General features: G+C 60.6%; 58 protein-coding genes and 1 tRNA gene (2 of these 59 cut by a window edge). 29 read left to right on the forward strand and 30 right to left on the reverse strand.

Features of this window, described 5'->3' with window-relative positions:
• From HDE79_RS05570 to HDE79_RS05600, 7 genes are all read right to left on the reverse strand, one after another.
• Window positions 1-444, reverse strand: the 5' portion of a protein-coding gene (locus tag HDE79_RS05570) for a molybdenum cofactor biosynthesis protein MoaE (RefSeq protein WP_184600873.1). 12 nt of this gene lie to the left of the window's left edge; the window shows 444 of its 456 coding nt (coding positions 1-444); it begins with the start codon at window positions 442-444; its stop codon lies beyond the left edge, outside the window.
• Window positions 441-683: a MoaD/ThiS family protein gene (locus HDE79_RS05575; RefSeq protein WP_184600874.1), complete on the reverse strand. Its 243-nt coding sequence runs from the start codon at window positions 681-683 to the stop codon at window positions 441-443. Before HDE79_RS05575 ends, HDE79_RS05570 begins: the two co-directional genes overlap by 4 nt.
• Window positions 680-1,285, reverse strand: coding sequence for an NTP transferase domain-containing protein (locus HDE79_RS05580; RefSeq protein WP_184600875.1), 606 nt, complete (start codon window positions 1,283-1,285; stop codon window positions 680-682). The genes HDE79_RS05575 and HDE79_RS05580 overlap by 4 nt, the downstream gene beginning before the upstream one ends.
• Complete coding sequence (moaC, locus tag HDE79_RS05585; RefSeq protein WP_184600876.1) at window positions 1,282-1,761, reverse strand: cyclic pyranopterin monophosphate synthase MoaC; 480 nt, start codon at window positions 1,759-1,761, stop codon at window positions 1,282-1,284. The genes HDE79_RS05580 and moaC overlap by 4 nt, the downstream gene beginning before the upstream one ends.
• Window positions 1,762-2,757 (reverse strand): GTP 3',8-cyclase MoaA, encoded by a 996-nt coding sequence (gene moaA / locus HDE79_RS05590; RefSeq protein ID WP_255488311.1) that lies wholly within the window; start codon window positions 2,755-2,757, stop codon window positions 1,762-1,764.
• A gap of 62 nt (window positions 2,758-2,819) precedes the next feature.
• Window positions 2,820-4,043, reverse strand: a complete 1,224-nt coding sequence (locus HDE79_RS05595; RefSeq protein WP_255488252.1) for a molybdopterin molybdotransferase MoeA — start codon at window positions 4,041-4,043, stop codon at window positions 2,820-2,822.
• A 287-nt stretch (window positions 4,044-4,330) separates the two neighbouring features.
• Window positions 4,331-4,978: a DUF2968 domain-containing protein gene (locus HDE79_RS05600; protein WP_184600878.1), complete on the reverse strand. Its 648-nt coding sequence runs from the start codon at window positions 4,976-4,978 to the stop codon at window positions 4,331-4,333.
• A gap of 575 nt (window positions 4,979-5,553) precedes the next feature.
• On the opposite strand from HDE79_RS05600, the gene HDE79_RS05605 reads away from it, so the two are divergent.
• The 4 genes from HDE79_RS05605 to HDE79_RS05620 all read left to right on the forward strand — a co-directional run bounded on the left by HDE79_RS05605 (window position 5,554) and on the right by HDE79_RS05620 (window position 11,877).
• Window positions 5,554-6,567 carry an AraC family transcriptional regulator gene (locus HDE79_RS05605; protein ID WP_255488253.1) on the forward strand — a complete coding sequence of 338 codons (1,014 nt, stop codon included), beginning with the start codon at window positions 5,554-5,556 and terminating at the stop codon, window positions 6,565-6,567.
• Between the two features lie 1,387 nt (window positions 6,568-7,954).
• Window positions 7,955-10,420 (forward strand): YadA family autotransporter adhesin, encoded by a 2,466-nt coding sequence (locus HDE79_RS05610; RefSeq protein WP_255488254.1) that lies wholly within the window; start codon window positions 7,955-7,957, stop codon window positions 10,418-10,420.
• Between the two features lie 60 nt (window positions 10,421-10,480).
• Entirely contained in the window at window positions 10,481-11,320 is an 840-nt protein-coding gene (locus HDE79_RS05615; RefSeq protein ID WP_184600881.1) for an OmpA family protein, read from the forward strand.
• A gap of 206 nt (window positions 11,321-11,526) precedes the next feature.
• Window positions 11,527-11,877: a 2-hydroxyacyl-CoA dehydratase gene (locus HDE79_RS05620; protein ID WP_255488255.1), complete on the forward strand. Its 351-nt coding sequence runs from the start codon at window positions 11,527-11,529 to the stop codon at window positions 11,875-11,877.
• Between the two features lie 210 nt (window positions 11,878-12,087).
• On the opposite strand, the gene HDE79_RS05625 is transcribed toward HDE79_RS05620, so the two are convergent.
• The 5 genes from HDE79_RS05625 to ftsY form a co-directional block, all read right to left on the reverse strand.
• A tRNA-Phe gene (locus HDE79_RS05625) sits at window positions 12,088-12,163 on the reverse strand.
• Between the two features lie 71 nt (window positions 12,164-12,234).
• Complete coding sequence (locus HDE79_RS05630; protein ID WP_184600882.1) at window positions 12,235-12,513, reverse strand: oxidative damage protection protein; 279 nt, start codon at window positions 12,511-12,513, stop codon at window positions 12,235-12,237.
• Between the two features lie 90 nt (window positions 12,514-12,603).
• Window positions 12,604-13,650 carry an A/G-specific adenine glycosylase gene (gene mutY / locus HDE79_RS05635; RefSeq protein WP_184600883.1) on the reverse strand — a complete coding sequence of 349 codons (1,047 nt, stop codon included), beginning with the start codon at window positions 13,648-13,650 and terminating at the stop codon, window positions 12,604-12,606.
• Window positions 13,647-14,726, reverse strand: a complete 1,080-nt coding sequence (locus HDE79_RS05640) for an AsmA family protein (protein ID WP_184600884.1) — start codon at window positions 14,724-14,726, stop codon at window positions 13,647-13,649. Before HDE79_RS05640 ends, mutY begins: the two co-directional genes overlap by 4 nt.
• 25 nt (window positions 14,727-14,751) lie before the next feature.
• Complete coding sequence (ftsY, locus tag HDE79_RS05645) at window positions 14,752-15,909, reverse strand: signal recognition particle-docking protein FtsY (protein WP_184600885.1); 1,158 nt, start codon at window positions 15,907-15,909, stop codon at window positions 14,752-14,754.
• 86 nt (window positions 15,910-15,995) lie between these two features.
• Between ftsY and rsmD the strand changes: the two genes are divergently transcribed.
• From rsmD to HDE79_RS05675, 6 genes are all read left to right on the forward strand, one after another.
• Window positions 15,996-16,604: a 16S rRNA (guanine(966)-N(2))-methyltransferase RsmD gene (rsmD, locus tag HDE79_RS05650; protein WP_184600886.1), complete on the forward strand. Its 609-nt coding sequence runs from the start codon at window positions 15,996-15,998 to the stop codon at window positions 16,602-16,604.
• Between the two features lie 86 nt (window positions 16,605-16,690).
• The gene (coaD, locus tag HDE79_RS05655; RefSeq protein WP_184601139.1) at window positions 16,691-17,230 is read left to right on the forward strand and encodes a pantetheine-phosphate adenylyltransferase; all 540 of its coding nucleotides are present in this window, start codon (window positions 16,691-16,693) and stop codon (window positions 17,228-17,230) included.
• Entirely contained in the window at window positions 17,223-17,726 is a 504-nt protein-coding gene (locus HDE79_RS05660; RefSeq protein ID WP_184600887.1) for a hypothetical protein, read from the forward strand. The genes coaD and HDE79_RS05660 overlap by 8 nt, the downstream gene beginning before the upstream one ends.
• Before the next feature lie 174 nt (window positions 17,727-17,900).
• A complete protein-coding gene (locus HDE79_RS05665; RefSeq protein WP_184600888.1) occupies window positions 17,901-18,161 on the forward strand; it encodes a YfhL family 4Fe-4S dicluster ferredoxin in 261 nt (86 codons plus the stop codon).
• Window positions 18,158-19,888, forward strand: a complete 1,731-nt coding sequence (gene ggt / locus HDE79_RS05670; protein ID WP_184600889.1) for a gamma-glutamyltransferase — start codon at window positions 18,158-18,160, stop codon at window positions 19,886-19,888. Before HDE79_RS05665 ends, ggt begins: the two co-directional genes overlap by 4 nt.
• Before the next feature lie 63 nt (window positions 19,889-19,951).
• The gene (locus HDE79_RS05675; protein WP_184600890.1) at window positions 19,952-21,007 is read left to right on the forward strand and encodes a TMEM43 family protein; all 1,056 of its coding nucleotides are present in this window, start codon (window positions 19,952-19,954) and stop codon (window positions 21,005-21,007) included.
• A 25-nt stretch (window positions 21,008-21,032) separates the two neighbouring features.
• Here HDE79_RS05675 and HDE79_RS05680 read toward each other — a convergent pair whose 3' ends face one another.
• The 4 genes from HDE79_RS05680 to HDE79_RS05695 all read right to left on the reverse strand — a co-directional run bounded on the left by HDE79_RS05680 (window position 21,033) and on the right by HDE79_RS05695 (window position 24,160).
• On the reverse strand, window positions 21,033-21,608 hold the full coding sequence (locus tag HDE79_RS05680; protein ID WP_184600891.1) for an NUDIX hydrolase: 576 nt from the start codon (window positions 21,606-21,608) through the stop codon (window positions 21,033-21,035).
• Window positions 21,609-21,674: 66 nt separating this feature from the next.
• Window positions 21,675-22,643, reverse strand: coding sequence for a DMT family transporter (locus HDE79_RS05685; RefSeq protein WP_184600892.1), 969 nt, complete (start codon window positions 22,641-22,643; stop codon window positions 21,675-21,677).
• Window positions 22,644-22,688: 45 nt separating this feature from the next.
• Window positions 22,689-23,603, reverse strand: a complete 915-nt coding sequence (locus tag HDE79_RS05690; RefSeq protein ID WP_184600893.1) for a 5'-3' exonuclease H3TH domain-containing protein — start codon at window positions 23,601-23,603, stop codon at window positions 22,689-22,691.
• Window positions 23,591-24,160: a nitroreductase gene (locus HDE79_RS05695; protein ID WP_184600894.1), complete on the reverse strand. Its 570-nt coding sequence runs from the start codon at window positions 24,158-24,160 to the stop codon at window positions 23,591-23,593. Before HDE79_RS05695 ends, HDE79_RS05690 begins: the two co-directional genes overlap by 13 nt.
• Before the next feature lie 224 nt (window positions 24,161-24,384).
• Here HDE79_RS05695 and HDE79_RS05700 point away from each other — a divergent pair, with 224 nt between their 5' ends.
• Window positions 24,385-24,873, forward strand: a complete 489-nt coding sequence (locus tag HDE79_RS05700; protein WP_221440013.1) for a hypothetical protein — start codon at window positions 24,385-24,387, stop codon at window positions 24,871-24,873.
• A gap of 112 nt (window positions 24,874-24,985) precedes the next feature.
• On the opposite strand, the gene HDE79_RS05705 is transcribed toward HDE79_RS05700, so the two are convergent.
• Both HDE79_RS05705 and cdd read right to left on the reverse strand, forming a co-directional pair.
• On the reverse strand, window positions 24,986-25,645 hold the full coding sequence (locus HDE79_RS05705; RefSeq protein ID WP_184600895.1) for a MarC family protein: 660 nt from the start codon (window positions 25,643-25,645) through the stop codon (window positions 24,986-24,988).
• A 110-nt stretch (window positions 25,646-25,755) separates the two neighbouring features.
• Window positions 25,756-26,169 (reverse strand): cytidine deaminase, encoded by a 414-nt coding sequence (cdd, locus tag HDE79_RS05710; protein ID WP_184600896.1) that lies wholly within the window; start codon window positions 26,167-26,169, stop codon window positions 25,756-25,758.
• Window positions 26,170-26,312: 143 nt separating this feature from the next.
• On the opposite strand from cdd, the gene HDE79_RS05715 reads away from it, so the two are divergent.
• On the forward strand, window positions 26,313-27,413 hold the full coding sequence (locus tag HDE79_RS05715) for an NAD(P) transhydrogenase subunit alpha (RefSeq protein WP_184600897.1): 1,101 nt from the start codon (window positions 26,313-26,315) through the stop codon (window positions 27,411-27,413).
• A 66-nt stretch (window positions 27,414-27,479) separates the two neighbouring features.
• Here HDE79_RS05715 and HDE79_RS05720 read toward each other — a convergent pair whose 3' ends face one another.
• The 3 genes from HDE79_RS05720 to HDE79_RS05730 are packed head-to-tail and all read right to left on the reverse strand — an operon-like array spanning window position 27,480 to window position 29,047.
• A complete protein-coding gene (locus tag HDE79_RS05720; RefSeq protein WP_184600898.1) occupies window positions 27,480-28,013 on the reverse strand; it encodes a DUF3106 domain-containing protein in 534 nt (177 codons plus the stop codon).
• Window positions 28,014-28,016: 3 nt separating this feature from the next.
• Window positions 28,017-28,463 (reverse strand): DUF3619 family protein, encoded by a 447-nt coding sequence (locus tag HDE79_RS05725; protein WP_184600899.1) that lies wholly within the window; start codon window positions 28,461-28,463, stop codon window positions 28,017-28,019.
• The gene (locus HDE79_RS05730) at window positions 28,460-29,047 is read right to left on the reverse strand and encodes an RNA polymerase sigma factor (RefSeq protein WP_184600900.1); all 588 of its coding nucleotides are present in this window, start codon (window positions 29,045-29,047) and stop codon (window positions 28,460-28,462) included. Before HDE79_RS05730 ends, HDE79_RS05725 begins: the two co-directional genes overlap by 4 nt.
• A gap of 138 nt (window positions 29,048-29,185) precedes the next feature.
• On the opposite strand from HDE79_RS05730, the gene HDE79_RS05735 reads away from it, so the two are divergent.
• Window positions 29,186-29,506 (forward strand): NAD(P) transhydrogenase subunit alpha, encoded by a 321-nt coding sequence (locus tag HDE79_RS05735; protein ID WP_184600901.1) that lies wholly within the window; start codon window positions 29,186-29,188, stop codon window positions 29,504-29,506.
• Window positions 29,506-30,978: an NAD(P)(+) transhydrogenase (Re/Si-specific) subunit beta gene (locus tag HDE79_RS05740; RefSeq protein WP_184600902.1), complete on the forward strand. Its 1,473-nt coding sequence runs from the start codon at window positions 29,506-29,508 to the stop codon at window positions 30,976-30,978. Before HDE79_RS05735 ends, HDE79_RS05740 begins: the two co-directional genes overlap by 1 nt.
• Here the strand turns inward: HDE79_RS05740 and HDE79_RS05745 are convergent, their stop codons facing one another.
• Window positions 30,979-31,563, reverse strand: a complete 585-nt coding sequence (locus HDE79_RS05745) for a hypothetical protein (RefSeq protein WP_255488256.1) — start codon at window positions 31,561-31,563, stop codon at window positions 30,979-30,981.
• Between the two features lie 122 nt (window positions 31,564-31,685).
• Between HDE79_RS05745 and sufT the strand changes: the two genes are divergently transcribed.
• Both sufT and HDE79_RS05755 read left to right on the forward strand, forming a co-directional pair.
• The gene (sufT, locus tag HDE79_RS05750; RefSeq protein WP_184600903.1) at window positions 31,686-32,243 is read left to right on the forward strand and encodes a putative Fe-S cluster assembly protein SufT; all 558 of its coding nucleotides are present in this window, start codon (window positions 31,686-31,688) and stop codon (window positions 32,241-32,243) included.
• A gap of 460 nt (window positions 32,244-32,703) precedes the next feature.
• A complete protein-coding gene (locus HDE79_RS05755; protein ID WP_184600904.1) occupies window positions 32,704-34,518 on the forward strand; it encodes a M4 family metallopeptidase in 1,815 nt (604 codons plus the stop codon).
• A gap of 140 nt (window positions 34,519-34,658) precedes the next feature.
• Here the strand turns inward: HDE79_RS05755 and HDE79_RS05760 are convergent, their stop codons facing one another.
• A complete protein-coding gene (locus HDE79_RS05760) occupies window positions 34,659-35,150 on the reverse strand; it encodes an asparaginase domain-containing protein (RefSeq protein WP_184600905.1) in 492 nt (163 codons plus the stop codon).
• Window positions 35,151-35,288: 138 nt separating this feature from the next.
• Window positions 35,289-36,929, reverse strand: a complete 1,641-nt coding sequence (locus tag HDE79_RS05765; protein WP_184601142.1) for an acyl-CoA dehydrogenase family protein — start codon at window positions 36,927-36,929, stop codon at window positions 35,289-35,291.
• Between the two features lie 103 nt (window positions 36,930-37,032).
• On the opposite strand from HDE79_RS05765, the gene HDE79_RS05770 reads away from it, so the two are divergent.
• From HDE79_RS05770 to HDE79_RS05800, 7 genes are all read left to right on the forward strand, one after another.
• Entirely contained in the window at window positions 37,033-37,818 is a 786-nt protein-coding gene (locus HDE79_RS05770; RefSeq protein WP_184600906.1) for a thioesterase family protein, read from the forward strand.
• A 102-nt stretch (window positions 37,819-37,920) separates the two neighbouring features.
• Window positions 37,921-38,331: a hypothetical protein gene (locus HDE79_RS05775; RefSeq protein WP_221440014.1), complete on the forward strand. Its 411-nt coding sequence runs from the start codon at window positions 37,921-37,923 to the stop codon at window positions 38,329-38,331.
• Between the two features lie 110 nt (window positions 38,332-38,441).
• Entirely contained in the window at window positions 38,442-39,140 is a 699-nt protein-coding gene (locus HDE79_RS05780) for an MgtC/SapB family protein (protein ID WP_184600907.1), read from the forward strand.
• Window positions 39,141-39,235: 95 nt separating this feature from the next.
• Window positions 39,236-39,517 (forward strand): hypothetical protein, encoded by a 282-nt coding sequence (locus HDE79_RS05785; RefSeq protein ID WP_184600908.1) that lies wholly within the window; start codon window positions 39,236-39,238, stop codon window positions 39,515-39,517.
• Between the two features lie 118 nt (window positions 39,518-39,635).
• Window positions 39,636-39,980: a hypothetical protein gene (locus HDE79_RS05790; protein ID WP_184600909.1), complete on the forward strand. Its 345-nt coding sequence runs from the start codon at window positions 39,636-39,638 to the stop codon at window positions 39,978-39,980.
• 35 nt (window positions 39,981-40,015) lie between these two features.
• A complete protein-coding gene (locus HDE79_RS05795) occupies window positions 40,016-40,996 on the forward strand; it encodes an NADPH:quinone oxidoreductase family protein (RefSeq protein ID WP_184600910.1) in 981 nt (326 codons plus the stop codon).
• A gap of 365 nt (window positions 40,997-41,361) precedes the next feature.
• On the forward strand, window positions 41,362-42,585 hold the full coding sequence (locus tag HDE79_RS05800; protein ID WP_184600911.1) for a GAF domain-containing sensor histidine kinase: 1,224 nt from the start codon (window positions 41,362-41,364) through the stop codon (window positions 42,583-42,585).
• 83 nt (window positions 42,586-42,668) lie between these two features.
• Here the strand turns inward: HDE79_RS05800 and HDE79_RS05805 are convergent, their stop codons facing one another.
• Window positions 42,669-43,037, reverse strand: coding sequence for a DUF2069 domain-containing protein (locus HDE79_RS05805; RefSeq protein WP_184600912.1), 369 nt, complete (start codon window positions 43,035-43,037; stop codon window positions 42,669-42,671).
• Entirely contained in the window at window positions 43,034-43,636 is a 603-nt protein-coding gene (gene wrbA / locus HDE79_RS05810; protein WP_184600913.1) for an NAD(P)H:quinone oxidoreductase, read from the reverse strand. The genes HDE79_RS05805 and wrbA overlap by 4 nt, the downstream gene beginning before the upstream one ends.
• Before the next feature lie 390 nt (window positions 43,637-44,026).
• On the opposite strand from wrbA, the gene HDE79_RS05815 reads away from it, so the two are divergent.
• From HDE79_RS05815 to HDE79_RS05825, 3 genes are read left to right on the forward strand one after another with little or no spacing between them, the layout of a single operon-like run.
• Window positions 44,027-45,304, forward strand: coding sequence for a YihY family inner membrane protein (locus HDE79_RS05815; protein WP_184600914.1), 1,278 nt, complete (start codon window positions 44,027-44,029; stop codon window positions 45,302-45,304).
• The gene (locus tag HDE79_RS05820) at window positions 45,301-45,783 is read left to right on the forward strand and encodes a TlpA disulfide reductase family protein (protein ID WP_184600915.1); all 483 of its coding nucleotides are present in this window, start codon (window positions 45,301-45,303) and stop codon (window positions 45,781-45,783) included. The genes HDE79_RS05815 and HDE79_RS05820 overlap by 4 nt, the downstream gene beginning before the upstream one ends.
• Entirely contained in the window at window positions 45,783-46,064 is a 282-nt protein-coding gene (locus tag HDE79_RS05825; RefSeq protein WP_184600916.1) for an acylphosphatase, read from the forward strand. Before HDE79_RS05820 ends, HDE79_RS05825 begins: the two co-directional genes overlap by 1 nt.
• A gap of 24 nt (window positions 46,065-46,088) precedes the next feature.
• Here HDE79_RS05825 and ppk2 read toward each other — a convergent pair whose 3' ends face one another.
• The 4 genes from ppk2 to hemA form a co-directional block, all read right to left on the reverse strand.
• Window positions 46,089-46,865 (reverse strand): polyphosphate kinase 2, encoded by a 777-nt coding sequence (ppk2, locus tag HDE79_RS05830; protein WP_184600917.1) that lies wholly within the window; start codon window positions 46,863-46,865, stop codon window positions 46,089-46,091.
• A 15-nt stretch (window positions 46,866-46,880) separates the two neighbouring features.
• A complete protein-coding gene (locus HDE79_RS05835) occupies window positions 46,881-48,986 on the reverse strand; it encodes a tetratricopeptide repeat protein (protein ID WP_184600918.1) in 2,106 nt (701 codons plus the stop codon).
• A gap of 60 nt (window positions 48,987-49,046) precedes the next feature.
• Window positions 49,047-50,126 carry a peptide chain release factor 1 gene (prfA, locus tag HDE79_RS05840; RefSeq protein ID WP_184600919.1) on the reverse strand — a complete coding sequence of 360 codons (1,080 nt, stop codon included), beginning with the start codon at window positions 50,124-50,126 and terminating at the stop codon, window positions 49,047-49,049.
• A 132-nt stretch (window positions 50,127-50,258) separates the two neighbouring features.
• Window positions 50,259-51,584 (reverse strand): glutamyl-tRNA reductase, encoded by a 1,326-nt coding sequence (gene hemA, locus HDE79_RS05845; protein ID WP_184600920.1) that lies wholly within the window; start codon window positions 51,582-51,584, stop codon window positions 50,259-50,261.
• Between the two features lie 240 nt (window positions 51,585-51,824).
• On the opposite strand from hemA, the gene HDE79_RS05850 reads away from it, so the two are divergent.
• The 3 genes from HDE79_RS05850 to ispE form a co-directional block, all read left to right on the forward strand.
• Window positions 51,825-53,477 (forward strand): tetratricopeptide repeat protein, encoded by a 1,653-nt coding sequence (locus HDE79_RS05850; RefSeq protein WP_184600921.1) that lies wholly within the window; start codon window positions 51,825-51,827, stop codon window positions 53,475-53,477.
• A gap of 29 nt (window positions 53,478-53,506) precedes the next feature.
• Entirely contained in the window at window positions 53,507-54,118 is a 612-nt protein-coding gene (gene lolB, locus HDE79_RS05855) for a lipoprotein insertase outer membrane protein LolB (RefSeq protein WP_184601144.1), read from the forward strand.
• A gap of 68 nt (window positions 54,119-54,186) precedes the next feature.
• Window positions 54,187-55,100: the 5' portion of a 4-(cytidine 5'-diphospho)-2-C-methyl-D-erythritol kinase gene (ispE, locus tag HDE79_RS05860; RefSeq protein WP_184600922.1), read on the forward strand. Its footprint extends 493 nt past the window's final position; 914 of the gene's 1,407 nt are visible here — the first part of the coding sequence; its start codon is at window positions 54,187-54,189; its stop codon lies off the right edge, out of view.

The following is a 55,100-nucleotide window of genomic DNA, read 5'->3' on the forward strand; positions in this document are numbered from 1 at the left end:
AGCATGGTCGTGTTCGTCCGCCGGGGCATGGGCGCATGCCACCCAGGATGATTCGCCGACCAGGTAATGCTCCTTTTTCCAGATCGGCAGACGTTGTTTGACCTGGTCGATGATGTAGCGACAGGCGCGAAACGCCTCGTCACGATGCGGCGACACCACGCCGATCCACACCGCCGTATCACCGACCGCAAGGCTGCCTACGCGATGCGCGCAACGGGCATCGGCGATGCCGAAGCGTTGCACGGCTTCGTCGATGATGCGTTCGCCTTCGCTGATCGCCAGCTCGTTATAGGCCTCGTAATCCAGACCGCTGACTTCGCGGCCTTCGTTGGTTTCGCGCACCCATCCCTCGAACACGCAAAAACCGCCGCAACCGGGTTGCTGCAATGCCTTCCGCAGCGCGTTGGTATCGATGGGCTGCGCGGCAATCGTGACGCGGCTCATCCGCCGGCCACCGGCGGAATGAAAACGATCAGATCGCCATCGGCAAACGCCTGCTGCCAGTCACGGAACTGCGCGTTCACGGCGACTTTCAGCTGTGCGATATCGAGCCGGAAGCCGTGCCGCTGGCGTAGCTCGCCATATAAGGCGGCGAGCGAATCGGCATCGCTGGTGATGGTTTCTCGGCCTTGCCCGGCCTGCTCACGCAATTGTGCGTAGTATTCGACGGTAACGGATGTCATGGCAGTGCGGCTCGCAGTGTGGCCAGTTCTTCGGGCGTATTGATGTTGTCCAGCGCATCGGCCGCATAGGGTTGCAGCAATTGCGTGTCGCCCTGGATCAGCGCCTTGCGTGGGCAGCTCCGACCCTCTTCGACGCGTGCAAGAAGCTTGGCGTGGCTAGCCGGTTCCCATAAAGCGCACAGTGGCTCAGGCAGCCCATCGTGACTGCTGACAAAAGCGGTGGCCTCGCGTTTCGGATCGCGCGCCTGTAGCAAATGCTGCAAGGTCGCGGCATCCAGTCGGGGCAGGTCGCAGGCAACGACCAGCCAGGCGACGTCGGGATAAAGCGCCTGCGCGGACAAGATGCCGGCGGCTGGGCCAGCATCTTCATAGGCATCGACGATCTGCGGCAGCTCGCGTCGTAACGGCTCATTGCGCTGATCGTTGCGTACAGAAATAAATACTCGGGGCAGCACCGACGCCAGCAGGCGATAAGTCCACAGCAGTTGTGGTTCCCCGTGGTAGTCGATCAGCGCCTTGTCGTGCTGCATGCGCCGACTGGCACCGCCGCTGAGTACCAGACCGTAGACAGTTGTTGTCGTTGAATCGGTCGATGCATTCATGACCGGTCAGTCCCCGCATTCACATCGCGTTTGCCGCCCGATTTGTGCAGCAGGCGCACGTCGCGGATCACGATGTCGTGCGACATCGCCTTGCACATGTCGTACACCGTCAGTGCGGCGATGCTGGCGCCGGTGAGCGCCTCCATCTCCACGCCGGTGGTGCCATGGCAGGCGACCTCGCAGACGATCACGATCTCGTTGCCCTCGGCGGTGATATCCACATGGCAGCGTTGCAGCATCAGTGGATGGCATAGCGGGATCAATTGTGGCGTGGCTTTGGCGCCCATCACGCCGGCCAGGTTGGCGGTGGTCAGTACCGGACCTTTCGGCGTCATGTGGCCGGCCTCGCGCAGTTGTGCCGCCACGTCAGCAGGCAGCAGCACCCGTGCCTGCGCGCGCGCTACGCGCTGCGTCGCGGCTTTGGCGCCGACGTCGACCATGCGCGGCTGGTTGTCCGATCCCACGTGCGAGAGCATTCAGCCTCCGATGAAATACATTTCAATTTTCTTGTGATGGTGAGCTTGCGGCGTGGCGCGTTCTTCGCTGTAGCGATCCGTGCGCTGTAGCCAGGCGTTACGCATCATGTCGAGCAGTTGCTCGTCCGAGGCGCCGCTGCGCAGCGGCGTCTTCAGATCCATGCCGCGTTCGGCAAACAGGCAGGTATAGAGCGAGCCATCCGAAGAGATGCGTGCGCGGGTGCAGGCGCCGCAAAAAGGTGCCGTGACTGATGAGATGAAACCGATCTCGCCCTGGCCATCACGATAGCGATAACGCTGTGCAACTTCACCTTTGTAGTTGCCTGGCAGTGCCTCCAGGGGCCAGCGCTGCTCGATTTGTTGTAGCAATTCCGCGGACGGCACTACTTCGGCCATCGACCAGTGGTTGAGATTGCCCACATCCATGAATTCGATGAAGCGCACCACGATGCCGCTGCCGCGAAAATAGTCGAGCATGTCGAGCAGGGTGTGATCGTTGACGCCGCGTTGCACAACCGTATTGACCTTCAAATGGGTCAATCCCGCATCACCTGCGGCGCGGATGCCTTTCAGTACGCGCTGCAGTTCGCCGCGTCCGCCGTTCATGATCGAGAACACGGCGGGATCGAGCGAATCCAGGCTTATCGTGACGCGATTCAAGCCCGCTGCCATCAGTGCCGGCGCCTGTTGGCCCAGCAGCACGCCGTTGGTGGTCAGGGCGATGTCGGTAATCGACTCGATAGATCGAAGCTCGCTGATCAGTTCGGCCAGGTTGGGCCGCAACAGCGGTTCACCGCCGGTGATGCGTACCTTGCGCAGGCCGAGCAGGGCTGCCAGCCTGGTCAGGCGCACGATCTCGTCGAAATCGAGCCGTTCGGCGCTCGGCAGAAAAGCGAAATCCTTGCCGTATTTCGCCTCCGGCATGCAGTACGGGCAGCGGAAGTTGCAGCGATCCATTACCGAAATTCGCAGGTCGTGCAGCTGTCGGCCAAGCATGTCCAATGGTGCAACGAGCTTGGCGCGCAGCGTGTCAGGCAGGGAGTCGGCGTTGTTCATTTCTACCAAGGATAGTAGGTGGCGATGAAACCAGCGGGAAAGTGCTGTTGGTCGGCGGGTAACTCGACAAAGCCATCGGTTTGCGTGAGGGCTGAAAAGTCGCCGGAAGTCTGCGGTGGCAACGGCATGGCCGCCGGCATGCCCGAGGCATCCGGCTGCAGCCGGATTGGCACGAAATACGTCAGCGCTGCAGCAAAATCCATCGGCGCAGCCAAACGGACACATTGAGGTGGCGCCATCACATGCCCCATCGCCTCCAGCAGTGCTGGCAGTACGTAGCGTGTGCCGCATACCAGCGCCGACACGGGATTGCCAGGTAACGCAAACACCATCTGCCCCTGCGGCCCGATACCAAACCACATCGGTTTGCCTGGGCGTTGAGCGATCTTGTGAAAGACGCGCTCGACGCCGAGCTCGCGCAGTACGTCGGGCACGAAGTCGCGTTGGCCCATCGATACGCCGCCGGACAGGATCAACACATCGCGCGTGCTCAATTGTTGCTCGATCGATGACTTCAGCACGTCGCGATCGTCAACCACATGCTCAAGCCGGACATCGTACAGACCGCGGCTGGCAAGCAATGCAGCGAGCGCGCGATCGTTTGATCGACGGATCTGCCAAGTCTCTATCGGAGCACCCACATCCACCAGCTCGTCGCCGGTGGCAAGAATGGCTACCCGTGGCTGTCGCGATACGGTCACTGCTTCACAGCCGTTGGTGGCAATCACGGCGATCTCCGGTGCCCTCAGTGTCGCGCCGGCTTCGATGAGCGTTTCGCCGGCACCGCAATCGCTGCCACGGCGGTGGATGAATTGCCCTTGCCGGGGTTGATGATCGATCGAGATCGTGAGCTGCGATCCATCGCGCCGGGTCTGTTCTACCGCAATCACCGTATCGCAGCCTTCGGGCATCACCGCGCCGGTCATGACCTCAATGCATGCATTGTCTTGATTCATCGAGATTGGTGCCATGCCGGCTGCTTGCATGCCTGTCACGGCGAAGCTACGAGTGCCGTGCGCGAAATCGTCGAAGCGGATAGCCATGCCGTCCATCGTTACCCGGTCGAAGGGGGGCTGGTCACGCTCGGCGATGATGGGTTCGCGCAAGATGGCACCGCCAACGCTATCGATCGGCCGTGACTCGGCCGGGAATCTGGCCAGACGTGAGCGAATCAGCGCTTCCGCCTCGCTGACAGAAATCATGGTGGTCATGGAGTGGTCAGGCATCGGCTCATCGTGAACGGGTTCGTCGCGCAACGGGCGCATGGAAACATTCGACGTGTGAAGCCGCCGAGTTACGTCATGATAAGTCGGAAGACGCCGGGCAATGCCGGCGCAGGCGATGGAGCGGAGTCGTAGAAAAGTGCCGATGCTTCACGGAGCGCGCAACGTGCATCGAACGGACCGTGTTGAAGTGCTTACATTCCCCGTGCAGTGCCATCGATGTAGGTGCCATAGCGAGGCGTTTGGTGGCCATTACGCCAAAACACAAGTTGGGCGACCCACAAACAGAGTCAGTTTGACGGAGTGGTTTGAGCTGGCGAATTGGCCGCCGCGGCTTGCTGTGGCGGTGTTGGCAGAATCAGCTCCGGATTGGCCTGCTGTGCTTCGAGTGTCCGAATACGTTCCTTCACCGCATCAAGCTGATTGCTGTTGTTACGCAAATCGTTGGATAGAGCCACGGCCTGCTGTTGGGCCTGTTGCTGCTGTACTGCTACTTGCTGTGCCTGCTGCCGCTGAAGGCTGGCATCCTGCTGCAGGTTCTGCAGTCGCTGTTGATTCATCGCGACCATCCGCTCAGCGTAGATATTGCCGGCTTTGAGGCGCATCGCGTCAATATCCACCTCGGCCAGCTTTTCCGACTGTTGCGAAAAAGCACGATAGATGGATTCGGCATCCGTCTCCGAATCGGTCTGGATGACACGCCAGTACACGTCGCCATGAAACATGGCGACGTAGTAACTGAGCTTTTCCGGCTGAAAGAACAGTGTCGCGCCGTAGGTGCCGTTGAACGTGGTGCGCAGCTGAGTCAGCTGGTGGCTATCCATCAACTGGTGAAGGTAAAACACTGTTCCGCCCGAAGCGTTGTTTTGGGCAGGTGGCGCCTGGACATTTGGTGCCTTGGAAGGGTGCACCTGGGTGGTGCACGCTGAAGCAGCCATAAAAGTCAGTGCAATCAATAACCTCAAGAACCGCCGAACGTTCTCGCTGCCAATCATCGGATTCAACCCCTTGCGTTACTGGCCAAGTGACAACCAGCGACGAAACCAGGTCTGCGGTTGCCAAAGGGCCCAAACGTGCAGCCCCAACACTCGCAGTCTAATGGTGCGGTGCGGCGGGTCAAGTAGCGCTTGCCGGCATACAGCAGAGGCTATTGGCGACGGTCGATTTGTTTTGATGGTTGGTTACTTGCGTAGGTTTATGCTTGCAAATGATTTGCATCTTTATTTTCTGAATTCCAAAAGATTCCAAACAAAAGTGCGCTATTTCGCAAAATTGAAATCAGCGCGCCTATTTTTTGTGATGTAAATCACATCTGTTGACATTTAAATTTGCAAGGAGCGAAATATTGCCGAATTTGCGCATTCTGGCTCTGTGTACCCGGATTCAATCTAACCGAAATCAACCTGATTCGTAGAAAACCTCGTTATGTCGTTTTTGGAAAACGAAATTGATCGAGATTTAATCGGAGTCGATTCCAGTTACATGAATTGGTCGCCAAATGGAGCAGGGCATCATGATTGCAGAAAACGCTCAAGCGTTGCTTCCACAAGATCTCATATCACTGAGTGGAGTCCTCAAAGTCTGCGATATGGAGACCGTGGTTCTCGGCGCCCACCTCCGGCGGGCGACGATTGATTCCGAGATCGTGGGGGAGTCGATATTTTGTAATATCGAAACGGATTTTTCTTTCCGAGGTCGTTTCACGATTCCGGCTGACTGGTGCGTGATCGGTTGTTTGCAACACACAACCAAAGCGAGCGGATGCAACGGCACACCGGTAAGCTCCGGTACGGCGTTCACCATTTTGCCCAACGGAATTAGCGAATTCGTTTTTGGAGCCGGTAGCCACGTCGTTCTTATGCTGGTGCCGTTGCGGCAGATCCAGCTTAAATTTGCACGGCTCGTGCATCCTGATGTGGAAATTCCCGCAAGAATGCTCGCTCTTTTTAGTCTGAGCAGTACCCAGCAGGGAACCACACTTTCCGCGCATTATGAAAAGGTGCATCAGCATCTGATTCATGATCAGCGATCTGTGAGATCCGATCCTGTGATCGAGAAAGAGATCGATATGCTGCTGGAAAATCATCTGCTGGCCGGCCTTAGTGCGCAGGCAGACGATCGGCCACAGTGCTCACGAGGGCGTCGCGCTCACTATCAGATCGTGCAGCGCGCCGAGCAATATATGCGTGGAAACATGCGGCGCGTGATCTATCTCGATGAATTATGCGCCGCTGCAGGAGTAAGCGAGCGCGCCTTGCGCTATGCATTCGACGACCTGTTAGGTCTGTCGCCCAATCGCTACCTGTCCATGCTGCGGCTTTGTACGGCATTCCGGGCGTTGTCTGTCGCCGATGCCAGTCGGCGTTCGGTGAAATCCGTCGCATTGAGCTGTGGACTATGGGACCTTTCCCGCTTCGCTGATCACTACCGACATACGTTCGGCGAGTTGCCACGCGACACGTTGATGCGCGCACCTCCGGGTGAGTTCACGTCATCTCTTGGAGCGCATGAAATGGCCTGTGGCTGAATTTGGAGTCCAGATTTAAAAGTTTGGCCAAATTCTTGTGGCTGGTTTTCATTCGGCTGAAGTGTTCGATGGTGATGTTGTGGTCAGCGAATGCTTTTCTTCTGCCGCCTTGCCGCCCGCATGCCGAATTTGTCTAGTCTCTTGCCGAATCGGCTTATCGACGAGTCGCAATTTGCACTCCGATAGAGCATGAGTGCGTCATATCAAGTTTCGCCGAATGGGAGTCGCATAGGGTGCTCTTCCATTTGCATAGAGGCTATTCCGCCGTCTTGCATCGATAAGTGATCAGGGGCAGCAAATGAATCGTATATATCGGCTGGTTTGGTGCCATTCGCGCAAGATTCTGGTGGTAGCGTCGGAGCTGGCTTCCTCTTGCCACGGCAGCTCATCAAGCGGCGCAGGCAAGATCGATCGACGCACGCCTGGATCGACAAGCAGGTTGTTGCTAGTTGCGCTTATCGGCGCAAGTGGCATGTTGTTCGCATCAGGTGTATCGGCTCAATCGGCTGGCGATGCAAAGCTGGATGACTTGCAGCTGTTGATTACGAAATACGATACCAGCCACGCCAGCGCAGCCCCGACTCAGGTGGTGGCCTCCAGCGGGATTGCAGCCAACAACAGCTCTGTCTCGAACGAAGCTCCGATTGCCACTGCACTGCCAACCGCAATGAAGAAACATGCCGCAGTCGTCCAGTCCAGGATTGCGTCAGCGGCCACTCGTGAAGCCCACACTGCCGCGGCTACCCCCGCATTGGCGGATATTCCGTCGACCGTGGCAAGTCGGACGCCAGTCGTCTTCGCCAAAGCATCAGTTGCATCACAACAGCAGCTACAGTCGGCCGTAGCGACCCCATCAGCGAGCCCGAACAGTGCGCAGGGTTCTGTTTTTCAGGCAGCTGACACGACTGATCGAAAGCTTACGCAGGTTGTAGGCGCTCAACTGGCGCAGCAGTCGAGTACTACAAAAACCCAAGATAGTCCGAGTGACGTGCAGGCTATTGACGTTGCCGCACCGGTCCCGGCTATCAAGCGGCCAGAGCAGCCGGTTGCGTTAACGGTTGCTGCGACGGACAAGGTAAGTTTGGTCGAGGCGATACCTCCCGTTTCCTTGAGTCTTGCAGCGACCGCTGCGTCAACGCCTCCGACAACGGCCACCTCGTCGACACCGGTACCGAAAGCGTCCATCGCAGCGAGTGTAGTTGCGGATGCGGCGTTGAAGAGCAGCTTGTCAGGTCCGATGGCTTCGACGAGTGAGGTCGCCGATCGTCGTCTTAAGCATCGCACTGATGCGAATGATACGGGGCAGACCAAATCCACGGATGCTTTTGACGATACCGATACATCAGAAGTTGCTGCTGCGAACGCATCTCCGACCGGCGTATCTCCCTTGGCATTCTCACCGCTGAGTTCGGTTGCAACGGCCACGTCGCTGTCGTCGTTGGAAGCTCCAGTTTCGCAGGCGGCACCGGTGACTGCGGCCGTGCCAGTGTTTCCAACGCCAAGTAGTTTGCCTACTGGCCTTATCGTTGGTAATGGCGGTCTCGTGGGAGCGGCGAGCCAACTGCTCGGCACCACGACCAATAGTCTTTTCTCCAGCAGCAACGGTTATGTGAGCAACGGTTCCCTGCAAGTCATCAATTCCAATTTCAGCCAGGGCTATTCCGTTGTCAGTGTCCTGGGCATTCCTCTGCTCACGCTTAATCCTGTTGGTACCCTTCTGACATCGACCACTGGCGCGCTGGTAGGCGGCACGGGTGAGAATTCACATCTCACCCTGCTGGGCGGCGTGACTTCCAACAGCTATATCTACAACATCAACAACGGCAACCCCGGTGGAGTGCTCGGTCTCCTCTTGCCGAATACAGCGCCGGCATTTGCTTCAACCTGTCTGAATGCGCTGGTGGTTCAGGTGGCCTGTTACGGCATCAATGCGGCTCAGGATTATCAGGTGTTGGTCGGTGACGGTGCCACCGCGAACGGTTCGAAAGAGGTCGTGATCGGCACCAACGCCAGCCACACTTTGCCGCTGGTGAATGCCGATACGGCATTCCCGGGTAATGGCGTCAACGATGCCACGGATCCCACCGGTGTGCCGACAGCCGATTACGAGGCGCGCCTCGGGCACTCGGTCGTGATTGGCGATTCGGCCTCGGGCACCGCGAATGCACAGACGATTCTCGGTGCGGAGGCGACATCGGATGCAGTCAATAGTGTGGCGCTCGGCTACCAGTCCATAGCCAATCGCGGACCGTTGGCCAATTACACGGCTTATGGGCTTACCGCACTCCAGAATTCGGCTGGTGAAGTTTCGATTGGCTCGCCTGGTCAGGAGCGACAGATCACCAATGTGGCGCCTGGCAGTGCGGCAACTGATGCAGTGAACGTGGCCCAATTGGAAGGTGTTGTCGCTGCTGATACGAGCGATTCGGTGCAATACGACGATACAACGCATACCAAGATTACGCTGGCGGGCGTAACCAGTACGGATGGCGGAGTGACTAACGGAACCACCTTGACCAACCTCCATCAAGGTGCCGTGAGTTCGACAAGCACCGATGCTGTGAATGGGGCGCAGTTGTGGAACTGGACGTTGAATCCCGCCAATCAATACAGCAATACCAGCCTCTACAACGACATCAACAATTCGGCTGGCAGCAAGTATTACGCCGTCGACTCCACGCTGGCCGCATCTCAGGCCACGGGCACCAATGCAATAGCGGCCGGTCCGACCGCTGTGGCGTCCGGTTCGGACGCGCTTGCGGTTGGCGACGGCGCCAATGCCAGCTTTGCGAATAGCATCGCGCTGGGTGCCGGATCGGCAACCGTCGTTGGCGCACTTGTCAACTACACCGCCTACGGTCTCTCGGCGCCCCAGACATCGGCCGGCGAGTTGAACGTGGGCAATCGTCAGATCACCGGTGTTGCGGCGGGCTCCGCTCCGGATGATGCGGTGAACCTGGCGCAGTTGGAGGCCGTATCGACGGCTGGCGGCGGCGGTACGAGCAATCGTGCCGTGCTCTACGATGCCGACGCCTCTGGCAATCCAACCAATACGATTACCCTTACTGGCAATGGAAGTGGCGCGCCTGTCGGTATCACGAACGTCGCTGCAGGCGCCGAAACAGCAGCCAGTACGGATGCCGTGAATGGCTCGCAGCTGTGGAACTGGACTCAGAACGCCAGCAACATGTACAGCAATTACAGCCTGTACAACGACTTCAACAGTCTCACCACGCAGGGCGGCGGCGGAAACAGTAAATACGTCCAGGTAAATTCCACGCTGGGCGGTGCCACAGCGGGCGGCACGAACAGTGTTGCGATCGGCCCAGTGGCTAGCGCCAGTGGAGCCAATAGCGTGGCGGTGGGTAATGGCGCATCAGCCACTGCAGACAATTCCGTGGCGCTGGGCGCGGGGTCTCTTGCCAATAGGGATAATACGGTTTCTGTGGGTACAGCTGGTGGCGAACGACAGATCACCAACGTTGCTGCAGGGACTTCAGATACCGATGCGGCGAATGTGGGGCAGGTGAATACGGGCGTGCAGCAGGCGGAAAACTGGGCGAGCAGCTACACCGATCAGCGTGTTGGCGCGCTCAGCAGTGAGATCCAGCAGGTAGGCAATCGGGCCAACGCAGGCGTTGCAGCAGCCATGGCGATGGCCGGCTTGCCGCAAGCCTATGAGCCTGGAAAGAGCATGGCTGCGGTAGCGGCAGGCACGTTCCGAAGTGAGTCCAGCATTGCCGTCGGTGTCTCAACCATCTCCGAAGGTGGGCGTTGGGTCTACAAGTTGACTGGATCTGTCGATACCCGCGGAGACGGCGGCATGTCGATTGGCGCTGGCATGCAGTGGTAATGCCCGATGCAAGCCCAAGCCAACGCTAACTCTTATCGATAGTTATCTGGGGGGTGCAAGATGCCACGGTTTCAAGCGCACGGATGGAAAGCTCTGGCAGTCGTCTTTGCCGGGTTACTGGCGATTGTCGGCTGCAGCAAGGTGCCCAGGCATGCTGCTGCAGACAGCGGTGCTACGGAAGGGGTGACTTTTCCTGATCCAGCCAAGGCCACCAGGCCTGAAGGTACCTTTGTCAATCTGGCGAACCTCAGAAAAGTTGAGCCCGGCATGACCAAAGACCAGCTTTACGACTTGCTCGGAGCTCCGGACTTCAACGAAGGTGTCTTTGAAGTGAAAAAGTGGACCTATATTTTCGATTTTCGCAATGCGGGAGGAGTGGCTGACTATTCCCGCTGTGAGTACCAGGTTGTTTTTGGCAAAGACCACCACTCGCAAGCCGTTTATTGGAAGCCGGAATCCTGCAAATCCGAACTCGACACGCCAGCGGCTGCACCCGCAGCAGTGGCAAACGTCGCTGCACCTTTGCCACAAGAGCCAATCCGGCTGTCAGGGGATGCTTTGTTTGCGTTCAACCGCGCGGACTTGACCGATGAGGGCCGGCAGAATCTTGGTCAATTCCTGCAGCGCATACAGCAGGCGAGCCAGGTCGAGGATATTTCGATCGTCGGCTACACCGATCGCATCGGCAGCGATAGCTACAATTTGTCGCTCTCCCAGCATCGCGCTGATGCGGTGCAGCGCTATCTCGCCGAGGGCGGCGTCCCTGCAACGGCGATGCACAGCACGGGTAAGGGTAATGCCGACCCGGTAGTGCAATGCTCTGACGCCAATCACGCTGTATTGATCAAATGCCTTTCTCCCAACCGTCGCGTCGAGCTATCGGGCGTCGCGCGCCCCTGATTGTTTTCAGCTCGTTGCGATGAGCCGCCCCTGGGATTACGCCGATTTGGCGTGCGGGTGTCTTCAGTACGGTCTTGTGTAATGGCAGAAAACCACAGTGCGACGGCATATATCGCGGCATTTTCGTGCCAATTATCCTTGGAGGACTTTTGCCAAGGCCAACGACGAATAGCTAAACGGATCGACATCCGTGCTGATCACGTACTGTGAAACCATTTCCCCGCCAGGAAACCTCAGAAGCGACCTTGGCTTTCGCACCCTGTGGGACAATAGCTTTCCATGCTGACTACCCCAATTCTGCTATGACCGTTTCAAAAGACGCCTTCAAAAAATTTCAGGAAGAATTAGCCGCGCTGGATAGCCAATCTGATCCGAAGTCTTCGAAGACACCACCGATGTCCAGACTGGATCATGCCAAGGCAGAATTTCTTACTTTGAAGAGAAGGTATGGGCTCACCGTGGCAGATGTAGTGGCATTCTTTCCTGAAGAGGACGGGATAACGTATCTGCAGCAGCTCATTGCAGCTGCAGAGGAAAAGCGTCTCAAGAAAAGATAGGCGGTATTCGCAACTGCCGTAGACCGTCCAATGGCACATCGCTCGACGAAAAAGAGCAGCTACTACATATTTTATTGGGGCAAAACCCGTAGCTCGGTGCCCTTGTTTGTGGACCAGGCCCCTAAACGGGCGGTTCAAAACAGCCACCCCGAGAGGGGCCGCAAAACGAAAAAGCCCACTCGTTAGAGTGGGCTAAGTCATTGTTCTACATGGTGGCCGGGGACGGAATCGAACCGCCGACACGGGGATTTTCAATCCCCTGCTCTACCAACTGAGCTACCCGGCCGAAGATACACAACCGCGCGGGTTGTTCGTTCCATGTAGAGCCGCGCATTAAACCGAATACGCGGGTTTTCGTCAAGACTCAGTATCAGGAGTGACGTAGCCAGTGGGTTTGGCGAAGTCGCCGCCGAACAGGAATTTCTCCATTTCTTCGGCGAGATACTTACGCGCTTTCGGATCGAGCGGGTTGAGTCGGTATTCGTTGATGAGCATGGTCTGATGGCTCAGCCATTGCTGCCACGCCGGCTTTGAAATCTCCGCATAGATGCGTTGACCCAGGGAACCAGGCCATGGCGCGAAATCCATACCTTCGGCATCGATGTCGAGCTTGCTGCAGTGAATGGTGCGGCTCATGGGTGCTCCTCGGCGGTTACGGCTTTGCAGACAACAGTTATGGAAGATATTTGGTGCAAGGGGTGCGCCAGCCGGTCACTGGACTCAGACTCAGGCCAGGTCATTGATCTTCAGAAGCAGCTCACGCACCGGCGCGGGCAAGCCGAGTGTGACGAGCTCGTCGGCGGTGCACCAACGCTGTTGCGGATTATCGGCGATGCCGTGATGTGCTGTCGCCCCATCAAACAACAATGGCTCGATATCCAATCGATAGTGGCTGAAAACGTGCACGAATGAAGTGAGCGTCTGCGCGTCGTCGATCTGCGCGAGCTTTTGCGCAGTCGACCACGCGGTAGTTGCATCGGCCGCTTCAGGCAGGCTCCACAGGCCAGGCCAAACGCCGAGCGGGCCGCGGCGCTCCAGCAGTACGCGTCGGCGCGCATCGCGCAGAATCAGCATTGCGGTAGTGCGTGTTGGAATGGCTTTGGCCGGTTTGCGGCTGGGCAATTGTGCAGTGAGGTTGTCGCGATAGGCGATGCAGTCGCCCGCTAACGGACAGGCTTCGCATTGAGGGCGCGAACGCACGCAAACCGTGGCGCCCAGATCCATGATCGCCTGCGTGTAGTCGGCCACGCGTGCGGCGGGTGTGTGGGCATCGGCATGCTTCCACAGCTGCTTCTCCACCGTGCTCTGACCAGTGTGGCCGTGGATGCCGTGATAGCGGGTCAGCACGCGTTTCACGTTGCCGTCGAGGATCGGGAAACGCAGCCCGTATGCCTGTGCCAATATCGCGCCAGCGGTCGACCGGCCAATGCCGGGCAGGGCAACGAGCGCGTCGTAATCGCGCGGCATCTCGCCGCTGTATTGCGCGACGCAAATCTGTGCCGCGCGATGCAGAAAACGGGCGCGACGGTAATAGCCCAGGCCTGACCACAAGGCCAGCACGGTGTCTTCATCGGCTTCGGCGAGATCGCGCAGTGTCGGCAACGCGGTGACGAAGCGTTCGAAGTAGCCGACGACTGTACTTACCTGGGTCTGCTGCAGCATCACTTCGGATAACCATACGCGGTAGGCGTCGCGCGGATGCTGCCAGGGCAGGTCCTTGCGGCCGTGCTGGTCGAACCAGCGCAGCAGCCGTTTTGCCACGGATAATGTCATGGTTTTTTGTTGACCGCAGGTTGGGCGGCGGCGGGTTTGGCGACGCCCGCCGTGCTGGCTGCGGCCGGCACGTTGTCGCCGGTATCCAGTGTCAGCCCTTCGATGGTGACGCCAGCAGCCTGGAGCTTGGCCATTTCAAGGTGACCGTTGACGGGGGGCGCATTGAGCGGCAGCGCTTGTTCACCGCCGAGCTGATTCCACCAACTGGCCAACGCCAGCGGCGGCAAGCGCAGGTCGGCGTGGTTGCCCGGTCCATCCAGTTTCAGTGCGAGCAGTAGCGGATTGGTCTGGTCGGCAGGCGTAAGCACCAGCGAAATCGCGTATTGCCCGGCATTGGCCTGGTCGAGCGTGCCGGTCAGGTTGGCCGCTGCATCGGCAGCACCATGCCAGCGCGCGCTGCCGTTCAATGCGAGAACCAGCAAGTTGCCTTGCGAGAGATGCAGGGCGACATCGTCCAGTTGCAGCGAGTTTTCGTGGATGCGCGGCGTGGCCGATAGCCGAAGTTGCAGTGGCACGCCTGTCGCCGTAGTGGCGGATAGGCTCAGCGGAAATGGCTGGCCCGAGATCAGGCTGCCGGCATTGAGCCAGACGTTGCCAAGCAGTAGCTGATCACCGCGTACGATGCTGCCGCGCACGATGTTCACGCCGGTATCGATACGAGGGATATTGGTCGGTGCACTTTGCGGTTGAGCGGGCAAGGCGGTCAGCCACGCTTGCAGCGCTTCGAGGTCGACTCGGGGTGCATCAATCTGCAGTTGCGAGATGACGGTTGGGCCGCCAAGCAATGTTCGCCACGGTAGCTCCAGCTCCCCGTGCGCGGCCAGCAGGATCGGCACGCTGGCATTTTGCGCGTTGATGGTGATGCCGTTGAGATCCAGCGCCGGGCGCGGAAACAGCGTTGGACTGGCAGGGCTGGCGAGGTTCAACTCCAGCCCTGCCGCGCGTGCCTGAGCTTGCAGCATGGCAGTGAAACGATCCGGCTGCAGCAGCAAATAGACGGCTGTGACCACGACGAGTGCAACCGTCAGCGCGAGGCCGCCGAGCGTTAGCAGGATCAGTCGCCACCGGCGCGGCATCGATCAGCCCCGTGATTGCCGGTGGTCAGTCATGGCTGCGCTCATCCTGGCCAAGGCTGGTGGGTAAAAGGCCGTCGACAAACGCCTCGACTTCGAAGGTGCGCAGATCCGTCGCGGTTTCACCGAGTCCGACGAATCGGATAGGAAGGCCGAACTCGCGCGCCAGCGCGAAGATCACGCCGCCCTTGGCCGTGCCGTCAAGTTTGGTGACGACCAGTCCGGTGACGCCCACGATCTGGCGGAATTGCCGCACCTGGTTCACGGCGTTCTGGCCGGTGGTGCCGTCGATCACCATCAGCACCTCGTGCGGTGCATCGACGTCGATTTTTTTCAGCACGCGGGCGATCTTGCCCAGCTCATCCATCAGGCCGCCCTGCGTATGCAGACGGCCGGCGGTGTCGGCGATCAACACATCGGCGCCGCGCGAGCGCGCGGCCTGCAATGCATCGAAGATCACGCTGGCCGAATCGGCATCCTGTCCCTGCGAGATCACCGGCACCTGGTTGCGCTCGCCCCAGGTTTTCAGCTGGTTGACGGCGGCGGCGCGAAAGGTGTCGCCGGCGGCCAGGATCACCGAATGTTTTTCGTCGCTCCAGCGGCGGGCCAATTTGCCGATGGTCGTGGTCTTGCCTGCACCGTTGATGCCGACGGTCAGCACTACAAAGGGTTTGCGACCAGTCACATCCAGTGGCTTCTCGATCGGCTTGAGCATGGCGACCAGCGATTCGCGCAGCGCTTTCAGCAACGCCGGCGCGTCGGCAAATTCGCGCTTGTGCATGCGCTTGCGCAGGTTTTCGACCAACTCGGTACTGGCCTCGATACCGACATCGGCGCTGATAAGCGTGGTCTCGAGTTCGTCGAGCAGATCGTCGTCGAGCTTGGGATGACGCACGAACAGCGAGGTAAGCCCGCGGGAAAACGCATTGCCGGACAGTCGATCGCGCCAGCTGCGTTTGGCAGGTGCCTGATCTTCGGTGATGACGCTGATAGCAGGGTTGTCGGCCTGCTGCTGTCCCACGTTATCTTGATCGCCCGGTTGTGGCTCGATACTCGCTGGAACTTCCGCCAGAACCTCGCGCAGCATTGCCTCGCTGCTTTCCGGTGTGGCGACATCAGCCGACGAGGGAGGGGTAATCGGCTCCGACGTGGTCTCGGTGGGCTTCTTCTTCCAGAACTTGAGCATTGCGGCGGCGATTCAAAGACAATGGCGGGCATGCTATCACCCCAACCTGTACTGCCCGCTGAGGATTCCGTGCCGCGGAGGCGCATGTGAGCGCGGCGCGCGCCGCCGGGCCCGGGCGCATCCGCATCATCGGCGGCAGCCTGCGCAATTCCCGGCTTGACGTACCCGATCTGCCGGGGCTGCGACCGACGCCCGAGCGAGTGCGGGAAACCCTGTTCAACTGGCTGGCGCCGACGATTGAAGGTACGCGCTGTCTCGATCTTTGCGCTGGTACCGGGGCGCTGGGCATTGAGGCGCTGTCGCGCGGCGCGGCCAGCGTGCAATTCGTCGAGCGCGATGCGCGTGCGGTGCAGGCGTTGCGGCAAAACCTCGATAGGCTGAAGGCAACTGCCGGCCAGGTGGCCGCCACCGACGCGCAGCAGTTCCTCGGCGGCTCGCCGCAGCCGGCAGATCTGGTGTTTCTCGATCCGCCGTTTGCCCTGGATCTCTGGAGCGGGCTGGCACAGCAGCTGGAGCAGGGCGGCTGGCTGACCGCGCGGGCCATCATCTATGTCGAGTCGCCGCGTGCCATGGTTCCCCCGTTGCCGCCGAACTGGCAGTTGCACCGAGAAGGTCATGCCGGTGAGGTGCGCTTTGCGCTCTATTGCCGGTTGGTGCTTCGAATCCATGCGCCTACGCATGGCCTGGCTCGGTGATCCACCACCGCGCGGCTTCCGTTAAGCTACGCGGACTTTTCATCGACCTTCCCCGTCTCATAGAACTCCGTCTCGTGAACAAACCTTTGGGCAATCCGCGCTTTGCCGTTTATCCCGGCACGTTCGATCCGATCACCAACGGTCACGCCGACCTGGTGGCGCGTGCCGCACCATTGTTCGACCGTGTGCTGGTGGCGGTGGCCGACAGCTCCAGCAAGGGGCCTGGCTTCAGCATTGACGAGCGCATCACTCTGGCGCGGCTGGCGCTGGCCGATCTGCCCAATGTTGAAGTGCGTGGCTTCGACTGCCTGCTGGCGACCTTTGTCGAGGAAGTGGGGGCTGGCGTGATTATCCGCGGCCTGCGCGCGGTGTCGGATTTCGAATACGAATTTCAGCTGGCGAGCATGAATCGCCATCTGATCCCGCAGGCGGAGACGCTGTTTCTGACGCCGGCGGAGCAATACAGTTTTATCTCCTCGTCGCTGGTACGCGAGATCGGCCGCCTCGGTGGCGACATCTCCGGTTTCGTCCATCCGGCGGTACAACAGGCCATGCGGCAGCGCTGGCAAAAGAGCCGAGCTGGCTCCCACAAGCAACCCGAAATAGAAGGTGATCACCATGCGTAAGTTCGCTCTCATCGCTGCCCTCGCGCTGGCCGCTACCCTGTCCCTGAGCGCCTGCAACAAACAGCAGGACGACCAGCAGGCCGGCCCGGCGCAGGCACAGCAGGTGCCCAAGCCCACCAACCCGAACGACGCCAAGGGGTGGAATGACTACCTTGGCGACCTCGTGCAGAAAAACCTGCAGGGCATGACCGCCAGCCAGCCGTTCGCTTATCTGGTTGATGCAGGTGATACCGACGAGGCAAAAGCCAACAATCAGCGGCAGCTGTCGAACGTGCAGGACTCGGTGGCTCGCGGCGTGCTGCCGGGTAACCTGATGGCCTTTGCCGGCGCCAATTCCGGCAAGACGGCCGACTTGCTCGTCGCCGCATTCAAGGATGCCAAGCCGGGTTCGTTCAAGGACGTGATCGTGTTGTTCATCGGCGACAAGGCCGACGAGCAGCGCGTGACCGACGTGATCAAGCCAACGGGTGCGACGTTCCACTTCGTGGCGATGTAAGACCTCGCGAATAGCTGTGGCCGCGTCTCGCGGCCACAGCTCGCGGGCTTCCCTGTTTACGGATAGGGATGAACAAAGGGCTGCTCCCGGCCGTATCGCCGCAGTGACGAAACTCTGCGTGTCAGCTCGACCATTACCCCGGGAATCACGCGCCCAGCATGTATTATTGAATGCATGTCTCTCAAAATCCTCGATACCTGCGTCAACTGTGACGTCTGCGAACCGGCTTGCCCGAACAAGGCAATTTCGCTGGGTGAGGAGTTCTATGTGATCGATCCGGACCTGTGCACCGAATGCATCGGTCATCACGACGAGCCGCAGTGTGTGGTGGTCTGTCCGGTCGAATGCATCATCACTGATCCCGAAAACGTCGAGTCGCACGAGCAGCTCGATCTCAAATACCAGCACCTGATGGCCAAGGAGTCTGTTGCATGAAGGTATCCCTGCGCTGGCGCGCATTGTCGTGCAGCCTGTTATTAGTGACGAGTGTCGCCTGTGCCGCCGATGGTTCACCAAAAGATTCGCCTTCAACGTCGATCAAGTCTGTAGCCCCCCAGCAACGCCCGGGTCATGCGGCGATCGCCAGCGCCAATTTTCTCGCCACCAATGCCGGCCTCGAAGTGTTGGCCAAGGGCGGCAATGCGTTTGACGCAGCGATCGCGGTAGCGTCGACGCTGTCGGTGGTGGAGCCGGAAAGCTCCGGCATCGGCGGTGGTTTCATGGGCGTGCTGCATCGGGCCAAGGACGACCACGACACGTTTATCGACGCTCGCGAAACGGCACCGATGGCGGTCAACAGCAAGGATTACCTCAATCCTGACGGCAGCCCGAACCGCGATGCGGCATTGAAAGGTCCGCTGTCGGCCGGCATTCCCGGCGAACCGGCAGGCCTGGTGCTGATCGCCAAACGTTACGGCAAGCTGCCGCTGCAGCAGTCGCTGGCGCCGGCGATCCGCATTGCCCGTGATGGCTTTCAGCCGGACCCGCGTCTGCTGGGTGCAATCAATGAGCAGCAGAAAGATCTGCAGCGCTGGCCCGCCTCGGCTGCCAAATATCTGCCCAATGGTGCGCCGCCGGTGCAGGGCGCCATCTGGCGCGATGCCGATCAGGCACACACGCTCGAACTGCTCGCTGCGAAGGGCGATGAAGGTTTTTATCACGGTGAGACGGCGGCCAAGTTGATTGCCGCGGTGCACGCGGCAGGCGGCAACTGGACGCTGGCTGACCTGGCCAATTACCGCGCGAAGGAGCGCACGCCGATCACGGTCAACTATCGCGGATACCGCATTGTGACCGCGCCACCGCCGTCGTCCGGTGGTGTGGCGATTGCCGAGATTCTCAATATTTTGTCTGGTGTCGATCTGGACAAGCTCGATCAGGCGCATCGCGTGCATTACGTCGTCGAAGCGATGCGTCGTGCGTTTCGCGATCACAACGATTACCTGGGCGATCCGGATTTCGTCACCATGCCGCTGGACATGCTGCTGTCGCCGTTCTACGCCGATGGTTTGCGTCAGAGCATTCTGCCGGATCGGGCCACGCCATCGTCGATGTTGCCGGCCGCCGAAGCCAGCGAGCCAGGCATGCACACCACGCATTTTTCGATCATCGATGCAGACGGCAATATGGTCGGTATCACCTCGACGGTGAATTACGTGCTGGCCTCCACCTTCGTCGCTGCCGGTACCGGCGTGCTGCTCAACGACGAGATGGACGACTTCGCCCTGGTGCCGAACAAGCCCAACGTCTATGGCTTGCTGGGCAGCGTGGCTAACGCGCCAAAAGGTGGCAAGCGCCCACTCTCGTCGATGTCGCCGAGCATCGTGATCGGTGCCGATCGCACCGCTGTTATAGGCTCGCCGGGCGGTTCGACCATCATCACCCAGGTGCTTGAAGGCATCCTCCATTTCATCGATGGTGAGAGTGCGAAGCAGATCGTCGCGGACAAGCGCTATCACCATCAGTACATGCCCGACGAAGTCGACGTGGAGACCGGCACGTTTGACCAGTCCACCAGCGACGCGTTGACCCAGATGGGTTATGCGTTGAAGCAGCGGGAGTCGTGGGGTTTCATGAACGTGGTTACCTGGGACCGCAAGGCCAACCAGCTCGATGCGGCCAGCGATCCGCGCCATCCATCCGGTCTCGGCAAGGTGCAGTGATCGAGTGACCGCGAAAGCTTCTATCCGTCATGCATTGCCGCGATTTGCGGCCGGATTCGCTTGATGAGCCCATTCAGCGGTGCGTCGATGCGTTGCGTGGTGCTGCACATCGTCGGCGTCCTGCTGATGTTCGCCGGAGTGGTGCTGGTGGCGCTCACCGCGCACAGCCTGATGAATTACCGCCTGGCTGCCGATCGGCACGGTGGCGAAATAATGGATCTGGGTAGCGATGCCAGCCTGCAGATTGGCCAGTATGGCCACATGGCAAGAGTTGTCGGCACGCCGGGCGTAGTCGAGCCACCGAGCGATCCGGAGTTCGGTCAGAAGGTCAATACGCCGGTGCTTGTGCGACACGTGGAAATGTTCCAGTGGCGCGAGCTTCACTTTGGCAACGCGGTCAGTTACGAGCTCGCCTGGATGGATCGACTGCTCGATGCCAGTCGCTTTGACCAGCCGGTGGGTCACGCCAATCCCGCCAGTTTCCCTATCAGCGGCAAGAATTTCGACGCGACACTGGTGCAGATCGGCGGTTTCAGGCTCTCGCCTGAACTGGTGCGCGCACTTCCCGGTTCCGCGACCGTTGAACCGGATATGAAATCGCTGCCAGCCAATCTCGCGGCAAGCTTCAGTCCCTATCAGCAGTACCTGACAACCAGCGCTCAACCGGACAGCCCAAGAGTGGGTGATGTGCGCGTGAGCTGGGACGAAATTCCGTTGCGGGAGATGACGGTTTTTGCGCGCATCGACGGCGATCGGTTGGTGCCGGCCACCGACGTCGCCGACGGCAAGGGCTACGATATCGAGGTCGGCGAAGTGCCTCTGCTCGATATGCTCCCCGACATGCCGATGCCACCGGACTATCTGGTGTTTCGGCGGATAGCTGCCGTTTTGCTGGCTGCGTTGGGTGCCTTTGTATTGCTGGTGGCGCGCAATCGCCGCCGTGATCCGCTGCTGGCCCTGGGTCTGGGCGCTCTGGTGGTTGGCGTGGTGTCCACCGTGCTTTGGCTCGGTAACGATACGTGGACCATGACCGCCTGGTTGCTGGTTACCGTGCTTGGCATGGCCTTGGCTGTCTGGCGGTTGCGCTGGCACAAGCGTCGGGCGACCGACAGGCTTTGAACACGACAATCATTTGGACGTCTGTTTATTTCGCTTTGAACAGGTTCTCGTGTTCGATGAACCATAGTCCGGCGAACAGTTTCGGGTCGATGGAATAGCCCTCTGCCGCACGCGCAAACAACCATGCGCCAGCCTCATTGCGCGGCACCGCATGCACGATGATGTTTTCCGTTTCATCGCCGCCGCCAGCGCTGACCTTTTCCAGATCGTATGCGCGTACAAAGGCGATCATCTCGGTGCTCATCCCCGACGACGATGGTCCGCGGTGAATGAACTCCAGGCGCTGGCAGCGATAGCCGGTTTCTTCTTCCAGTTCGCGCTGAGCGGCAAGTAACACGCCCTCGTCGGCCTGCGCGGCGATGTCGCCGACCAAACCAGCGGGCATCTCGATGGTGTGCTGCTGAATCGGTACGCGATATTGCTCGACGAACAACAGTTCGTCCTCGGGAGTCACTGCCAGAATGATCACCGCGCCGGCGGGATTGGTGCGCTCGACATATTCCCAGCGGCCGCGCTTGCACAGGCTCAGCCAGCGGCCTTGATAGAGCATTTCGACTGATGCATGAGCGTCGGCAGGTAGCGGATGAGTGTTGGGCTTCATCGGAGGTCTGATCTGGGGCCTCGGCATGTTGCCGTGTCCGGGCCTGCACGACAACCGTGCGGGCGATCAGGCGCTGTGCTCCTGCGCGACCACGGGCACCGGTTTCAACCGTACCGCGAACGCGACGCCGGCGATCAGCAGTGCGATACCGAGTAGTGTCAATGGTGCAGGCATCTGACCGCGTAGCGCGAATGCATAGCCCAATGCCGACAAGGTCTCGAACACGATCAGCTGGCCGGCCACGCTAGTCGGAAGGCGTTGGCTGGCCTCGTTCCAGCACAATGTGCCCAGCCAAGAAGCGAACAAGCCGATGGTCACCATCAGCCCGATGAATAGCCCGGGCCGCGGGCCGAATGGCAACGCTAGCGGGTGGCTGGTGGTGCGAGTGACCAGCCATAGCAGGACATAGCCGGCCAGTGCCAGCGGCAGCACGGCGACGCCCTGCGCCGTGCTCCAAACGCGCGGATGCCGATCGGGATGCGCGCGCAGCCAATCGGCATTGCGCAGCGGATACCAGGTCCAGCAGGTAACTGCTGCAATGGCCAGCACAACGCCGAGCGCATAGTTGCTGCCATCGATGGGCGTCTGTTGCTGCAGGTTGAGCAGTTCAACCCGATTGACGCAACCGATGCCGGCGGCGATCAGCAGCAGCGAAGGCAACAGCTGGCGCCAGCGCAGGCTGCCGTCGCGCTGCGTGTTGCGGCGATTCGCGCAGATCGCGATCACTACCGGCAAAGTGCCGATGATCATCGTCGGTAGCGGCGCCCCGACGCGCTGGATCGCGCTGGCCAGGCACAGGTAGTACAACAAGTTGCCGACCAAGGCGAGCTTGAGCGCCTTCAGCCAATCGCCACGGCTGAGTCGACGCAGACCGGCGCGGTCGAACCAGGCCAGCATCAGCGCAATCAGGCCGAACGCAAAATAGCGCCCGACCGATAGCAGGGCGGCGGGGTAATCAGGCAGCAACAAAGGGGCGATAAAGACCAGACCCCACATCAAGCCCGCAGCCAGGGCGTAGAGGATTCCGAGCGGCATGGTTCGGAGTATGGGTGAAAACCGCCCATTCGGCCCAGCGTCTGCTCAGCGCAGCAGGCTGCGCAGTCGGCTGCGGGTGAAGGCGCCGAAGTTCAGCTCGTCGCAAAGATTATCGAGACGGTTCTGTGCATCGGGCCGACGCAGCAGCGTATCGGCGGCGCTGGCTCCAGGCGCGTCCAGCGCAATGCGTGTCAGGCGTCGATAGAGCCGCGCCTTTTCGCCGTGTTCGCGCAGCTTCAACGCGCAAGCGGCTGCGCCGCGAAAGCGCAGGTAACCCACCTCATCGATGCGGTCGAGCAAGCTGTCCAGGCTGCCGAAATGCGTGAGCAGCGCGGCTGCTGTTTTCGCCCCCACGCCGGGTACGCCGGGAATATTGTCCACTGCGTCGCCGCATAGCGCGAGGTAGTCGGCCACCTGATGGGGGTGAACGCCGAGCCGCTCATGCACGCCGGCCGGTCCCCAGCGCAGGCTGCGTGCGTAATCCCATTGCTCGTCGTGTTCACCCAACAGCTGACCGAAGTCCTTGTCGGCGGACACGATCACGCTGCGCCAGCCCAGGGCGCGCAGATTCCACACGGTGCTGCCGATCAGGTCGTCGGCCTCGAAGCTGTGGTCGATCATCAGGTGGATGCCGAGCGCTTCGGTGATGGCGCGGCACTGCACGAACTGCCGTTCGAGATCCGGCGGCGGCAATTCGCGGTTGGCCTTGTAAGCGGGATAGATCGCGTTGCGAAACGAGCTGGTCAGCGATGCATCGAACGCGACCGCGATATGTTCGGGTTGTGCACGTTCCAGCAGTTCGCACAGAAAGCGGGTGTAGCCATGCACCGCGTTGATCGGATGGCCGGCCACATCGAAAAATTCGTTCGGCATCGAATGCCAGGCGCGAAATACATACAGGCTGCCGTCGACCAGGTGCGCCGTGCGTGTGGACTTTGTTGCCGGACTTACGGCTTCCATGTGCTGAGCAGGCCTTTCAGTGCCGGGCGATCGCGATCGGGTACGTCGATCTGCGGCGTGCCCATGTGGATAAAGGCGATCACATGTTCGTTTTCCTTCAACTTGAGCAGCGCCGCCACGTCGGGATCGTACGCGGCCCAGCCGGTCAGCCACTGTGCACCGATGCCAAGCGCGTACGCGCCGATCAGGATGTTCTGTGCGACGCAACCAGCGGTCATCTGCTGTTCGATCGCCGGTACCTTGCTGTGCTTGTCGATGCATGCCACCAGCACCAGCACCAGCGGCGCGAACGTGTAGCGCCGACGCTCCTTGTCCAGCCTGGCGTCGGACATATCCGCATCCTTGCGTATGGCAATGTCAGCGACCTGTTCGCCGAAGCGCTGCTTCGACTTGCCTTTCAGCTTGATCAGACGAAACGGCACCAGTTTGCCGTGGTCCGGTACACGAACGGCTGCTTTCAGCAATGCATGCAAAGTCGCCTTGTCTGGCGCTGGCTCACCGAGTTGGCTTGAGGGAACGGAGTGGCGCTGCAGAAGCAGCGAGAGCGGATCGGACATGATGCAACTCGGTGATACAAAGAAGCTCATGCTAACTGGCGAAACGTTCTCTGGCGACTTTCGGCCACGTCAGGCCAATAGCCGGTTTGGCAGTTGTGTTGTGGGTAGCATTTGGCTTGTCGTTGTGTTTTTTCGCTACATGTCTTTTTTTCTTAAAGAAAACGCCACAGAGTTCTCCTATGGTGGTCAGTGCAGGGGGACAACATGCACAAAGGAAGGTAGTCATGAAGCTTCGTTACATGTCATTCGCGCTGCTTGGCGCGACATTGATGATTGGCACGGCAGCGCATGCCCAGGACAACTACAGCAGCGGCATATTCAAGCAGGCAAAGGCGCAGTCGTTTCCATGCAACAACTCGCAGTTTCTGCAGGACCAGCAGGAATTCGAAAACGGCGAAATCAGCGCCGATCAGTTTGAGGACGTTTGTGGCATGGTGACGGCCGTGTTGCCTGCCAAGAAAACCCGTAGCGGCAATCACGGCTATTTCTACGTGCAGGTTGCCTCGGGCGTTACCATCGAAATCGTTTCCGATCTCGATCAGATGAATGCCCCGAAGTGGCCATGGGTTGCGGTAGGCGATACCACCTATGTGCAGGGTCGTTACTACTACGATAACGACGACAGCCAGGGTATCGACTGGACCCACCATGGAACCAGCAGCTCGTGGCCGCATGCCGGCTACGTTGTGGTTAACGGCACCGAGTATCAGTAAATCCTGATCGTTCGGTCCTGATCGAAGAAACGGCGCTACATGCGCCGTTTTTTATTGAAGGACTGTTCGAATTTTAGGGGTTGACCGTAATCACCCCATCAATATCCCATCATCAATGCGGCAGGGAGCGAAGCAGCGTATCGAGGCCGCCCCAGGCGATCTGAACACCGATGCAGAGCAGGATGAAAGAGATGAGGCGTTGTACGCCGTTGAACGCATGCTCGGGAATCTTGCGCGCCAGTACGGGAGCATAGCCATAGCTGAGGAAAACCAGCACAGCCAATAGCGCAGACGCCACAAAAATGGAGACGTGCGCCAAAAGAATGTCCGCCCAGCTGTGACCGGATGCGTTTGCACTGAGCGTCAGCACGACCACGATCGTGCCGGGACCAACAGTCAGGGGAAATGTCAGTGGATAGAAGACTTTATCTATCGCTGCGTTACTGTCGCGCTCGATGGCTGCGGCAGCAGGGGTCGCGGCATCCGGAGCATTGAGCATTCTCCAACCCATGGCTGCGAGCGTAATGCCGCCACCTACCTGCAGGATCGGCAGGGAAATGCCGAAAAATTTCAGTATCCAGGCGCCAAGCAGCTCGACCACCGCGATAAAGATCAACATGTTGATCGCGATACGCAAAGCCAGTTGGCGATATACCGCTGGCGGTTCCACGCCAACGATGCCCAGAAAGATCAGCGCCGACCCTACCGGATTGACGATCGGTAGCAGCGCGGCGAAGGCCAGCGGGATGAAATGCAGCGCGTAGTCGAACATGGTCCGGTGTTCTCAAAAGTTTGCTGAGTATTGGCGCCCTGATCCTGCAACTGTGATCGCTGACGATTTCGATTTTCGCCTACGCCATGTCCACGACAGGACCGGAACGATCAGCCTGACTCCGACAACTTGAACGCGCCAGGCAGCAGTGCTGCCACCGTCGTTTGATGCCTGTCATCGCGCAGGTTCGCCAGCAGCACCGGCATGGCGTCGTCGCACAGTTCGGCCATCACCTGACGGCAGGAGCCACAGGGGCTGATCGGGCCGGAGCAGTCGCCAACGACGGCGATGGCGGCGAAGTCGCCGGGCTTGCAGCCGGCGGCAATCGCGCTGAACAGTGCGGTGCGTTCGGCACAGTTGCACAGGCCGTAAGCGGCGTTCTCCACGTTGCAGCCGCTGAACTGGCGGCCGTCGTTGGTCAGCAAGGCGGCACCGACGAGAAAGTGGGAGTAGGGCGCGTAGGCAAGCTCGCGCGCAGCGTGTGCCGCTGCCAACAGTGAATCGAATGAATTCGGTGCAGACATCGCGATCTCCGGTGACCCCGAACGATCCATACCATCAATGCCGGCGGGCCAGCTTACTCTGCCGGTAGCGCGCCGCAAACCTGGCAGAACCCAAGCACCCGAGTGCCGCTAAGATAGCTGGACCATATGAAGGGAACTGCCTCATGCCGATCACCGTAGCTGCCTTGCGTGAAGCCGCACCGGGAGAACGCCGCGTCGCGATCACGCCGGAGATGGCCAAGAAGCTGCGTGGCAAGGGTCTGCGCATTCTGCTCGAACATGACGCGGGGCGCGCGGCCGGGTTTCCAGACAGCCTTTATATCGATGTCGAATTTGCCGATGTCGCCGGTGTGCTGGCACAAGCAGACCTGCTGGCCTGCGTGCTGCCGCCGGACGATGCGGTGCTCTCGCAGTTGCGTGAGGGCGTTATCGTGGTCGGTCAGCTGCGGCCATATGGTGCGCCTGAGCGCGTTGCAACGCTGACCGCGCACAAGCTCACGGCGTTTTCGCTGGAGCTGCTGCCGCGCACTACCCGTGCGCAGGCGATGGATGTGCTGAGTTCGCAGGCAGCGGTCGCCGGTTATCGCGCGATGCTGATTGCAGCCGAGTCGTCGCCCAAATTTTTCCCGATGCTGACCACGGCAGCAGGCACCATTCGGCCGTCCAAAGTGCTGGTGATCGGTGCGGGTGTAGCGGGACTGCAGGCGATTGCCACAGCGCGTCGGCTCGGCGCGCAGACGGAGGGCTATGACGTGCGGCCGGAAACCCGTGAGCAGGTCGAATCGCTGGGTGCCAAGTTTCTGGAGCTGGGTGTCAGCGCGGCGGGCAGCGGTGGTTATGCGCGCGAGCTTTCCGCCGAGGAGCGTATCGCGCAGCAGCAGGCGTTGGGTGAGCATCTGAAAACGGTCGATGTGATTGTGAGCACCGCGGCGGTGCCGGGGCGGCCGGCGCCGAAGATTCTCACTGCGGCCATGGTCGACGGCATGAAGCCGGGTGCGCTGATCGTCGATCTCGCTGCCGAAAGCGGTGGCAACTGCGAGCTGACCAGACCGGGCGAGCGGGTTGAGCACGGCGGCGTGGTGATTCTCGGACCGTTGAATCTGTCGGCCGGCGCACCGCTGCATGCGTCGGAAATGTACGCGCGTAACGTCTATAACTTCGTCGAGTTGCTGGTACACGACGGTGCGCTGCAGCCGGATTTCAATGACGAGCTGGTGGCAAAAAGCTGCTTGAGTCACGCCGGCGAAACGCGTTTCGCTGGCTGAAACAACAGACCCTGAAATAGCACGCCGTAAAACCAAAGGCCCCGCACATGGCGGGGCCTTTGGTTGTTAGTGCTCTGGGGTACCAGCGGGCGGCAATCCTTGATGCTCTGACCAATGCATGCGTTGACCGGGTGGTATCGCCTGCCATTGTTGCATCAGCCGATCGCGCTGCTCCGGCGGCAATTCCTGAAAGCGCTCGAACGCGGCGTGCAGTTTTGCGCGCTGCTCCGGTGGCAATTGGCGAAACTGTTGCACGTTGGCCCGTGCCTGTTTGCGCTGGTCGGGCGTCATTTCTTGCCAGTGGGCGATGCGCAGGCGCACTTCATCACGTTTTTCCGGTGGCAGGGTCACCCAGTGTTCGGCTTTTTGCAGCATGTTCTGCTGCCGGCTTGGCGGCAGCGTGTCCCACTTGTCCCGCAGCGGCGACAGCACGTCGCGCTGCGCGGGATTCAGACTGCTCCATGGCCGCGGCGGCGGAGGCGGCAAATTCTGATCTTGTGGCAGCGGTGGAAAATCCTGCGCGTGCAGCGGCGTGGCGATCGGGCCAGCAAGCAGCGCTGCCAGCAGCATCGCAACCCCCAGTGAAAAAAATCGGCCCATGGTTCAGCGATTCACCGGCTGATTGTTCGATGCATTGTTGGCGGCCAGCCAACCGTAGAAATCGAGATTCTGGTAGAGATTGGGGTCGGTCTTTTCCGCATCGGGCGGCAGGTCGTTGTCCACATCCGCGCTCTGATCGGCAGCGTTGATGGCGTGGTTCGTCGGCACGGCCGGACCGCGCGACAGCGGCTGCCAAACCATCAGCATCGCGAAGGCGACAGCAGCGAATGCGCTGCTCGGGATCAACCAGCGGGCAGTGTGGCGCGGTGGCGATTTGGCGGCATCCAGCGCCTGTCGACGCACGGCGCGCAGGCGCCCGGCCGTAACCGGGTCGATGCGCTGGCTGGCCTCGCGAAAAAGCTCGCGGGCACGTTGCGCGATGCGCTCATCGCGTTGATCGGCCTGATCACCGGGTTGATGATCGGATGTCTTGTTGCCAGGCGTAGTCATCGCCAGTCCTCCAGTTGGTCGCGCAGATGATGCATCGCGCGCGACAGATGTGTTTTGACGCTGCCTTCGGAGCAGCCCATGGAACGGGCCGTTTCCGCGACATCCAGACCTTCCAGCATGCGCAACATGAAAGCCTCGCGCTGGCGCTGCGGCAGCTTTTTTACAGCGTCGGCCATGTCCGCGTACGACTGCGAATCGTGCAGCCGGTCGAGCGGGCCGGGGCCGCGATCGGCAGGCTCCCAGACGGGCATCTCGTCGCCTTCGTCATCGCGACCACCGCCGAGCCAGCCCACCACGATCGAACGCACCTTGCGGCGACGCTGCAGATCGACGATGCGTCGGCGCAGGATGCCCCAGAACAGCGGCGGCCACTCGGCGGCAGGCTTTTCACGGTAGTGCTTGACCAGCCGCAGCATGGCGTCCTGCACCGCGTCCATCGCATCCTCGCGATGGCGCAGATTGAGTTCGGCCATGCGGAAGGCGCGCCGTTCGACCTGCGCCAGAAAGGCGTCCAGCGTGGCAGGGGTTTCGCGTGCACTGTCCAGCAGCAGCTCGGCTTCCAAGGTACCGGCCACCGTGCTCATGGCCACTGCGTCCGCATCGTCAGTTGATGCATGCTCAGGCTCCAGCGGTTCGACTCCTGTAATCAACGCAGCAGGCTCGCACGGGTTGACTGGCAACCGTATAGTGTGCGGATAACTAAGTCCTGGCGGGGTGGGGTCATGATCGACGGTTTCCTGGCGCTGTACATCTTCATGCTTGCTGCATTTACCGGCTATGAAATCATCGCGCGGGTGCCGGTGATCCTGCATACGCCACTGATGTCGGGATCCAACTTTGTGCACGGTATTGTGCTGGTTGGGGCCATGATCGCGCTAGGCCATGCCCAGACACCGCTGGAAATGACGATCGGCTTCATTGGTGTGCTGCTTGGCGCGGGTAACGCTGCCGGTGGCTATGTGGTGACGGAGCGGATGCTGGAGATGTTCAAGTCCAGCAAGCCTGACGCGGGCAAATCGGCCATCGGCAAGGAGGCCAAGTGATGATCTGGCTGCCGAGCCTGATCAAGGCCTGTTATTTTCTCGCCGCACTGCTGTTCATCTTGGGTCTCAAGCGCATGAGTTCGCCGCGCACCGCGCGCGGTGGCATCGTATGGGCGGGCTACGGCATGTTGGTGGCGGTGCTGGCCACATTCTTCCTGCCGGACATGCACAACCGCGGATTGATCATCGCGGCGGTAGTGGTCGGGGTAGGCGCCGCGTGGTGGAGCGGTCGGCGTGTGGCGATGACGGCCATGCCGCAGATGGTAGCGCTGTACAACGGCATGGGCGGCGGGGCGGCGGCGGCGATCGGTGCGGTCGAGCTGATCGGCTACGTGCGCAACCTGCTGGCCTCCCACTGTATTCCCGACACTTCGCCACTGCGGCCGGAGGCCTGGGCAATCGACGCACCGCACCCGGTCATCCCGGTAGTGCCGCTGTCGCCGATCGAGCTGACGTTGGGCGTGCTCGGTGCGCTGATCGGTGCGGTGAGTTTCTCCGGCTCGCTGATCGCGTTTTCCAAGCTGCAGGGCTGGCTAGACAGGCGCTTTGTGTTTCCGGCCCAGCGTGCGGTCAACCTCTTGTTGCTGGCCGTGGCGATTGTGGTCGGCATTCTTCTGGTCAGCGGCTACGCCAGCTATCCACTGATCGCCGCATTTTTCGCGCTGGCGCTGCTCTTCGGCCTGATGATGACGCTGCCGATTGGCGGTGCCGACATGCCGGTGGTGATCTCGCTGTACAACGCGTTTACTGGCTTGGCGGTGGCTTTCGAAGGCTTTGTGCTGGGTAACGAGACAATGATCATCGCCGGTACGGTGGTGGGCGCGGCAGGTACGCTGCTGACCCAGCTGATGGCCAAGGCGATGAACCGCTCGATCGGCAACGTGCTGTTCGGCAGCTTCGGTGCTGCCGGTGGCGAAGCGAAGGCCATTGACGGTGCGCAGAAACCCGTCGATGCGGCTGACGCAGCGGTGATGATGGCCTATGCCGAGCGCGTGGTCATCGTGCCCGGTTACGGCATGGCCGTAGCACAGGCGCAGCACAAGGTGTGGGAGTTCGCGCAGCTGCTGATCAAGCGCGGCGTGAAAGTAAAGTTTGCCATCCACCCGGTGGCCGGCCGCATGCCGGGCCACATGAACGTGCTGCTGGCCGAAGCCGGCGTGCCGTACGATCTGATCGCCGACATGGACGAGATCAACCCGGAGTTCCCGGCGACCGACGTGGCGCTGGTGATCGGCGCGAATGACGTGGTCAATCCACTGGCCAAGACCGATCCGGCCTCACCGATCTACGGTATGCCGATTCTCGACGTCAGCAACGCCAGGCACGTGATTGTGGTGAAGCGCGGCAAGGGCACCGGTTTTGCGGGCATCGAGAACGCGCTGTTCTATGCCGATAACACCCGCATGCTTTATGGCGATGGACAGGCGGCGGCGGGCGAGCTGGTGACCGAGTTGAAGTCGTTGGACGCCTGACTATTTCGGCTGTTTCTTGATCGGCAACGGGCGCAGGCCTAGCCAGGTTGCCAGCAGCATGGCCAGCAACGTCCACACCACGTCCGAAGTCGAGAAGCCGATGCGCGCCAGCTGCCAAAGCATGCCGGTGCCGGCGGTAAGCAGGGTATCGACGAAGCCCAAGCCCATACTGCCGGCAATCTGCGCCGCGGCAATCAACATGCTGACGTAGATCGACGCCAGCAAGGTGGCCAGCGCGGCCAGCGCGGCGGCAACATTGCCTGGTTTGCGCACGCTGTTGCGGATGGTCCAGGCCAGGATGGCGGCAATGGGCAACACCAACCATGGCATCGGTTGCCGCTGATAAACCGTCACCACCATCCACAGTGCGCCGGCAGCCAGCCCAAGCATCGCGGCAATGAAGGCGGAAAAGACCAGACTGGCGATGGACCGCACGCTCATCGGCAGCCACGCGGCAAAAAAGGGGTAGGCAAGGGCTGCTGCATTGGGCAGCTTTGGATCGTGCAGTGCGCCATCAAGCATCCATCCATCGGGCAAAGCAGCCATCATAGCGTGGCTGGCCCACGGCCAATTCTTGAGTTCCACGATTTTGGCCTGATCTTTCTGGGGTCAGTTCGCTTCGCGGACGGCATAATAGGCAACCCGACGCGGCGTTCTACGCCGTACTTGGTGATGTTTTCTCGCAGACAGCGTATTTGGCAGGTGGCATGAGCGGTTTCAGTTTGAGCAGCGAACCTTTCACTCTGCAGCGCGACTGCAGCGCGGTGATGGTGCCCCAGGGCGATGTGGTGGAACTTCCGGCCGGCCAGATCGGCTATATCACGCAGGCGCTGGGTGGCAGCTTTACTGTGTATGTCGAAGGAAACCTGTTCCGCATTGCCGGCAAGGAGGCCGATGCGTTGGGCAAGGAGTTGCCGCCACCGATCGAAGTGGCCGCCAACGCCACCGACGCGGATGTGGAAAAAGTCGCGTGGGATCAACTACGTACCGTGTTCGATCCGGAGATCCCGGTGAACGTGGTGGAGCTCGGTCTGGTCTACGATCTCAGCCTGGAACACACCGAATCCGGCGAGCGCAAGGTCTACGTCAAGCTCACGCTCACCGCACCGGGTTGTGGCATGGGCGACATCCTGGTCGACGACGCACGCACCAAGCTGGAGATGATCCCCACGATCATCGAGGCGGATGTTGACCTCGTGTTCGACCCGCCGTGGACGCATTCGATGATGTCCGATGCCGCCAAGCTCGAAACCGGGATGCTTTGAGCGCGCATAGCGGCTAATCAGGCGTAAGTTTTAACGACATGGCGATCTCAGGCTCGCTTCAATTCGCGAAATATCGCGAATTCGCCCAAGGTGCTTCAGGCCCGCAGGCTCGGTTTTCCGTGGTATTTCCGGCTTTCTACTATCTTTAGCCAAATCTGTGAGCTAATCGGTGGTCGTAAGAAATATTCGTATTGCCTACTAATATCGTAAGTAATAACGTCTAATGGTCTGGCTGACGGTCGGTTGATCGATAGATCTGCTCATCAAGTTACCGCCGCCGGTCAGCACCGCGTTTGAAATCGGCCTTGCGTGCCAAGGCCAGGGGACGCGAGCAGAACCCCGGCCTCGCCGGGCAGTCACCGAGTGCGAAGCCGTGCCGCCAGCACGGCGAATTTGAATGGGGTCCTCATGGCCGCATCGGGCGGTCTTGTCCCCAATACATCGTGGAGCTCTCACCCTAATGCTCAACACTTTCCGTTCGAAGCTTATGGTTGCAACGATTGGCATGGTCGCCGCCTCCACGGCTACCGCTGCCACTACTCAAACCCTGCGTGCTCAAAATCTCGGCGCTCAGCCGGTCAGTTCGCTGGCCACACGTCTGAACCTTGGACAGGATATGACGCTAGTGGCACGCGGCGCGGTGCCGCTCGCCAACGGTACGCAGGTTGTCCGTCAGCAGCAGTTCTATCGCGGCGTGCCGGTTTACGGGCGCAGCATCGCCGTGGTGCAGGATGCCAGCGGCAATGCATTGCGTGCCACCGGAGACCTGATGCGGGGCACACCATCCGACCTGATCTCGGCCGTTCCAACGCTGACGCCAGCTGCGGCGCTTGCGGTGTTGAAAGGACATGCACATACCGTAGTGGTTGCCGGCGCATTCATCCAAAATCAGCAGACTGATCTGTTCGTCTATCCGCAGGACAACGGTCCGACGCGGCTGGTCTATCGCGTCTCGTACTTTGTTGATGACGCGAAAAATCCGACCCGGCCCACTGCGATCATCGACGCCAGCACTGGCGAGGTAATCCAGAGCTGGAACGGCCTGACCGACGCCACGGCCAATGGACCCGGTGGCAACACGAAGACCGGTATGTACACCTATGGCACCGAATACGCCGCGCTCAATGTGACGCAGTCGGGTACGACCTGCACGTTGAAAAACACCGACGTGAGTACGTACAACCTCAAAAATGCCACCTCCGGGACCGGCACCCTGGTGAGCTTCATCTGTCCGACCAGCAATACCGATGCCATCAACGGCGCTTACTCGCCGGCCAATGATGCGCATCACTTCGGTAGCGTGGTGCACGACATGTATCAGGGATATACCGGCGGCAACCCGCTGAGCTTTCCGCTGGTGATGAAAGTGCATTACGGCAAAAGCTACGAGAATGCCTTCTGGGACGGGTCGGTGATGAGCTTCGGCGACGGTGCCACCACGTTCTACCCGCTGGTATCGCTCGACGTGACCGGCCACGAGATCAGCCACGGCTACACCGAGCAGCATTCGGCATTGCAGTACACCGGCCAGTCCGGCGGCATGAATGAAGCCTATTCGGATATCGCCGGTGAGGCATCGGAGTATTTCGACCGCGGCAAGAATGATTTTCTGGTCGGCGCCGACATCATTAAGAATGGCACGGCGTTGCGCTATATGTGCAACCCGCCGCAGGATGGCGGCTCGATCGACAACGCCGCCAACTACACGTCCAGTCTTGACGTCCATTACTCCAGCGGCGTCTACAACAAATCGTTCTGCCTGCTGGCCAAGACCTCTGGTTGGGATACCAAGAAAGCGTTCCAGGCCTACGCGCTGGCCAACAAGGTCTACTGGACTGCCACTTCAACCTTCAACTCCGGCGCCTGCGGCGTGGAGTCGGCAGCGACCGATCTGGGTTACAACAAGGATGACGTGATCGCCGCGTTCGCCGGCGTCGACGTGACCTGCCCGGGCACCGGTGGCGGCAGTACTGGCGGTTTGCAGAATGGTGTGGCCGTGACTGGACTTGCCGCCGCCAAGGGTGGTGTCTTGAGTTACACCGTGACCGTGCCTTCAGGCTCCGGCACCCTGACCATCGCCATATCCGGTGGCACCGGAGACGCTGATCTCTACGTAAAGCTGGGTTCGGCACCGACTACCAGCAGCTACGACTGCCGCCCATACAAGACTGGCAATGCCGAAAGTTGTACCTTCAGCGCGCCGTCCGGCACGTACTACATCAATCTCAACGCTTACGCCGCTTTCTCGGGTGTTTCGCTGAAAGCCAGCTGGTAAGTCCTGCCGCGGACAAGGAAGATCCGCAACCCCGAAAGGGATAAATCAAAACGGGCCCGACATTATTCGCCGGGCCCGTTTTGTTGTGTCTCGCACAGACGGCAAGAGTGCTTTCTGCTGCTCGACAGAACAGAGTTGGCTCAGTCCGCTGCTTCCTCGAAGCGATTCGCATCACGATTCTTGCGCACCTTGGCTGGATCCCATATGCGACCATTCATCGCGATGTATACGCCATCGGGCAAGGTCTGCACGGCAGCCACCGCACAACCGATATTGAACACCGCGTCGGAACCCTGGAATCGCGCCGGGTTCAGTGCGCCGGTCAGTACGATCACCTTGCCCTCGATATGCGCCAGCTCGCGGGCAGTCTCCACCATCGTGTCGGTGCCGTGGGTCACCAGCACATGCCGTTGCGCCTGGCCCTCGATCGTCGAGCGCACCAGTACGCGGTCTTCTGCACCCATGTGCAGGCTGTCCTTGCGCAGGATCGGAATCACGTCGAACTGAAACGCCACGCCGAGTTGGGCGAGAATTTCGCCGATCTGCGGTGCGCCGATCTTGTAATCCGACTTGTCGTCGAAATAGATCTTGTCGATGGTGCCGCCGGTGGTGACGATGGTGAGATGCTGCATAGGGATGGGCCAGGGTTGATGACTCGCTTATTTTAGCTGGTGCGGCCAAGTAGTGCTTGTCAACTTTGTTCCTTCAGCTCTTTGGTTTTGATCAGTCGATTGAGACGAAAAGCCTCGCTGTCAGAGCCATAACAAGGGTCAAGCCAGCAACAATTCCGTATCCGCCGCATCCTGCGTACTCAACCGCAATAAACCATGTCCCACAAAACGCCGTAACGCGGCTGCTGGCCTGGCATCGCCCCGCGCGGCTGACCACGTCGCCTGACGCGCCAGCAACGCGGCCGCTGCGCATCGCACCAGCGTAATTGCCAGACCACGCGCGCCAGCTTCCAGCGAGTCACGACTCGCACGCTGAGTGTCCAGAAACGTCGCCGCGTCATCAAGCGCTGCATAAATCGTGTTGATCGAACGCGCATCCTCGCAACCGTCCAGCCATCCATCGACCGCAGTGCGCAGGGAGGCAAAACTGCCGCCAGCCAATGCGCGCAGGCTGTCCAGCGACAATACGTTGGTAGTGCCCTCCCAGATCGAATACACCTGTGCATCGCGCAACAGCTGCGGCAGGCCGGTGTCCTCGATGTAGCCGGCGCCACCGAAGCATTCCAGTACTTCGGAACAGATCTTTACCGCCAGCTTGCCGGTCCAAAGCTTGGCCAGCGGCGTCAGTAGACGCAGCAGCAGCGTTTCGTGTGGAGCGGCGATGTGCTGCTCGACGCGGCCGAGTAGATGCGTTACTTCGAACGTCAGCGCAAAGGCGCCCTCGAACTCCGCCTGCATGTCAGCCAGCGTCTGGGCGTGCAAGGGCTGCTGAATCAATGGACGTCCAAACGATTCGCGGCGCGCCGCGTAATCGCGCGCCAGGCTGATCGCACGCGCCATGCTCGCAATGGCGCACACTGCGTTCCAGGTGCGGGTGACGTTGAGCATCGGCGCGATCTGCCGCACACCGTTGGCCAGTTCACCCAGCGGCCAAGCGGGCAGGCCATCGAGATGAATTTCCGCGGTAGGCAGTTCGTGCGTGCCGAGTTTGTCCTTCAGTCTATCGATGACCAGCTGCGGCTTGCGCTGCGCGCCATCCATCGTCTCGACGAAAAACAACGCCAGTGCACCGGTGCCTTCACCCGCGCCCTCGGGCCGCGCCAGCGCCAGCGCGGCTTCACCGACTACCGCAGAGCTGAACCATTTGCGGCCGTGTAACCGCCACTGGCCATCGGTGTCCCGCCGCGCGATGGTTTCGGTGTTGCCGACGTCGGAACCACCTGCGTTCTCGGTCATCCACTGACCGCTGAGCCAAAAGCTTGATGCTTCACGGCTCAGGAAATGCGGCAGCGCGTGGTCGATCAACGCCTTGTTGCCGGAGGCTTTCAGCGCAGTAGCCGCGCCATCGGTCATCGCCAGCGGGCAGGTGTAGAACTCGCTGGCCACGTGGTACAGATACACGCGGGCAAACTGTTCCAGTCGTGCGTATTCGTGGTTCGCATGGCCGGCTGCAAGCACGGAATGGCGCGTAGTGAGCTGCGGGCCTTCCAGCCAGGCCGTGGTCAACTCGATGCGATCGACTCGACGGCCCCATGCATCCCATTGCGTCAGCACGGGCTTGCGTCGCGTGCTGTTGCCCACACGCTGCCATGCCATCTGTGCGTAATCACCCAAGGCATCGAGATCGGCATCCAGCGCGACCCGCCGATCAGTTGGCAGTGCGCGGTCAAGCAGTGCGCGTAACAAGCGGTCGCTGCGATAAGGGTGAGCCAGTTGCGGGGCATCCTGCAGGAAGGCCATGGCGTTCTCCATCCAGAGTCGAAGTGCCAAAGTATAGGCATGCAAGCAGTTGGCTGGCTGTGCTGGCATCATCGAAGGCAACTTCACTGTGCAGGTAACGATCATGCGATTTTCCGAAGCGATGCAATCTGTCACCCGACACGGCGACAGTTGGCAGGCCACAGTCAGCGAGGACTGGCTGCAGGGGCGCAGCGCCTTCGGCGGAATGCAGGCGGCACTGGCTTTGCGCGCGATGCGCGAACTGGTGAGTGCAGACATACCGCTGCGCAGCCTGCAGACCACCTTTGTAGCGCCGGTGCCGGAAGGTCAAATCACCATTCACGCGCGTTGCCTGCGCGAAGGGCGCAGTGCGGTCCAGATCGAGGCAAGTCTATGCGACGGCGATCAGACCCTGTGCCGGCTGGTCGGCGTGTTCGGTAGCGCGCGACCTTCGGTGCTCAACTTTCAGCCCGAGCAGCCAGCCGTCGAAAGCAAGGTATCGCGCGAGCTGCGCTATGTGGAAGGCCAGATGCCTGCTTTCACGCAGCATTTCCACGCGCGCTGGCTGCGAGGCGACCTGCCCTTCACTGGTGGCCGGCAGCGCGACAGCACGCTACAGATTTCACTGCGCGACGAAGGCGTGCCCGATGAGACACATGTGCTGGCCTTCGCTGATTTCATACCGCCGATCGCACTGGGCATGTTCGACAAGCCCACGCCGGGCAGTTCGCTCACCTGGATGATCGAGTTGCTGCGCGACCGCTACGATGAGCTCGGTCTCGACGACTGGCGCGTCGACGCCGAGCTCATCGCCGCCCGCGACGGCTATACCAATCAAGGCGTGATGCTATGGGGACCACGCGGCGAACCAGTGGCGTTGAGCAGGCAGAGCATGGTTGTGTTTGGATGAAAGACTGGGGACTTTCCGCGTGTCGCCTGTCCCGTTGTAGGCTCACGCTCATACGAATCTGAGCGTATCGAGTATTTCATGTCCTCATACCCGCCATCTGCCATGTCTCGCTTCACATCACTGGCCGGCCTGAGTCGCTGGCGAATCGCCGGGATTGTGTTTGTATTCCTGTGGTTTTTCCTGGGCGGCATCGCGCATTTTGCGGCCATCCAAACGGAAATGCGGATCGTGCCACCTTACATTCCGTGGCCACGAGCGGCGGTGCTGGTGAGTGGTGTGTTCGAGTTGCTGGGTGCTGCCGGGTTGCTTTGGGGCAGGACGCGCCGCGCGGCGGGTATTGGCCTGTTCATCCTGACGTTGGCGGTGACGCCAGCACATATCTACATGCTGCAGTATCCGGAGTTGTTTGGCGTTCCGTACTGGGCGCTGATTTTGCGCCTGCCGATGCAGGCCGCGCTGCTTGCACTGATTGCGTGGAGTACGGCGACGCCCAAGACACGTAATGGCAGGTAGTCTCGATAGTGTTGAATCGGCATCATCGCCACGGGTTGCTGTGCCATGGGTCGACTCGCTACTCGATGCCACCTTCGTGATTTGCCAAGCCAAAGCCAGAGGTTCCCGCCTTGATTTCAGATATTGACGTAGTGCTTCGACTGTTGACCGCCGCCGTGCTGGGTTCGGTGATCGGTGTCAATCGCGGTCGGCTCGAGTGGGCGGCGGGGCTGCGCACTCATATGCTGGTCAGCGTGGGCGCTGCCTTGGCGGTGATTGTTTCCGCTTACGGATTCAGCCACGCAATCGAACAGGATCACGTGGTACTGGACCCTTCCCGCATCGCCGCACAGGTGATCAGCGGCATCGGCTTTCTGGGTGCGGGTACGATCTTGTTTCTGCAGAAAGAACAGGTGATCAAGGGGCTGACCACGGCGGCGAGTCTTTGGGCAGTGGCCGCTGTTGGCCTGGCTGCCGGCACCGGCCTTTATTTTCCCGCTGTTTTCGCGACTGCCATTCTATGGGTCATCCTTGCCCTGCTGAAGCCGATCGAGCGACGATTTGTTCGGCCTCGCCGAAAGTACACGTCGATACAGGTAGCAGTGACGCAAGGCTCGGCGCTCTCGGCGGTCGAAGCGGTACTCGCAAGCTTTCATACGCCGGTGGATCACATGCTGTTGCGCCGGGATGCCGACGGTCAGGATCGGGTGATCATCCGTTTCGCTGCGGATTTTCCGGCCGACAAGCTGGCCGCCATCGCGGATGCGTGTCGCGAGATTGAAGGCGCTGAGGCCGTGTCATTTACTACGGCGGGCAAAGTAACGCCGTAGTTTTGTACTGGTCAACGCCTGAAGCCATCACGCACTTTTGTCCCACCGCCTGACACATTGCCGTGATACGTATGAGTGAACACATGGAGATGGTGATGACTGAACCGGTGACGGTACCGACTGCTGAAGGTGTGCGGCGATACCCGCGTACGGAGGGCTATTTTCCCGAGCTGCCGGCGATTGAGCTGTTTCCCGATCTGGACAAGCCGTGCACCTGCACCCCGGCATGCCGGTCGCGTTGCGGCGGCGAGTGCGGTTGCGCGGCGTGCCACATGCAGTTCTCGGTCTGGCGCGAAGAGCGCGGTGTGCCGGCGATTCGACCAACGGAGCCAGATCACGAGGTGCAGCTCAAACGGTATCGCGGTGAAGTGCGCTAAACGAAGGCTGCATGCCGGACTAGGGCGATCTTGCATTCGGCGTCACATTCATTGACCGTATGGTCGGTCTTTCCGCAACAGCTTCATTCAAAGAACATTGACTTGAAGAGGAAATCTCATGAAAGCACGTTGGCTTGTTTTGGCAGGCGCCCTTGTTCTCGTTGGTTGTGGCAAAGATCATCAGGGCAGCGAGACGTACGATGTGTCGATCCTGCGTGAGACTCAGTGCGTGGCCGCGTCCGAACGCTTTCAACTTTATGACCAAGCCAAAAAGCACACCGAGCATGCGAACGCCGCAGAAGACGAGCGCTTCGACAAGACCAAGCTGCGCAGTGATCTGGGTTTGAAACTTAAAGAGGCGCGAATCTCGATGATTTCCCAGGACAAGTCCTACAACGCCGAATACCTGAAAAACCGCTGCAACACGGAAATGTCGCAAGACCAGTTCAACGCCGCTGAATAAGTTATTCGATCGTTTCACAAGTCGTCAGGATTTTCATGAAAGCTCTTGTTTGCAACGCATTCGGTCCGATCGAAGATCTGAAAGTTGAAGATGTTGAATCGCCGTCCGCTGGCCCCGGGCAAGTGGTGGTTGCCATCAAGGCGGCGGCGCTCAATTTCCCTGATGCGTTGATCGTGCAGGGGTTGTATCAGGTCAAGCCGGCGTTGCCGTTTTCGCCAGGCGCCGAGTTTGCGGGTGTAGTGAAAACCGTGGGCGAAGGAGTCAGTCACCTGAAAGTCGGTGAGCGCGTGATGGCGTTGGTGCCGCACGGCGGGCTGGCTGAAGAATGCGCGGTGGACGCGCGCGGCGTGATTCCGTTGCCCGATGACATGGATTACGCCACCGGTTCGGCGCTGCTGTTGACTTACTGCACGTCGTTGCACGCGCTGAAGGACGTGGCGAAGCTTGCAGCGGGCGAAACGTTACTGGTGCTCGGCGCATCCGGCGGTGTCGGCATTGCGGCGATCGAGATCGGCAAGTTGATGGGCGCGCGCGTGATCGCTGCGGCATCGAGCGAGGAAAAGCTCGCGCTGTGCCGAGAGCACGGTGCCGATGAAACGATCGACTACGTGCGTGACGATCTGCGCGAGCGCGTGGATGCGCTGACCGAAAAACGTGGTGTCGATGTGGTCTATGACGCAGTCGGCGGTGCTTACAGCGAGGCTGCGCTGCGAGCGACCAGCTGGGGTGGACGCCTGCTGGTCGTTGGATTCGCGACAGGCGAGATTCCGCGGATACCGTTGAATCTCGCCTTGCTCAAGGAGCGCGAGATTCTGGGCGTCTACTGGGGTGACTGGGCCAAACGTAACCCCAAGCTTCAGCAAGCTCATCTATTGCAGTTGCTGGACTGGTTTCGCAATCAACAGATTGCCCCGCCGGTGACCGAACAACTGCCGCTGGCTGGCGCTGTCGATGCACTGCAACGCATTGCAAAACGTCAGGTGCGCGGCAAGGTCGTGGTGTTGGTCGATAAGTAGGCAACGGCGCTCGGTGGGACGAAGTGCTGGATGGTCTCGGCTGAGGTAGTGCGAGCCGCTCCTTCGCCCACCCAGGACGTGCCCGTGGCAGCTATTCACCTGCCATCCGTCCGGAAGTCATGCAGCGTGTTACTCGCTTGCCGTTTACGACTGTGTCGTTGCAAGCGACAGCGTGCTGGCCCGACGTTTTGATCATGAGTCTAGGTAAAAGCCGCGTTTCCATGCATATTGGCCCCATTAAACGGGACCGATAGCTGTCGAATGACCAACCAGCGTGTTGGTTTTGGGGCAATAGCGAGCAACGTGATTACTCGAGCGACGCGATTACCGAAGGTTGCTTTGGTATTACTACTTTTGAGCAATTCATGGATAACCGATCTCCCATTGATCGCGACATTGCACTGATCTCACGATCGGACGCGGTACCCACGATATTGGAAGTGGTGGCGCGTACAACTGGCATGCGCTTTACCGCGGTGGCGCGAGTCACCGATACCCAGTGGACTGCCTGCGCCGTCTACGACCGCATCGAGTTTGGTCTGAAGCCCGGTGGCGAACTGGTGCTCGAGTCCACCATCTGCAACGAAATTCGTGGGCATCATCAGCCAGTGCTGTTTGGGAGCGCCAGCGAGCACGCGCTTTTTTCGAACCATCCGACACCCAAGTTGTACGGATTCGAAAGCTATATCTCGATTCCTATTTTTCTTTCGGACGAAAGCTTTTTCGGGACGTTGTGCGCGATCGACCCTGCACCCGCGAAGCTCGATGATCCCGAACTTCTCAAGACGCTCCAGCTTTTCACCCAGTTGATTGCCGCGCAGTACGAGACCGAGCAGCGCAGGGATGCTGCCGAGCTGGCATTGGTTGATGCGCAGTCGACCGCGCGACTACGCGATCAGTTTGTTGCTGTGCTGGGTCATGATCTTCGCAATCCCGTGCAGTCGATCAGCATGGGTGCCGATATGCTGGAGCGCGATCTGCCCGACGGACGCGAGCGGCGTGTCGCAAAGCATATCCAGCGCAGCTGCCAGCGCATGTCGGAGTTGATCAACAACGTGATGGATTTTGCACGCGGCAGGCTGGGTGAAGGTATCTCGGTTTCACTTGAACGTAGCCACGATCTTGCCGGCGATCTGGAGCATGTCGTATCGGAAATCCAGCGCGTGCATCCCGATCGAAAGATCGAAGTCACCATGTCGCTGGATCGAACCTTTCGCTGCGATCGCCGTCGCATCGCCCAGTTGCTCGGCAACCTGCTTTCCAACGCGATAACCCACGGATCGGACAAGGCGCCAGTGCGCGTTTTCATGACCAGCACGGAGTCCGCCTTCGAGCTTGCGGTGGAAAATGCGGGCAAGCCGATCGAGGGGGACAAGATCGAACGTTTCTTCCAGCCGTTTACGCGAGGCACATCCGCCTCACCACGACCTGGTCTGGGGCTCGGCCTGTACATCGCTGCGGAGATCGCGAAAGCGCATGGCGGCACGCTGCAGGCTGCCTCGGATGCTTCAGCAACGCGATTCGCTTTTCACATGCCGCTCGACTGCGACGAGACGAGCCAGCCTGGGCTCACAAGTGTGGGTGCCTGATTGTAGGTTGAGCTGAGCAAAGCGATGCCCAACCTGCTGATGCTATCAACGTTGGAATTTACAAGCTTCCCGCCTCCACGGCATCAACGCAACGACGACCTCTCGGGTTGATCCGGACGTCGCCGTACACCGGCACCCAGGGTACCTATCAATAACAGGGTGAGCGCTACTTCGATCAGTGCCAGCCAACGTTCGCCGGCTGAACTCCACGCTTCGGCAACGCCGTGACAGAAATAGAATAGGCTGAGGATGCCGACCCAGAGCAGGGCACGTCGCGTATTGCGAATGGCCAGCAGCGGCAACAGCAGCGGCACGACCGTGATGGCGAGCATCAGCCACACTGGAACGGTTTGCGCCGGTACCAGCCACGCATGCCAGACGAACTGCAGCAGCACCAGCATGGCCCAGGCAAACAGTCCCCAGCGTTGCTCGGCAGGCAGGTGCGAACTCATGCGCTGGCCGCCAGCTTGCGGGCGGTGTCGGCGAGCCGTCGGCCCAGGGCCCGGGCCAGGTCGCGTTCGTGATCGCTGATCGGGTTGTCTCCCTTGCCGCCGGTGACGTGGCTGGCGCCGTAGGGCGTGCCACCTGTTTGGGTGCTGCTGAGTGCGGCTTCGGTATAAGGCAGGCCAAGCAGCAGCATGCCGTGGTGTAGCAGCGGCAGCGCCATGGTCAGCAGGGTGGATTCCTGACCGCCATGCATGCTGCTGGTGGAGGTGAACAGCGCGGCCGGCTTGCCGACCAGCGTGCCGTTGGCCCATTCGGCGCCTGTGCTATCGAGAAAGTATTTCAGCGGCGCGGCCATGTTGCCGAAGCGCGTGGGGCTGCCCATGGCCAAACCGATGCATTCAAGCAAGTCCCGCTTCTCCACGTAGGGCGCACCGTCTTCCGGCTCAGGCGGCTGTGCGGTTTCGGTGACCGGTGCGACGGGCGGCACCTGGCGCAGGCGCGCACGTATGCCGGGTACCTCTTCGATACCGCGCGCGATAAGTCGCGCGAGCTGTGCCGTATGGCCGGTTCGGCTGTAGTAGAGAACGAGGATGTCGTGGTTCATGCAGTGATCCTTAGTGCCTGTTTACGATCTCCACGTGGCCCGCGCCGGGAGCGGTTTGCGCGCAGGCCAAGGAAGAAGGAGGGAGTGTACGTCGGTACACGACCGAGTGATGACGCAGGCATGGGTGCAAACCGACCCGGCCCGAGGGTTGAGTCGTGGCGGCCGCCAGGCGGCAGCGCGCGGCTTGACCTGACGCCAGTCAGGCGCTGGCCACACACCACCACCGGACGGCCGCCACGGCACAACGCGGGCTACGTGGAGATCGCAAACAGGCTCTTAGGTGCACGTGATGGGCTGGTGCGTTGAGGCTTTCACGGGCGATACGCTAGTGTACCTACCGATACCGACGACGATGGCTGCTTTCAAGCGCCGCTAAATTCGAGAGAGCCGATGGCCTTGCGTTTCAACCGCAACCGCGTTGTACATTTCAGCCGCTTTCTGTGGCAACGGTTTCTCGACGACAAATGTTTCGAGACCGCGGGTGCGCTGTCCTACACCACGCTGGTGTCGCTGGTACCGCTGACGGTGGCGGTGTTCGCGATGTTTTCGGCGTTTCCGGTGTTCGAGGGTGCTCGCGCCACGCTGGTCGATTTTGTGTTCGACAACTTTGTGCCGGCGGCCGGTGAAACGGTGCAGAACGCGATACAAGGCTTTGCCAGCAACGCCAGCAAGCTGACCGGCATCAGTATTCTGGTAATGCTGTTCAGCGCGTTGTCGATGATGATCAGCATCGAGGATCGCCTCAACCAGATCTGGCGCGTGCACCGGGCGCGCGCCTGGGGTTCGCGGTTGTTGCTGTACTGGGCGGCGTTGACGCTGGGGCCGATTCTGATCGTTGGCGGCATCGCGGTGACCTCCTACGTGACGGCGCTGCCCTTGTTGCAAGGCGCGGCGACCCAGATGACCGGCATCGGTCATAGCCTGCTCAGCGTGCTGCCCTTCCTGGTGACCTTTCTCACACTGTGGCTGCTGTATGCGGTGGTGCCCAACTGCAAGGTATCCCGGCGCGATGCCCTGATTGGTGCGACGCTCGGCGCGATATTGTTCGAGATCGTGCGCTGGGGGTTCACCATGTTCGTGCGGCATGCGCAGACGTATCAGCAGATCTACGGTGCGCTGGCGGCGATTCCGATTTTCCTGCTGTGGATTTATCTGTCGTGGGTGATCGTGATTCTGTCCGCGTCGATTGCGGCATCGGTTTCGGCGTTCGATTTCCATGCGCCGAAAGAGCGTCTGCCCGCGGGCGCCGAGTTTCTCGGTCTGCTGGTGGTGCTGGGGCATTTCATCAGCGCACAGCGCAGCGGTGACACGGTGGATCAGGCCACGGTACGGTTGTGTGAACCGTATTTGCACCGCGGCACGATCGCTGACTATTTTTTCGAACTGGAACAGGCCGACCTGATCAAGCAAAGCGAGCTGGGTAGCTGGCTGCTGTGCCGAAGCCTGGATAGCACCGACCTGCTGCGTGTATACGAACATTCCCGCTATCGTTTGCCGTTGAATCCGGTAGAAGAGGCAGCGGAGTTGGGTATCGAACTACCATCGCCGCTACTCGCCCTGCTGGCCGCGCTGGCTGACGAAGTGGCGACTACATTGGCTACCCGACTCAACACCGTTTATCCCCCGGACGCGAATCGCGCGGCCGATACCAAGGAACTCTCTGCATGACTTTGTTGCTGCGTAAATTGAAATTTGCCGCGATTGCTTTGATAGTGGTCGCTGCCATTCCGGCACATGCCGACATGCCTGCGCGGCCGACGCTGAAAGTTGCCACGCTGGACGGTAAGACGTTCGATCTTGCTGCCGAGCGCGGCAAGTGGGTCATCGTCAACTACTGGGCAACCTGGTGTGTGCCGTGCATCAAGGAGATGCCGGATATCTCCAACTTTGTCGCAGCCCACAAGAACGTCGCCGCTATCGGACTTGCTTTCGACGACAGCGAGCCGGCCGATATCAAGGCGTTCGTGGCCCAGCATCCGGTGGTCTATCCAATTGCGCAGGTCACGCTCGATAAACCGGTGAAAGACTTCGACGAGCCGCGTGGCCTGCCGACGACCTGGCTGATCAGTCCGGATGGAAAGGTGGCCAAGCGCTTCGTGGGCCCGGTGACTCCGGCGCTGCTGAAGGCGGCGATTGGCGGCAAGTAATGCCGGCGGCGAAGTTTCTCGTCAGCGGAAGGGTGCAAGGCGTGTTCTATCGGGCCAGCACCCGCGAGCAGGCTTCAAGTCTGGGCCTGTCCGGCTATGCGAAAAATCTGCTGAGTGGCGACGTCGAAGTGCTGGTTGTCGGCGATGTCGCCGCTATGGATGCGTTGGAGCAATGGTTGAATCGCGGTCCGCCGGCAGCGAGGGTCGAGTCGGTGAGTCGCGAAAATGTGCCCGAGGATGATGTGGTCGAAAGGCACGGGCAGGGATTCCATATCTGCTAGCTCTTGCTTGCGGCCGATGCACCATTAAAACGTATCGGGTACCCACACCGCCTTGTCGGTAAGCTGTTCATGCGCGGGCTGGCTCTTGAGCGCGGACAGTTTTACCTCGGCAATCGGTTCATCGTCGAACTGCAGTTGTTGCAGCAGATGCCGGATCAGATTCACGCGGCCGCGTTTCTGGTCGTTGAAGTCGACCACGAACCATGGTGCATGTTTGGCATCGGTGCGCTTGATCATGGTGTCGCGAAGTTTGCCGATCTCGGTATATTTCTGGCGTGCCGCCATATCCACCGGCGACAGCTTCCATCGTTTCAACGGATTTTCGGCGCGCTGGCTGAAGCGCTCTTCCTGCTCCTCCTGGTCCACTGCCAGCCAGTACTTCAGCAGGATGATGCCATCGTCGGTCAGCAGCTTTTCGAACGTGGGCACGGCGTCGAGAAAATCCTTGTACTCATCCTTGCTGCAAAAACCCATCGCTGGCTCCACCACGGCACGGTTGTACCAGCTGCGATCGAACAGCACGAATTCGCCGGCGCTCGGCAGATGGGCGATGTAACGCTGGAAATACCATTGCGTAGATTCGTGCTCGCTTGGCTTGGACAGCGCGGCGATGCGGTAGCTTCGCGTATCCAGACTCTCGGTGATGGCCTTGATCGTGCCGCCCTTGCCGGCGGCGTCGCGCCCTTCAAAGATCACCACCAGCCGTTTGCCGCTGCGCCGTAGTCCATGCTGTAGACGGATCAACTCCAGCTGCAGTTCTTTCATGGCTTTTCGGTAGTGGTGTTTGGCGTGCTTGCCCATGCGAATTCCGGAAGTCTATTGAATATCGATATCGGCGGCCGGCCGACCGATCCGTCGACGCGCCACCATGGCCTGTAACGCGCGACGGAAATCCGATGCATAGCCGACCATGTCGAACAGCTTGCCGTGCTTGCGTTGATGCGCCAGATGATGCCGCAACAGCTGCAAGGCTTCGTGATTGCTGCCCAGGCTCACCGCCAGCGCGACGAAGCTGGCTTCGTCCTCGGTCACCAGTTCGGGAAGGCCGGCATGCTGAAGCAGGCTTGTCGCCACGCGACCGGCAAACGTTTCGCCGGCAAAGGTAAGTACTGGGCAGCCGGCCCAGAGCGCATCGGATGCAGTGGTGTGCGCGTTGTAGGGGAGGGTGTCGAGAAACAGGTCGACGTGTTCGTATTGAGCGAGGTATTCCGCATGCGGGAGCTTGGCCATGAAGATCAGCCGTTCGGCGGCGATACCAGCCTGCACGGCGTGCTCGCGCAGGCGCTGATCGGCATTTTCCGGGCCGCTCAACAACCACAGCACGCTGTCGGGTGTCTGATCCAGAATGCCGAGAAAACGATTGAACGCCTGCGGGTTGATTTTGTAGCTGGCGTTGAAGCAGGCGAACACTGTGCCTCGTGCCGGCAGGCCGCATTTCTCCCGCGACGGTGCCTTTGGAATTTTCCGACTGGGGTCGTTGGGTTGAAAACAGCGCGGCAGGCGAACCACCTTTTCGCTGACAGTGGCGCGCAGACTATCCGGCTGTACAACGGCATCGGCCAGCATATAGTCCATCCATGGCGCACCGGACGTGCCGGGATAGCCCAGCCAATTAACTTGTATCGGTGCCGGACGCAACGCAAACAGCTTGGCGTTGGAGCCGCTGGAGAAAACAGTCAAGTCGATCAGCAGTTCGATCCGATCGGCATGGATGCGCTGGGCTAGCGGTGCCTCGCTGAGGCCGCTGACGTCATCCACATGACAGACCGCTTCAAGCCGAGCGCGGATGGCACCGTCATCGTTGGGCGCGGTGGCATAAAGGTGCAGCTCCAATTCGCTACCCGCGAGTGCTTCCAGCATGGCGACGATCAGCAACCCAGTGGCGTGTTCGCCGAATCCGTTGGAGACGAAGCCAACCCGTATCGGCGTTTTGGGTGCCGGCATCGAGTGCGCAAAGGCGAGCTGCCGACGGAGCGGCGCCATCTGCGTGTCGATGGCCGCGGCGAACGTTTCAGCGCAGTGGCGCTGCTCACCGGCCGAAGCATCTTCTGCCAGAAAACCGAAGGGCGTGATGCCTGCCATGCCTTCCGCCACGGCCACACGCAGTTGCGCGCTTAGGGTTTCAAGCTCTCTCCACTGGCAGAGCCGGCGCAGGGTAAATACGCGCTGGCTGAGCGCGGCGCCGTGACCGGCATTGCGTTCCAGTGCACGCGCATAGGCCATCTGGGCTTCATCGAAACGCGCGAGGTCATCCAGCATCATGCCGGCGTGATAGGGATGTTCGCTTTGTGCCGGTTCCAGTTCTTCAGCGCACAGGTAGGCCTGCAGTGCTTCGGCAGACTGGCCGCGTACGCGATGGGTATGCCCCAACATGGCGTACGCGGGTCCCATTCCCGGCGCGATCTGCAGCGCCTCCTGGGCATGAATGGCGGATTGTTCGGGGTGATCGATCGCCAGTTCGGCGGCAGCGACGTTGAGGCGCAGACCCGGGTGACTGGGTGCACCATAGGTCGCCATGGCGTAGGAATCGCGTGCCTGTGCATACCTGGCGGCGGCCATCAGCGCGTTGCCGAGCGTCAGCAGGATGATCGGGTGACCTGGCATGAGGCGCAGCGCTGCGCGCATGCGTTCGATCGCCTCATCGGCACGACCGTCGGCAACTTCCAGGCTGGCCAGATTGCACTGCACCTCAAGGCTGTCGGGGGTGAGCTTTTCGGCCTTGTATAGGAGGCGCAATGCTTCGTCGCGTCGATCGAGCTGATGCAGCGTGATGGCGTAGATGCGCAGCAGTTCGGCCGAGTCCGAGAAGCGCTTCAAGGCTTCTTCGGCCAGCGGCACGGCGTCGGTAAACGCACGAGCTTCGAGTAGCGAGGTCAGACGCGCCAGGTAGCCGTCGAGTTCGGATTGAAAGAGATCAGTCATTTGCTCACGCTAACGTATGGTCGTAGGGACGCCAAGCACGGGTTTCACGAGGGTCTGGTATCAGCCGCCGCTCAGCGATTTCAATTCGTCGGCCTGGTGCTCTCGGGTCAGGGTGTCGACCAGTTCGGCCAGGTCGCCCTGCATGATTTCGGTGAGGCGATAAAGATTGAGTCCGATCCGGTGATCGGTCACCAGATTGTCCTTGTAGCGGTAGGTGCGAATACGCTGGCTGCGGTCACCCGTACCCACCTGCAATCGCCGTGACTCGGCCTGAGCGGCGCTCTGCTTGTTGCGCTCGGCATCGAGCAGACGCGCCTTCAAAAGGCTCATCGCGCGGGCGCGGTTTTTGTGCTGGCTGCGCTCTTCCTGGCATTCCACGACAGTGCCCGTGGGGATGTGCGTGATGCGGATGGCCGAGTCGGTCTTGTTGACGTGCTGGCCACCGGCACCGGAAGCGCGGAAGGTGTCGGTTTTCAGATCGGCCGGGTTGATGACGATGTCGTCGATCTCATCCAGCTCGGGCAGCACGGCCACGGTGGCGGTGGAGGTATGTACGCGACCCTGCGATTCCGTCGTCGGCACGCGCTTGACGCAGTGCGTACCGGATTCGAATTTCAGTTTTGAATACGCGCCAGCGCCTTCGACGCGGGCGACGACTTCCTTGTAGCCGCCATGCTCGCCGGCGTGTTCGTTGAGAATTTCCACATGCCAGCGTCGGCTCTCGGCGTAGCGCAGATACATGCGCAACAGGTCGCCGGCGAAGATCGCGGCCTCGTCGCCGCCGGCACCAGCGCGTACTTCGAGATAGAGGTTGGCTTCGTCGCGCGGATCTTTCGGCAGCAACAGCAACTGCAGTTCGCTGTCCAGATCGAGCAGCCGCTGCTCCAGCCGTTGCATGTCGTCGGCGGCCATGTCGCGCAGTTCGGGATCATCGAGCATCCCGCGCGTTTCGGTCAGTTCATGCTCGGCCTGGTCGTGCTCACGCAGTGAGGTGGCGACCGGTTCGAGCTGGGCATATTCCTGCGACAGTATGCGGAAACGCGTGTTGTCGGCCAGCACATCGGGCTGGCTGAGCAGCAGTCCAATTTCCTCATGGCGCTCGGCCAGTGCTTCGAGCTTGCGGCGGATCGATGGAGTCATGAGCGTGAACGGATCCCGATGAGGAATAAATCCCAAAAAAGGGACAAATGGCGAGAGACGAGAGGCGAGTAAGGGCGTGAGCGCCAGTACTGCGTGGAGAATCATTCGACAAGCGGCAGCAAGCCGCCCTCGCTATTTATCCCTTTTTAGGGACTCGTCCCCTTCCAGGGACTTATCCAGCGCTTGGGAGCTGTTCCTCGTCTGTGTCTCATCGAGCCCGTAAAGTCGGCCGGCCGCATGCAGCAGATCGAGATCGCCACTCAGGGCCGCTTCGCGCAGGCGTGCGCTGGGGTGGTGCAGCAGCTTGTTGGTCAGCGTGTTGGCAAGGAATGCCAACGCTTCATCAGCCGACTTGCCTCGCGCAAGCATGGTGCGGGCCTTGTCCAGCACTTCATCGCGGTAGACCTCGGCGTGCTGGCGCATGTCGAGTGCGGGATTCTTCAGGGTCAGCGCGCGCCGCCAGGCCATGTAGCGATCGACCTGCAGGTCAATGATCGTGGCGGCTTCGTGCGCGGCGGCTTCGCGCGAGCGGCGGTTGTCGTCGATCACCTGTCGCAGGTCATCGATGCCATAAAGATAGACGTCTGGCAGTTCGCCGACACCGGCTTCGATATCGCGTGGTACCGCGATATCCACCATGAACATCGGCTTGCGCCGGCGCGTGGCCATCGCCTTCTCGACCATGGCGCGGGTCAGTATCGGCTGCCGTGCGGCGGTGGAGGAGATCACGATGTCGACCTCGGCCAGATGCTGCGGCAGATCGGCCAGTGCGATCGCGTAGCCACCATAGCGGCCGGCCAGCTCTTGCGCGGCTTCCAGCGTACGGTTGGCGACGATCAGCCGACGGGCCTTTTTCTCGGCCAGATGCTTGGCGGCCAGTTCAATGGTGTCGCCGGCACCGATCAGCAGCACGCAGGCATCGGACAGATCCGAAAACACCTGCTCGGCCAGCCGTACCGCGGTAAACGCAACCGACACCGTGAACGCGCCGATGCGCGTGTCCGTGCGCACCCGCTTGGCGACCGCGAACGTGTGCTGCAGCAATCGATCCAGTGGTGCACGCAATGACTGTGCTTCGCGGGCCTGCTGGTAGGCATCCTTCACCTGACCGAGGATCTGCGGTTCGCCGAGTACCATCGAGTCCAGTCCGGTGGCGACGCGGAACATGTGACGTACGGCATCCTGTTCATCGTGCCGATAGAGGAACTCGTCCAGCTTGCCGGGAGTCAGATGATGATGACGACTCAACCACGCTTGCGGAATGCTTTCTGCGCCTGCTGCCACGCCGACGTAAAGCTCGGTGCGGTTGCAGGTGGAAAGAATCATGGCTTCTTCCACGCCGGGTTCACGCGTCAGCTCGAGCAGCGCCTCGTTGGCGTCGTCGGGATCGAACGCCACCTGCTCGCGCAGGCTGACCGGCGCGGTGAGATGGTTGAGTCCGAGGGCGATCAGCGGCATGAGGGTGACAAGATCTCGACAGTGGGTATCAGCACGTCGTCTTCAGCGGCGTAGGCTAAGCTTGCTGCAGTGTGCGTACGGTGCCGTTGTCGGCAATAGCTTACGGGCTATGGCTGAACCGGGCCAACGACAGGCAAATGTTTGGAGAGTGATGTGCGGAGCAGGTTGACCAAGTTCAAGCAACTGCGTCATTTTACGGTACTGACGGCGTCGGTGCTGGTTTTGTGCGGGTGCGCCCAGATGTCGCAGCGTTCGTCGCGGCAGGCTTCCGTGGACGCGCAGCCGCTGGCTCACCTGGTGGTTGCTACGCCGGACGCCGAACACGACTTGCTGGCCCAGCTGTTGGCTGGCGAAATGGCGCTAAGTCGCAATGACCTCAACTCGGCTTCGGTCGCCTATAGCTACGCGGCGGCGCTCAGCCAAGCCCCCGAAGTGGCCGAACGCGCTGCCCGGCTGGCGATTGCCGTGCATGACAATGCCGCGGCCCAACGCGCGCTGGATCGCTGGCAAGTGCTCGGTGCCACGCCGGTGGGCATGGCCGAAGCGCGTGCCGAGTTGGCGCTGGATCGCGGCGATGGGGACGAAGCAAGGCGCCAGCTGAACATTCTGGTCAGCAGCGGCGACAAAGATGCCTGGCGTCAGTTCGGCCGCGTGATGCTTGGCGCGCGCGATCAGGCGCAGGCGGCCAATCTGCTGGTCGAACTGGCCACGCCGCAGCGACTGCCGGCCGATGCACATGCCTGGTTGGCAATGAGCGAGCTGGGCGACAAATTTGGCCGGCACGCTTACGCACTGCAGATCGCCGAAGGCGCGATGCAGCGTTTCAAGAGCGCCGAAACCTACGCCTGGCTGGCACAGATGAAGTTCAAGGACGGCGATCACGACGGTGCCCGCGCTCTGCTGCAGAAAGCCATTGCCAAGGCGCCTGACAACATCCAGCTTCGGCTGGCCTATGCCGGCATGCTGAGTCAGGCCGGCGACTACGCGGGCGCGTCCAAAGTACTCGACCACGGTCCGCAGAATGCCGATACCTATGCGCTGCGTGTTGCGCTGGCGGCCCAGAGCGGCAACGGCACCGGTCTGGCGACGCTTTACCGGGAGTTGCAGAAAGCACCGCCTGGTGTGCGCGAACACAGCGCCTATCTGCTTGGGCAACTGGCCGAGGCGCAGCATCTCAACGACGAGGCGCTGGCGTGGTACGGCCAGGTCGACGATGACGACGCGCACGCGTTCGAGGCGGATTTGCGCAGCGCCGTGATCTTGCAGTCGCAGGGCAAGGAAAACGAGGCGCATCAGGCGCTGGAACAGATGCAGATCGACTACCTCGATCAACCCGCGCAGCTGCGTCAGGCCTATCAGGTCGACGCCGAACTCTACATGCGGGACCAGAAATACCCGCAGGCGGTGACGGCTTTTAGCCGGGCGCTGCAGGTGGTGCCGGATGATCCGGATCTGCTGTATGGCCGCGGGCTTGCCTACGCTGAAGCGGGTAACGTCGATCTGGCCGTCAAGGATTTTCATCGCCTGCTGAAGCTCAAGCCCGGCGATGTCGATGCCAGCAATGCGCTCGGCTTTACCCTGGCCGATGCCGATCGCGATCTGCCCGAGGCTGAGCGGCTGATCCAGACCGCCCGCACCGCCAAGCCGAATGATCCGGCCATCGCCGATTCGTGGGGCTGGCTGCAATACCGGCTTGGTCATCTGGACCAGGCCGCGCAGGTCTTGAGCAGTGCCTGGCAGGCGCAGAAGGATGCCGATGTTGGCGTGCATCTGGGCGAAGTGTTGTGGAAACAAGGTCGTCAGCAGGAGGCGCAGCGCGTTTTCGACGACGTGCGCAAGCTCGATCCAACGAATAAAAGCTTGCAAGACACGCTGAAGCGTCTGCACGCATGAAACCGGTACTGATGAAAAAGGGTCTTCGATTGAAAAAGGGTCTTCGATTCCTGACTGTCGCGTTGCCGCTCTTGCTCGCGGCCTGCGCGCCCGCGCCAGCGGTGCGCATGAAAGGTGACGCCGGACAGCTTGCGGCGCAGCAGTCGCGTGAACAGTCGCTGGCGCAGGCCGACCATTGGGTGATGCAGGGTCGGCTCGGCGTTTCCAGTGGCAAGGATGGCGGTAGTGGCAGCTTCAGCTGGACGCAGAACGGCGATCAATATGAATTTGTGCTGCGTGGGCCGGCGATCAGTGGTGCGGATTTTCGCTTGAGCGGCGGGCCAGATGGTGCGCTGCTGGAAGGTCTCAAGTCCGGCCCGATTCGTGGCCCCGACGCCGATGCGCTGATGCGCAAGGCGCTGGGCTGGGAAGTGCCGCTGCGCGACCTGCGCGCCTGGGTGCTTGGCTTGAGGGCGGACAGTGGCCCGGCCGACGTGCGCTTTGGTGACAACAAGCTGCCCTCGCTGCTGCTGCAGGACGGTTGGGCGGTCGAATACCGTGAATGGGATACGAGCCGGCAGCCCGCGCTGCCAACCAAGGTGTACGCCTCGAAATCGCCGTACAAGGTCAAGCTGTCGATCGAGTCGTGGCAGTTCCAGTGACGTTGCAAGATCGGCCACCCAGCGTCGACCTGCCTGCTGCGCCCCTGCGCTGAAGCGTGCGATCTGTCATGGCCGATCATTCAATCGCAACGTCCTTTTCCATTGAGCGCGCCCGGCCAGATCAGGTTGTCGCGCTCTGTGCGATCGAGCGTAAGGCAGTGCAGCTCTTTCGTGGCCATCCGGCGTGGTCAGCGTATGTGGTGGTGTCGATTCCGCCGGAGCTGCTGCAGCAGGCGATCGGTCGCGGTTTGGTGTGGGTGGCGCTGAACCTGTCGGCGGAGCCTATCGGCTTTGTCTGGTTGGACCTGGATGTGGGCGGCGCTGCGATCGGCATCGCTGAAATCGACGTGCTGCCTGACTACGGCCAACGCGGTATCGGTGCGGCCCTGCTTGAGCATGCCTGTGAGTGGGCGCGTGCTGCCGGCTACCGTCGGATCGATCTGGGTACGCTGGTCGATGTGCCGTGGAATGCCCCGTTCTATGCCAAACATGGGTTTGCAGTGGTCGACAAGAATGATCCCGTGTTTGCGTTTGCTCGCCAGCGCGACCGGGAAAATGGTTTTCCTGATCAGTTGCGGGTATTCATGAGCCGGTTTCTGCCTGCGCCCGCGCACGTTGACTGGACGGCTTGGCCCGCACCGGCCAAGTTGAATCTGTTTTTGCGCATTACCGGGCGCCGGCCTGATGGCTATCACGAGTTGCAGACGGTATTTCGACTTCTCGACTGGGGCGACGAGATTCGCCTGCGCCTGCGCGACGACGGTGACATTCGTCGACTGCATGACGTGCCCGGAGTGCCTGAAGATACCGATCTGGCGGTACGCGCGGCGCAGCTTTTGCAAAATCACACCGGCATTGAGGTTGGTGTCGATATCGACGTGGAAAAACGCATTCCGATGGGTGGTGGCCTGGGTGGTGGCAGTTCCGACGCGGCGACCGTGCTGGTTGCGCTGAACTGGTTGTGGGGGCTGGATCTGGATGA

The organism is Rhodanobacter sp. MP1X3 (assembly GCF_014207165.1).
Lineage (GTDB): Bacteria > Pseudomonadota > Gammaproteobacteria > Xanthomonadales > Rhodanobacteraceae > Rhodanobacter.

Excerpts from the sequence above, each read along its gene's own strand:
- HDE79_RS05770 (WP_184600906.1), top strand. The coding sequence starts at position 37,033 with ATGCGATTTTCCGAAGCGATGCAATCTGTCACCCGACACGGCGACAGT.
- HDE79_RS05735 (WP_184600901.1), top strand. The coding sequence starts at position 29,186 with ATGATCGACGGTTTCCTGGCGCTGTACATCTTCATGCTTGCTGCATTT.
- wrbA (WP_184600913.1), bottom strand. The coding sequence starts at position 43,636 with ATGAACCACGACATCCTCGTTCTCTACTACAGCCGAACCGGCCATACG.
- HDE79_RS05805 (WP_184600912.1), bottom strand. The coding sequence starts at position 43,037 with ATGAGTTCGCACCTGCCTGCCGAGCAACGCTGGGGACTGTTTGCCTGG.
- cdd (WP_184600896.1), bottom strand. The coding sequence starts at position 26,169 with ATGTCTGCACCGAATTCATTCGATTCACTGTTGGCAGCGGCACACGCT.
- HDE79_RS05755 (WP_184600904.1), top strand. The coding sequence starts at position 32,704 with ATGCTCAACACTTTCCGTTCGAAGCTTATGGTTGCAACGATTGGCATG.
- HDE79_RS05705 (WP_184600895.1), bottom strand. The coding sequence starts at position 25,645 with ATGTTCGACTACGCGCTGCATTTCATCCCGCTGGCCTTCGCCGCGCTG.
- HDE79_RS05795 (WP_184600910.1), top strand. The coding sequence starts at position 40,016 with ATGAAAGCTCTTGTTTGCAACGCATTCGGTCCGATCGAAGATCTGAAA.
- HDE79_RS05725 (WP_184600899.1), bottom strand. The coding sequence starts at position 28,463 with ATGACTACGCCTGGCAACAAGACATCCGATCATCAACCCGGTGATCAG.
- HDE79_RS05760 (WP_184600905.1), bottom strand. The coding sequence starts at position 35,150 with ATGCAGCATCTCACCATCGTCACCACCGGCGGCACCATCGACAAGATC.
- HDE79_RS05580 (WP_184600875.1), bottom strand. The coding sequence starts at position 1,285 with ATGAATGCATCGACCGATTCAACGACAACAACTGTCTACGGTCTGGTA.
- HDE79_RS05595 (WP_255488252.1), bottom strand. The coding sequence starts at position 4,043 with ATGCCTGACCACTCCATGACCACCATGATTTCTGTCAGCGAGGCGGAA.
- HDE79_RS05815 (WP_184600914.1), top strand. The coding sequence starts at position 44,027 with ATGGCCTTGCGTTTCAACCGCAACCGCGTTGTACATTTCAGCCGCTTT.
- HDE79_RS05850 (WP_184600921.1), top strand. The coding sequence starts at position 51,825 with ATGTCGCAGCGTTCGTCGCGGCAGGCTTCCGTGGACGCGCAGCCGCTG.
- ftsY (WP_184600885.1), bottom strand. The coding sequence starts at position 15,909 with ATGCTCAAGTTCTGGAAGAAGAAGCCCACCGAGACCACGTCGGAGCCG.
- HDE79_RS05825 (WP_184600916.1), top strand. The coding sequence starts at position 45,783 with ATGCCGGCGGCGAAGTTTCTCGTCAGCGGAAGGGTGCAAGGCGTGTTC.
- HDE79_RS05835 (WP_184600918.1), bottom strand. The coding sequence starts at position 48,986 with ATGACTGATCTCTTTCAATCCGAACTCGACGGCTACCTGGCGCGTCTG.
- HDE79_RS05740 (WP_184600902.1), top strand. The coding sequence starts at position 29,506 with ATGATCTGGCTGCCGAGCCTGATCAAGGCCTGTTATTTTCTCGCCGCA.
- HDE79_RS05820 (WP_184600915.1), top strand. The coding sequence starts at position 45,301 with ATGACTTTGTTGCTGCGTAAATTGAAATTTGCCGCGATTGCTTTGATA.
- HDE79_RS05720 (WP_184600898.1), bottom strand. The coding sequence starts at position 28,013 with ATGGGCCGATTTTTTTCACTGGGGGTTGCGATGCTGCTGGCAGCGCTG.
- HDE79_RS05690 (WP_184600893.1), bottom strand. The coding sequence starts at position 23,603 with ATGGAAGCCGTAAGTCCGGCAACAAAGTCCACACGCACGGCGCACCTG.
- HDE79_RS05785 (WP_184600908.1), top strand. The coding sequence starts at position 39,236 with ATGACTGAACCGGTGACGGTACCGACTGCTGAAGGTGTGCGGCGATAC.
- moaC (WP_184600876.1), bottom strand. The coding sequence starts at position 1,761 with ATGCTCTCGCACGTGGGATCGGACAACCAGCCGCGCATGGTCGACGTC.
- mutY (WP_184600883.1), bottom strand. The coding sequence starts at position 13,650 with ATGACATTATCCGTGGCAAAACGGCTGCTGCGCTGGTTCGACCAGCAC.
- prfA (WP_184600919.1), bottom strand. The coding sequence starts at position 50,126 with ATGACTCCATCGATCCGCCGCAAGCTCGAAGCACTGGCCGAGCGCCAT.
- HDE79_RS05800 (WP_184600911.1), top strand. The coding sequence starts at position 41,362 with ATGGATAACCGATCTCCCATTGATCGCGACATTGCACTGATCTCACGA.
- ggt (WP_184600889.1), top strand. The coding sequence starts at position 18,158 with ATGAAGGTATCCCTGCGCTGGCGCGCATTGTCGTGCAGCCTGTTATTA.
- HDE79_RS05730 (WP_184600900.1), bottom strand. The coding sequence starts at position 29,047 with ATGAGCACGGTGGCCGGTACCTTGGAAGCCGAGCTGCTGCTGGACAGT.
- HDE79_RS05575 (WP_184600874.1), bottom strand. The coding sequence starts at position 683 with ATGACATCCGTTACCGTCGAATACTACGCACAATTGCGTGAGCAGGCC.
- HDE79_RS05685 (WP_184600892.1), bottom strand. The coding sequence starts at position 22,643 with ATGCCGCTCGGAATCCTCTACGCCCTGGCTGCGGGCTTGATGTGGGGT.
- sufT (WP_184600903.1), top strand. The coding sequence starts at position 31,686 with ATGAGCGGTTTCAGTTTGAGCAGCGAACCTTTCACTCTGCAGCGCGAC.
- HDE79_RS05680 (WP_184600891.1), bottom strand. The coding sequence starts at position 21,608 with ATGAAGCCCAACACTCATCCGCTACCTGCCGACGCTCATGCATCAGTC.
- HDE79_RS05715 (WP_184600897.1), top strand. The coding sequence starts at position 26,313 with ATGCCGATCACCGTAGCTGCCTTGCGTGAAGCCGCACCGGGAGAACGC.
- HDE79_RS05640 (WP_184600884.1), bottom strand. The coding sequence starts at position 14,726 with ATGCCGCGCCGGTGGCGACTGATCCTGCTAACGCTCGGCGGCCTCGCG.
- ppk2 (WP_184600917.1), bottom strand. The coding sequence starts at position 46,865 with ATGGGCAAGCACGCCAAACACCACTACCGAAAAGCCATGAAAGAACTG.
- moaA (WP_255488311.1), bottom strand. The coding sequence starts at position 2,757 with ATGCTTGGCCGACAGCTGCACGACCTGCGAATTTCGGTAATGGATCGC.
- HDE79_RS05615 (WP_184600881.1), top strand. The coding sequence starts at position 10,481 with ATGCCACGGTTTCAAGCGCACGGATGGAAAGCTCTGGCAGTCGTCTTT.
- HDE79_RS05660 (WP_184600887.1), top strand. The coding sequence starts at position 17,223 with ATGCGTAAGTTCGCTCTCATCGCTGCCCTCGCGCTGGCCGCTACCCTG.
- HDE79_RS05600 (WP_184600878.1), bottom strand. The coding sequence starts at position 4,978 with ATGGCTGCTTCAGCGTGCACCACCCAGGTGCACCCTTCCAAGGCACCA.
- HDE79_RS05665 (WP_184600888.1), top strand. The coding sequence starts at position 17,901 with ATGTCTCTCAAAATCCTCGATACCTGCGTCAACTGTGACGTCTGCGAA.
- HDE79_RS05695 (WP_184600894.1), bottom strand. The coding sequence starts at position 24,160 with ATGTCCGATCCGCTCTCGCTGCTTCTGCAGCGCCACTCCGTTCCCTCA.
- HDE79_RS05605 (WP_255488253.1), top strand. The coding sequence starts at position 5,554 with ATGATTGCAGAAAACGCTCAAGCGTTGCTTCCACAAGATCTCATATCA.
- HDE79_RS05765 (WP_184601142.1), bottom strand. The coding sequence starts at position 36,929 with ATGGCCTTCCTGCAGGATGCCCCGCAACTGGCTCACCCTTATCGCAGC.
- HDE79_RS05775 (WP_221440014.1), top strand. The coding sequence starts at position 37,921 with ATGTCTCGCTTCACATCACTGGCCGGCCTGAGTCGCTGGCGAATCGCC.
- HDE79_RS05700 (WP_221440013.1), top strand. The coding sequence starts at position 24,385 with ATGAAGCTTCGTTACATGTCATTCGCGCTGCTTGGCGCGACATTGATG.
- hemA (WP_184600920.1), bottom strand. The coding sequence starts at position 51,584 with ATGCCGCTGATCGCCCTCGGACTCAACCATCTCACCGCGCCGGTCAGC.
- HDE79_RS05675 (WP_184600890.1), top strand. The coding sequence starts at position 19,952 with ATGAGCCCATTCAGCGGTGCGTCGATGCGTTGCGTGGTGCTGCACATC.
- HDE79_RS05630 (WP_184600882.1), bottom strand. The coding sequence starts at position 12,513 with ATGAGCCGCACCATTCACTGCAGCAAGCTCGACATCGATGCCGAAGGT.
- HDE79_RS05790 (WP_184600909.1), top strand. The coding sequence starts at position 39,636 with ATGAAAGCACGTTGGCTTGTTTTGGCAGGCGCCCTTGTTCTCGTTGGT.